Source organism: Oceanococcus sp. HetDA_MAG_MS8 (assembly GCA_019192445.1).
Classification (GTDB): Bacteria; Pseudomonadota; Gammaproteobacteria; order Nevskiales; family Oceanococcaceae; genus MS8.
The window spans coordinates 518,070-575,740 of sequence record JAHCMK010000002.1; the positions used below are offsets into that span (position 1 = coordinate 518,070).

Consider the following 57,671-nt stretch of genomic DNA (forward strand, 5'->3'; position numbering starts at 1 on the left):
GAGATCAACCCAAGCATTCGTGGTGATTTCTCCGGCCACGATGGACACACCGGTTTTCACCAGCGTTTCGCACGCAACCCTTGCGTGTCGATCACGCGCCAGTAGCGCATCAAGCACCGCATCAGAGATCTGATCAGCAACTTTGTCGGGGTGGCCTTCAGAAACCGATTCTGAAGTGAAAATGTAATCAGCGGACATTGTGTAACCTTTTCGTCATCCGTCCATCCGGATAAGCGGATGATAAGCCATTCGCGGGCTTGACAACAGCCCGGCAGGCAAAGGATTCTCGCCAGCCCCTCGCATGCGGAATTCAGGCCATGGCCTTAACCCCCTCCAACATGCTGCCTCTTGGCACCCCGGCCCCTGCCTTCACCTTGCTCGACAGCGTGTCGCGCGAGGAGAAAAGCTGGGCCGATATTCGGGGCAAGGCCGGCACAGTGGTGATGTTTATTTGTAACCATTGCCCCTATGTGAAGCACATCGAGGCTGAGCTCCCCCGCCTGGCCAGGGATTACATGGCACGCGACCTGGGCTTTGTGGCCATCAGCTCTAACGATGCCCAAAGCTACCCTGAGGATGGACCAGCGGCCATGGCCGCCAATGCCCAGCGCCTGGGTTACCCATTTCCCTACCTGTATGACGCCGAACAAACCGTGGCCCAGGCTTTCGATGCCGCCTGTACACCCGAGTTTTATCTGTTCGACGCACAAGATGAGCTGGTTTATCGCGGGCAGCTGGACGGCTCCAGACCCGGCAACGATAGTCCCGTGAATGGGGCAGACCTGCGTTCTGCCATCGATGCCCTGCTCGCCGGCCAGCCGCCTCTGAACGACCAGCAGCCCAGTGTTGGCTGCAACATCAAATGGAAAAACGCATGACTGTCTGTGCCCTGCCCGGAGCCAATCTCAACGTGAAGCCCGGCGAATTTCCTTACCCCGAGTTCGATATCGAGGCCCAAGGCCAACAACAAGCGGTGCTGGCCGGCGGCTGCTTTTGGTGCACCGAGGCGGTGTACCGCGAGCTAGCTGGCGTGAGTGATGTTGCCCCAGGCTATGCTGGCGGCGACCGGGACAGCGCCGATTACCGCAAGGTTTGCAGCGGAACCACAGGCCATGCCGAGGCCATCCGCATTTCCTATGCTGCCGATCAACTTAGTTTCGGCACGCTGCTGCGGGTGTTCTTCTCGGTGGCCCATGACCCCACTCAGCTCAACCGCCAGGGTAACGATGTCGGCCCTCAATATCGCTCGGCCATCTTCGCGCAAAACCCAGAGCAAGAAGAGGTGGCGCGCCGCTACATCGAGCAGCTCAACACCGCCAAGGTGTTCTCAAGTCCCATCGTGACAACCATGGAAGAGGGCGAGTTCTTCCCAGCCGAAAGCTACCACCACGACTACGCCGCACAGAACCCGAACCAACCCTACATTGCCGCCGTGGCCGCGCCCAAGGTGCACAAAGTGCGGGAACGCTTCGGTTCGCTGCTGCGTAAGTAACCCATAACCTCCAAGGTTTGGGTGGCTGCGCCCACCTGAACAGCATGCTGAGGAGGTGCCACCCTCCGGCATGAACAGTGGAACCTGAAGTGTGCAGGCGTTCACCCGTACAATACCGGGTCCAGCCGTGTGTTTCGCGGCTTTCATGTCGAGAGATTCATGACGTCCCGAATCGAAAAAGCGAATGCCATCCGTGCGCTGGCCATGGATGCCGTACAACAGGCTAAGTCTGGTCACCCTGGCATGCCTATGGGTATGGCCGATATTGCCGAAGTGTTGTGGTCGGATGTGCTGGCCCATAACCCTGCCGACCCGCGCTGGATCAACCGTGATCGCTTCGTGCTCAGCAACGGCCATGGCTCCATGCTGCTGTACGCGCTGCTGCATCTCAGCGGCTACGACCTGCCTCTGGAGGAAATCAAAAATTTCCGCCAGCTGGGCTCCAAAACCGCCGGGCATCCCGAGTCGCACCTGATCGAGGCCGTGGAAACCACCACAGGCCCATTAGGACAAGGCCTGGCCAATGCTGTGGGCATGGCTTTGGCCGAAAAAATGCTGGCAGCCGAGTTCAACCGCGACGGCCACGCCGTCGTCGACCATGCCACCTGGGTGTTCACGGGTGATGGTTGCTTGATGGAAGGCGTCTCCCACGAGGCCTGCGCCCTGGCCGGAACCTGGCAGCTGGGCAAGCTGAATGTGGTCTATGACGACAACAACATCTCCATTGACGGTGAAGTTGAGGGCTGGTTTACCGACGATACGGTGAAACGCTTTGAGGCCTACGGCTGGCATGTGATTGCTGACGTCGACGGCCACGACCCCGAAGCCATCGCCAACGCCTTGGCCGCAGCCAAGGCCGAAACCGCGCGCCCCAGCCTGATCCAATGCAAAACCGTGATTGGCTTCGGCTCGCCGAACAAGGCCGGCACCGAGGGCGTGCACGGCGCGCCATTGGGTGATGATGAAATTGCCGCTACCCGTGCCAAACTTGGCTGGGAGCATAGCGCTTTTGATATTCCCAACGATATCCGCAATGCCTGGGATGGGCGCGTACGTGGAGAGCAGCTGCAAACACGCTGGCAGCAGCAATTTGATGCCTACGCTGCCGCTTTCCCCCAAGAGGCGGCTGAGCTAGAGCGACGCATGCGCGGCGAACTACCTGCCGATTTCGCAGCGCAAGCCGAGCAGATGTTGGCTCAAGTGCAAAAAGATGCACCCAAGGTGGCCACCCGCAAAGCCTCGCAAATGGCCATCACGGCGCTGGCTCCCAAGCTACCCGAGTTTTTGGGCGGTTCGGCCGACCTGACCGGCTCTAACCTCACCAACTGGCCGGACTGCGGCGCCTTAGACGCCAGCGGCATGGGCCGCCATGTGCATTACGGCGTGCGTGAGTTCGGTATGAGCGCCATCATGAATGGCATTGCCCTGCATGGCGGCTTTTTGCCCTTTGCCGGCACCTTTTTGGTGTTCTCCGATTACTCACGCAATGCCATCCGTATGTCCGCCTTGATGGAACAGCGGGTGATCTACGTGATGACGCACGACTCCATTGGCCTGGGCGAAGACGGACCAACCCACCAGCCGGTGGAGCATGTGTCCAGCCTGCGCCTCATTCCGAATTTGGATGTATGGCGTCCGGCCGACGCCGCCGAAACCATGGCGGCCTGGGCCTGTGCGGTACAAAGCGCCAAGCGCCCCAGCGTGCTGGCGCTGTCGCGCCAGGGCTTGGCCCCACAACCACGCAGCCAAGCTCAACTGGCTGATATCGCCCGCGGCGGTTATGTGTTGCAAGACGCCGAAGAGCCCGTAGGCGTTCTGATTGCCAGCGGCTCGGAAGTGGAAATTGCCATGCAGGCGGCCGCCGACCTTTTGGCTGCAGGCACCCCTGTTCGCGTGGTGTCGATGCCTTGCCTAGACCGCTTCTTAGAGCAAGACGCCAGCTACCGCGAGCAGGTCATTCCCACCAAGCTACGCAAACGCGTCGTCATTGAAGCCGGCGTCACTGGTCTGTGGTGGCGCATTGCCGGTGATCAGGGCGACGTTATCGGCTTGGATCGCTTTGGTGAATCCGCTCCCGGCCCTGCGCTGTATCACCATTTCGGGCTAACGCCTGATCAAGTGGTCAAACGCTTCACAGCGTTGGGCTAACCGCACGATTTGGTCTTGAGGTCTGGCTTATGAGCATCCGCATCGGTATCAACGGATATGGACGCATCGGGCGCAACATTGTGCGCGCGATTTTTGAAGCCGGACGTGAGGATGAATTCCAAATCGTGGCCATCAACGATTTGGGCTCCATCCAAACCCATGCCCATCTCACCCAATACGACACCGCACATGGCCGCTTTGCCACCCCGGTGAGCGTGGACGGCGATGACCTTCTGGTAGGGTCGCAGCGCATCCGCATGCTCAGCCAAACCGTGCCTGCGCAGCTGCCCTGGGGAGAGCTTGGTGTGGACTTGGTGTTGGAGTGCACCGGGCGCTTCGCCAGCCGCGACAAAGCCGCCTCGCATTTACAAGCAGGTGCCAAGCGGGTGTTGGTGTCGCAGCCGGCGGGCTCCGATGTCAAAACCGTGGTCTATGGCATTAACCACGAAGACCTCGCCGCCAGCGATGACATTGTGAGTAACGCCTCTTGCACCACCAACTGCATTGCACCTTTGGTGCAGCCTTTGATTGGTGAAGTGGGCTTGGAATCGGGCCTGATGACCACGGTGCATGCTTACACCAATGACCAGGTGCTCACCGACTCGTATCACAGCGACCTGCGCCGTGCCCGCAGCGGCACTTTGAACATGATTCCCACCAAAACCGGGGCGGCCGCCGCAGTCGGCCTGGTTTTGCCGGAACTCGCAGGCAAACTCGATGGCTACGCGGTCCGCGTACCCACCATAAACGTGTCCATGGTGGATTTATCATTTGTAAGCAGCCGCGATACCAGCGTGGACGAGATTCATCGTCTGCTTAAAACGGCTGCCGATGGCCCGCTTAAAGGCATTCTGGCCTTTAACGCCGACCCTTTGGTATCGATTGATTTCAACCACCACCCGGCCTCGTCCATTTTCGACGCCACCCTAACCAAGGTACATGGCCGCCTGGTGAAGGTTTGCGCCTGGTATGACAACGAATGGGGTTTTTCCAATCGCATGTTAGACACCGCGGCCACGATGATGGCCGCTTCCTAACCCCTAGCTGAGCTGATGATTTGAGGAATTTGGGATGACCTTCGCACGCATGACTGACTTAGACCTGAGCGGCAAGCGGGTATTAATCCGCCAGGATCTGAATGTGCCGCTCAAAGACGGTGAAGTCAGCTCGGATGCGCGTATTCGCGCCGGCCTTCCCACCATTCAAATGGCCCTCAAAGCCGGCGCCGCCGTGATGGTAATGTCGCACCTGGGTCGCCCCAAAGAAGGCCAGCCCAGTACAGCACATAGCCTGGCCCCGGTGGCCGAGTACCTAGGCACCCTGTTGGAGCGCGACGTGCCCCTGGTGAGCCAATGGCGAGATGGCGTGGCGGTGCAGCCCGGAGAAGTGGTGCTGCTGGAAAACGTGCGCTTCGAGTCTGGTGAAAAAGCCGATGACCCCGACTTGGCTCAAGCCTACGCCGACCTCTGCGACATCTTCGTAATGGACGCCTTTGGCACAGCGCACCGCGCTCAGGCCAGCACCCACGGCGTAGCCCTGCGTGCGCCTCAAGCCTGCGCCGGGCCTTTGCTGTGCGCCGAGCTGGATGCGCTGGGAGCGGCGCTCAAAGACCCCGCCCGCCCATTGGTGGTGATTGTGGGAGGCTCTAAGGTTTCCACCAAGCTCGAGCTACTCACCAGCCTGGCCAATGTGGCCGATCGTCTGATTTTGGGCGGCGGTATTGCCAATACCTTCTTGGCGGCTGCGGGACATAACGTGGGCAAGTCTCTGTATGAGCCCGACCTGGTGCCAGCGGCGCGCCATGTAATGCGGGTGATGCAAGAGCGCGGCGCCAGCATCCCGCTCCCGAGCGATGTGGTCAGCGCCGTAGAGCTCTCCTCCGAGGCCCATGCCGAAGTGCGTGAAGTGCAGGAGCTCGAAGCCGACGAAATGATTCTGGATGTGGGCCCACGCACTCGCAACGCCCTGGCGGCTGAACTGTTGGGTGCGGGCACCATTGTTTGGAATGGGCCGGTGGGCGTGTTTGAAATTGAGCAATTCGCCGCCGGGACCAAGTCCTTGGCGGAAGCCATTGCCGAATCGGAGGCCTTCTCCATTGCTGGCGGGGGCGACACCCTGGCGGCCATCGATAAATTCGGTGTCCGAGACGATATTTCCTATATTTCCACCGGCGGCGGCGCCTTCCTTGAGTTTCTCGAGGGCAAAACGCTGCCGGCGGTAGATGCTTTGAATCAGCGTGGCCAATAGAGCCTGAAGGACGGCGGCCCGCTGAAGTTTTTGTTGCGATGCGGCAGGATGCCGCGGCGGCTGGTTAGAGCCCATAGCAGAGGATAGAGAGACAATGGAACGTGATGTAATGGAATTTGACCTGCTGGTGGTCGGCGCTGGCCCCGCTGGTCTGGCCTGCGCCATCCACGCCAAGCAGCTCAACCCTGAACTCAATGTGTGTGTGCTGGAGAAAGGCGCCACAGTGGGCTCGCACAGCCTGGCTGGGGCCGTCATCGAGCCCGGCCCGCTGGAAGAGCTGCTGCCGAACTGGAAGGACAACCCACCCGAAGTCTGCGTACCCGTCAAACGCGACGAAATTCGGATGATGAACCCCAAGGGTTCTTTCAAGTTCCCCATCGTGCCGCCGCAGATGAACAACCACGGGAATTACATCATTTCCCTGGGTAGCCTCACCGCAAAAATGGGCGAAGCTGCCGAAGAGCTGGGCGTGGAAATTTACCCCGGCTTCCCGGCCCGCGAACCGCTGTACAACGACGCCGGCGAAGTCATCGGTGTACGCACCGGCGACATGGGCGTTGATAAAGACGGCAACCCCAAAGACTCCTTCACGCCGGGTATGGACCTGCATGCCAAGCTCACGGTGTTTGCCGAAGGCGCGCGTGGCTCCTGCTCCAAGCAGTTGGTAGCCAAGTTTGGTCTGGACAAAGACTGCGACCCGCAAACCTACGGCATTGGCATTAAAGAGCTGTGGCAGCTGCCCAAAGGTCGCGGGGAAACCGGCCTGGTGATGCACACCATGGGCTGGCCGCTGGACAACAGCACCTATGGCGGCAGCTTTGTGTACCACTTGGAAGACGACAAACTGGCCATCGGCTTTGTGGTGGGCCTGGACTACGAAGACCCGCACCTAGAGCCCTTTGAGAAGTTCCAAGAGTTTAAGAACCACCCCGAGATGAAGAAGCTGCTGGAAGGCGGCGAAATCGTCAGCTATGGCGCCCGCGCCATTGTTGAAGGTGGCTGGCAGTCGCTACCCAAGGTAGAAATGCCAGGGGCAGCGCTGATTGGCTGCGGCGCTGGCACCTTGAACGTGCCCAAAATTAAAGGCGTACACCAAGCCATTCGCTCGGGCATGGAAATCGCTAAGCACTTCACTGAGAAGCAAAGCAGCGCTGGCTTCGACAGCCGCTTGCGCAGCTCCGCCGTGGGCGCCGAGCTGAAAAAAGTGCGCAACATCCGCCCGGCTTTCCACTGGGGTATGTGGGTAGGTCTGGTCATCTCCGGCATCGAAACACTGTTCGCCGGGTTGTTGCCTTACACCTTGCGTAACCGCGCCGATCACAGCGCACTGAAAAAGATCACCGAGAAAAAACCGCTGGCACAAAACGAGCGCGACCTGCCCCCGCGTGACCGTTTGTCGGCGGTGTACTTCGCCGCCACCGAGCATGATGAAGACCAGCCGGTGCACCTGCAGGTGGCCGACACCAACATCTGCATCACGCAGTGCGCCGAGGAATACGACAACCCCTGCACACGCTTCTGCCCGGCCAAGGTTTATGAAATGGTCGAGGACGAAGACGGCAAACGCTTACAGATTAATGCCGCAAACTGCGTACACTGTAAGACTTGCGACATCAAAGACCCCTACCAGATCATTAATTGGGTCACCCCGGAAGGAGGTTCCGGGCCGAACTACCAATTGATGTAAATCCACTGGGCGGCGCGGTCTGCGTTGCTTTATTCACATAAACGGTAAGAGTTGTATGAAGGTACTCGTCCCCATCAAACGCGCGGTGGACTACAACGTCCGCGTCCGCGTGAAGTCTGACGGCTCAGGCGTCGAAACCAACGGCGTGAAAATGAGCGTGAACCCCTTTGACGAAATCGCCAATGAAGAGGCGCTGCGTCTGAAAGAAAAGGGCATCGTCTCCGAAATCATTGTGTGCACCATTGGTGTGGCCAAAGCCGAAGACCAACTGCGCTCTGAGCTGGCTCGGGGCGCTGACCGTGGCATTCACGTGGTCACCGACGAAGAAGTGCAGCCCCTTCAAGCTGCGCGCATTCTGGCCAAGCTTGCCGCCGAAGAAGAAGTAGGCTTGGTACTGATGGGTAAGCAAGCCATCGACGACGACGCCAACCAGACCGGCCAAATGCTGGCCACGCTGATGAACTGGCCCCAAGCCACCTTTGCCTCGCAAGTAGAGATTGCCGACGGCAAAGCCACGGTCGATCGTGAGATTGACGCCGGTATCGAAACTTTGGAAGTGGATATGCCTGCGGTCATCACCGCCGACCTGCGCTTGAACGAGCCCCGCTTCATCAAGCTGCCGGACATCATGAAGGCCAAGCGCAAGCCCATCGCCAAGCGTGAGCTGAGCGAGTTCGACGTAGACGTGCCCAAGCTGGAAGTCACCGAAACGCGCGCACCGGGTGGCCGTGAGCCTGGCCGCAAGGTCAAAGACGTGGCCGAGCTGGTCGCCGTACTCAAAGACAAGGGATTGGTCTAATGAGCAAAATTCTGATTGTTGCCGAAACCCTCAACGACGCCCTGCACCCCACCACTGCCAAGGCTGTGGCCTGCGCCCAAGCCATTGGCGGCGACATTCACGTGGCCGTGTTTGGCGCCGGCGTGAAAACCGCCGCTGAAGATGCAGCGCAAATCGACGGTGTGACTGAAGTTCTGTACGTACAAAACGACGAGAACATGGCCCCGCGTGCTGCCACCTTGGCACCCCAGGTCGTGGCCCTGGCCGGTGAAGGCTACAGCCATGTGCTGGCTGCCAACACCACCACCGGTAAAGACCTGATGCCGCGTGTGGCCGCCCTGCTGGGTGTGCCGCAAGTGACCGACATCATGACCGTGCATGGCCCGCGCGACTTCGACCGCCCCACCTACGCCGGCAACGCCATCACCCGCGTACAAGCCCCGGGCGACTTCACGCTGGTTGGCACCGTGCGTACCGCCTCCTTCACCGCGGCCAAACTTGGCAACTCCGCCAGCGTGAGCGACAAAGCTGTTGACGCCGAGCTGCCCACGCACACCCGCGTGGTTGAACTCAAAACAGGCGGCGGCGACCGCCCCGACCTGCAAACCGCACCCAAAGTGGTGTCCGGTGGTCGTGCTCTGGGTTCCAGCGAAAGCTTCGACATCATCTTCAAACTGGCCGACACCATGGGTGCCGGCTGTGGCGCCTCCCGTGCCGCCGTCGATGCCGGCTACGTGCCCAACGACATGCAGGTCGGCCAAACCGGGAAAATCATCGCCCCGGATCTCTATGTGGCCATCGGCATCTCCGGTGCTATCCAGCACTTGGCCGGTATTAAAGATGCAGGCACCATCGTCGCCATCAACAATGACGAAAACGCCCCCATCTTCGAAATTGCCGACCTCGGCCTGGTAGGCGACCTCTTCGAGATCGTCCCCCAACTCACCGAGGCCCTGGGCAGCTAAAGCCGCCTAGCCACGGCAGAAAAACGGCCGAAGGCTCCGCGAGGGGTCTTCGGCTTTTTTGTGCCTGGGAACTTTAGGAATTGGCCGCAGATTCGCGCAGATTAACGCAGATGGGTTTTCCACAGATTGAGGGAGATCGTCACAGATTGTATGGAGAACCAATATGGGTGCATCGATTGTTCAAGGCAGCAGGCGACCGCCTTCGCGACAACGACAAACACCTCAACATAAAAATCTGTGTGTATCTGTGTAAATCTTTGGCAGAAAACCAGGGCCGCGGATTGGCGCCGATGAACGCAGAGGAGGATTCCCACAGATGGGCACCGATGGCCACAAATGTGGTGGAGACAATTGCTAGGTCACCGACCCCTCAAGGCCGCCAGCGGCCGCTCTCGGAGTCACCACAACCAATTCAAAAAATCTGCGTGAATCTGCGTAAATCTGCGGCTAATAACCCAACCCGACGATTGGCTTTGCCCCATAGCTTAAGGCGGCAGTGTATCGGGCAATGCCAGCAGCGCTTGATCGAAGGTGTAGAGCCCTTCCATGGCCTCCCCTTGCTCTTCAGCTCGTGTCAAGGCTTTATTGAGAATCAGCGTATCGGGAAAGTCTGCGTGCTTGGACTTGCCAGCGACCTTCGTGGCGGGAGCTTTTCTGAAGTCAACGAGAGCTCTCCATACCGCCGGCGCATCTTCAAAATACACGCAGGGCTCTTCAAATAGTGCCAGAACCACACGCGCCAGCGCCTCCCGGCCCAGCTTGTATTTCTTGCCGCGCAAGGTCCAAAAGGTCTCCACTAAGACGACGTCGGTGATCAGTACCTTGCTGTTTCCACTAAACAAGGCGGCCGCTCGTGGCGATTGCTCTGCGTCATCGTTCAGCAAATACCGCAGTAGGACATTGGTATCGACGGCAATCACGCATCCATTCCGCTCTGCATCGAGGCTTCGTCACTGATCGCCGAATCCGTCTTCACCCCACTCAGCAGACCATGCGCGGCTCCAGCCACCTTCTTCACGATGGTGATATGGCCATCGTTGTCCACGAAGCTCTGATATTCATCGCCGGGCTCAATTCCGGCGACCCTACATTGCTCAATCGGCAAGGTAATCTGCCTTTTCGCACTGACCTTCGGCACAACACGCTCCTTACGTATCCCGCGAAAGCCTAGGCTACGCCGTTCTTTACTTTTGGTCAACGAGTAAGGACACAAATGAACCGGAGCCCGGAGGCGCCCTGGCAAACAAAGCCAATCGGTTTCCACAGATGGGCACCGATGACCACAGATGAGGTGGAGATAATTGCTAGGTCACCCAACCTTCAAGGCCGCCAACGACAACCCTCCGCATCACAACAAACGGCTCACCAGCAAGTCTGTGGAAAATACTTGGCCGCAGATTGGCGCAGATTTACGCAGAGGAGGCTTTCCACAGATGGGCACAGATTGTCACAGATGGTTTGGCTGCCAAATATGGGTGCATGGATAGTCCTACGCTGCCAGCGACCGCCCTCGGGACCACGACAACAATCTCATCAAAATAATCTGCGTAGATCTGCGCAAATCTGCGGCAAAAAAACCAAGCCAAAGTTGGCGCAACTGTTAAGGGTGTTGCATGTGAAACCAGCCATGACGGCGTCTCCAGCAACAGCTCATATTCTCCGCTCCAGTTCCGCGGCTGCATCTAGCAACAGCCCTTCGGCACCGGGTGCGCAGGCCAGCATGATGCCGGGCACCAAACCGGTGGTGGAACCACGGAACCGCGGTGCCGGCACGGAGATGGCCGACAAATTGATGTAGTTGGCGAAGGTGTGGGGTGTGATCAGCTTATTGATGCCAGGGCGCATCAGGGTCAACCGGTTCATACCGCGATGGGGCGGGGCGAGGGTGCCTATGGTGGGCAGGCAGAGGATGCCGTCATCCCCGAGCAGAGCATGGTAGTGGCGCCGGGCCGCCTCGAAGTGCTCTACAACTGCCGCCAAGGCTTGCTCCGAGCGTGGTCGGTACAGCGGCGCAACCATCGCAAACCAGAGGAAAAAGCCCGGGTCCACAGTCGGTCGACCAAGCAGCTGAGCAAATAGCTCTTTTGTCACGCTAAATGGCTTGCCGCCCTCACTCAGCCAACCCTTCCAGATGTCGATCATCTCGCCGGTGACCAGCTTGGGCACCTCCATGAACAGCTCGCTGACATTGGAGAAGTTATGGGAGCGCTCAGCCAGCATCCCTGCCTCTTCTAGCCCGGCTAGCGAAGCCTGATACGCGCTGCCTATACAGGCCTCACGCACTTTGTAGGGAAACTTCTGCGGCACTATTAAACGCCGCCCCGCGACCGACTGGGGCTCAGGCGCGGGCGTCTTTGCCATCACATCGTAAGCCAGCCGGATGTCGCGTACCGAACGCGCCATGGGCCCAATGCCGTTCCAGGTCTCAAAGTAAGGACCAGACTCAGGCCAAACACCGGTCTTGTCGATGGCAGCAGAATGCGGCCGAAAACCCACAATGCCGCAGAAGGCCGAAGGAATTCGAATAGAGCCCAAAATATCCGTACCAAAACCCAGCGGCGATGCCCCGCTGCCCACCAGGGCGCCTTCCCCACCCGTGGAACCGCCCGCAGTGCGCTTGGGGTCCAAGGGGTTGCTGGTCACACCAAAGCGTAAGTTCCGCGTCTCCGCCGTCATCACAAACTCAGGCACATTACTCCGGGCCATAACGATGGCACCCGCTGCTTTGAGCTTCTGCACTAACGGCGCATCCTCTCCCACCGCAATCGGCGGCATCCGCGCAGAACCACCCGTGATCTCATGCCCCGCCAGCCCGTAGGTCTCCTTCAGAGTTATCGGCAAACCCGAAAGTGGACCCGGAAGCGGATTCTCGGCTTGAGCCAAAGCCTCACCCCGAAAAATTTCGGTGGCCGCGTTCAGCCGCGGCTGCTCACGCTCAACTCGTTCCAAATGCTCACGCACGACATCCACGGGGCTGTGTTCTCCAGCAGTCATCTGCCGCAGCAATTCGGTGGCATCGGGCAAAGTTTGGATCGTCATCGTCTAGACTCGAAACGGATTTTTCTGCCTAGTGAAGCACAAGCGCCTTTGGCAATGCTCACCTATCGCTCAGCCAGCTCACTTGGATGATGACCGCGGACGGGTCACTGAAGTCGTCGTAAACGTGGCACTTCTCCGAGTGAGAGACAACGCGAAAGGAATCTTCGGTCACTTCCGCCTGAAGCCTATGAAAAACGAGCTTAGGTTACCTAGCGGGGATTTAGAACTGCCAGCCAGTAGTAAGGTGAAGTGTGCCGATATCCGCTATCTGCCAGTAGCTGACCTTCCGGGTTCATGCCTATCAATCAGGCCAAACGACGTTTGCGGACATTCGGATGTTGGAATTCCAACGCATCTTCCAGCGAAAACTCATGAAATGCCCTGGGGGGAGGGGAATCAGAAACCCTCAATGCACGTGAAGGACATAGGCACTTGTTACAAACTTAGGGTTTTGTCAGAAGTGAAACGCGAGCATCCGCATTAGATCGACAAAATGCAGATCCGCAGATAGCAACTATCCTCCACCCACTCGAATGTGGACAACTTCACTTTCCGTACCGACAATGGTGTCGGCAAAGGAACCAGCGCACACGAGCATTTCATTCGCATAACTCCGATGTACAGTGTTGTAAAAGTTCCGAAGGACAAAATTTAGAAACTGGAATGGCGTCAGTGGAGCACTTACCGGAATCCGGCAGTTTTTAAACTGCCCAAGAGTCAAATGGGACATAGGATGATTTAGCTCTTCAAACCGCTGACCATCACTATCGAAATCAAAACGAACCGGAAATGGAACAACACTCTTAGCAACGATATCGGCAAAAACCTCATCAGCTTCGTAGATCTCCGGTTCGTTTTGAAAATCCTCCAGGTATGGCGAAGGAAAGAAAGCCAGTCGATGACCAGTTAAACCTTCGCCAGTAAATCTATAGGACATCTGAATTAACGCTCCATCTGGCATCTTGACGCTGTATGCCTGAGCGCTCACGAGCTGATCATAGATTGTCTTATAAGGCTGATTTTTCAACGCAGCAGTTACCCTCTCCGCACCGTTGAAAGAAATTTCCAGAGAACCGGAGGGGTCACGTCGCTCAGATGGATGATTTTGACTTTCTGAGAGCCCGAGCTCAATAAGATTCCCAATGAGTGCGTTGAGCTGTCTCACAACCTCTCTGGGAGTCATTATGATTTTCCGGAATCACTAAGAAACTTCTTAAGCTTTGCCACAGCGTCATCCGGTAGATCTTCGAGAAATACCGTCCCCGCTTCCAAGGAGGCGATCAATGACTCCAACCCCTGAGCTCCTCGCCGTACCTTCTGCTGATCATCAACAGAAAGATCTCGATTGACAATCGTAAGACGTTTCCTTTGCTCCTCATCGGGATATCGGAAGTGCAATCTGAAATCGCGCTCTTTAGCTTGTTGAAACTCCTGTATAAGCGAGTTCATATCTTCACCGACCCCAAGCACACGTACCCATGCTTTGCTCCTGGTGATCGCAGTAAATAGCCGATTGCGGACCGTTGCCAATTGGAACCATGACTGGAAGCAATCTTGCGCATTGATGATGTACACCATGCCCGCTTCATTTCCCTTAGCGCGGAAGATTCCTGTAAATGTGATCGATCCGCTACCAGCGTCAAAAAAGACGTCTGGCGATGTATCAACTCCAGCTAGATGAGACTCAATTCCCATTTCATACAGCAGCTTCCGGGCCTTCCCAACTTCTTTTCTTGTGGTCAACGGATCTGGGTTGATAACTATGATGTCGTCAGGCTGAAGTTCATCATCTGCTACATTAGTACGAATCTCGCGAGCCAACCATGCCGCTTGTTCGTCTTTGCTTTCAAACTTAACGAAACTTATTAAGTCGTCTATTGACGAATGAGATTCCAAAAATTCCGGACTCGTCTTGTCTCCACGGGCTAATGTCACCTCCTGACCGTCTGCAAGCGCGCCATCGACCACCTCATAGCCCACATCAAGCCATAGTTGGCTTTGATCAAACATCTGGATTAGCCCAGTTCCGGTCTTGTCGGACGGGACTCTATAAATCCCAAAGCCTAGGGCGTGGGCAGTCGCCAATACTGGCCTAGAGTTTCGATAACATTTTTCAAGAATAATGTCTTGTTTGGGCTTTCCCGGCGCTGGCTGTTCGAACCTAACTAAGGGCTGGCCATCTTTATCTTCTCCAAATATTTCTTCCGGCGGAGGCAGCGATCGATTTGTAAGGCTTTGGAGTTCATCATAGGCATACACCAAACGCTTCTTGCCCTTGAGCATTTGGTAACAAATTTGCAGAAATGGTGGGGTTAAGTCCTGAGCCTCATCAACCAGTATTGCGTCGTAAGTTTCTAACGCAGTAGAGGCCGCCTTAAGCGCCTCATCACAAGCACCTTCAAAGGCTTTGTCACTTCCAAATTTATACTTGGCAGATTTGAAATCGTGAAACTCAATTCCATGAGACTGACAGAAGCTGTAGTAGATTCCATTTCGACTTTCCCCACCCGGAGCCCCCCAGGCGTGTATGACGTGAAGATTGGACCAATCCGGCTCCTCATTAGTCTGCTCAATGGAAAATGTATTGATCAACTGTTTAAATTGATCTTTTAATGAACGTGTATGAAATGTAACCGCAATTTTCCAATCAGGATGTTGTGCATGCAAATATGCTGCCTTTAGCGCCAGCACAATCGTCTTTCCTGAACCTGCCAGTCCTCTTATACGCTGCACACCGGCTACCGTTTCGATGACAGCTTGACCTTGCCTGTTATCCAAATTTGCAATTGAATCTTCGAGACGCTTCAACTTAGCGCCACGAGAATCGTCACGCTTAAGATCTCTTCGCTTTTTCCCCTTGCGAATCGTCGAGATTGACTGAATAACTGACAGTAGCGAGGGGAAGGAGCTACTATCGATCCATTCTAATCCGTTAATCCATTCAGAAAGAGATTCGAAATTGCAAACCGCATAGGTTTCGTCGCCGATTCCATCCAGGTTCTGCTTTGCTGGAGCGAATGTCACGACGTTTAGCTCAACCGCTAAATTGCGCCCCTTCATCAAGTCTCGGTGACTTCGGAATTTCGCCTCAAGCTTATTTGCGCTGTCGTCTTGATCTTGCTGAAACCCGTTGAGAGCCACACCCTCGACCAAGTTAAAAATCACAGCCCCTTTTTCCTCAGAAACCCAAAGCGCATCTATCGGAAAAGGCCCTTGTGGCGTCCCAATGATGGGGTAGCCGATGTACAGGAATCCCTGGTAGGCGTCGTGTTCTTCAAAGAATTCAGCAAGAGCCTGACTGGACAGAGGCTTGTTCGTAGCCCCCCAAATCGTCGTAACCATATTCGGTCTCGATGTTTGCCCTACCTCGAAGGAAAGGCCGCTAACGCTGTGGACACAAAAGTCGCACACACTTGGTGATTTTCCAGCAATCATAGTCAGTCATGAGATGACCGTCCATTGATCTGCCGCAGCAGTTCATACGATTGCAGTAACCACTATGGAATACGAACAACCGGCCCAGACAGGCTCACCTTTTGAGGCTCATCTATGTCAGCATCACACCGTTGAAAAAATGCATTCTGTGAAATTGATCTCGACCCGATGAACGTAGCGAAGACCTTCAAGGTTCAAGTTGAAGCCGACCACATCAAACGTGTTGCGTCTGGCTCGCCCAAGGCAGGCCTGATCGAACTCATATGGAACGCGTTGGATGCCGACGCGAAATCGGTTCGTGTTGATTTTCTTGAAGGCGAGCTCGGTGTGAACCGAGTGCGGATTGCTGATGACGGCACGGGCATCCCGTACGAAGAAGCAGAGAATAGGTTTGTGGGGCTGGGAGGATCTTGGAAGAATCCCGGTATCAAAACGAAAGCCGGTCGCGTTCTTCACGGGCAAGAAGGCAAAGGCCGCTTCAAAGCTTTCACTATCGGGCGTATTGCTGATTGGGAAGTAGTTTATCAGGAAGGCGACCATTTTTTTGAATACACCATTGAAGGGAACGCGAGCGCGATTGACGAATTTGCGTTAAGTGAAAAGCGACCAAGCAAACGCACGAAGACCGGGGTATCCGTAACTATTTCAGAACTCCCGAAGATCAGCGCGATCTTCGAGCCAAAGCGCGCCGTAGAAGAGCTAGCACCGGTATTTGCCGTTTACCTGAAGAATTATCGCAGCATCAAGCTAGATATCGGCGGCACATTGGTTGACCCCGCCGCAGTCATCAAAGGCATATCAACTTTCGATCTCGACCCTATTTCAAGTGAAGATGGAAAACATCATCCAGTAGCACTGGAGATCGTTGAATGGCAGTCAATAAAAGAACGGGAAATTTGGTTTGCAGACAGTAACAACGTTCCCCTCGAATCGTATGAAAAGCAGATTCGTAATGTAGGTGACGTCGGATTTTCTGCATTCATAAAATCCGATCATTTTCGAACCCTAAACAACCAAGGCCTTCTTGCTCTTCGTGACCTGGAGAAGAGCATAACCGACTGCTGTGAACAGGCCGTTTCAAGAGTTAAAGAATTCTTTCATAACAAGGAATTGGAAGACGCCAGGAAGCAAATTCGCGAATGGCAAGAGCAGAAAGTCTACCCTTACAAGACCGAACCCACTTCTGTTATTGAGCAGGCCGAAAGAAAAGTATTCGACATAGTGGCCACCCAGGTTAATAAGAGCCTTCCAAGCTTCCAATCCTCTGACAGTAAATCGAAGCAATTTCAGCTACGCATGCTCCGGCATGCAATTGAGAAGAACCCAGAGGAGCTCAAAACAATCCTGAGTGAAGTGATCCGCTTGCCCAAGAAGGAGCGCGATGCGCTGGCTTCATTGTTGGAGGACACTTCGCTTTCTTCGATTATCAATACTTCAAGCATGGTCACCGACCGCCTGAAGTTTCTGGTGGCGCTCGAGCAGCTTGTGTTCGATTTCACTAAAAATGTAAAGGAGCGCTCGCAACTCCATCGGTTACTAGCCAGAAACACGTGGGTGTTCGGAGAAACGTACAACCTGGCGATTGATGACCAGTCACTTACAGCCGTTCTTCGCAAACACAGAGAACTATTGGGTGATGGAACTGCCATAGACGAGCCCGCCGTCAATCGTTTGGACGGGACCTCTGGCATTGTTGACTTGATGCTTTCACGATTGGTGGCAAGAAGCCGCGCCGATGAAGTTGAGCATCTAGTTGTGGAACTTAAGCGCCCCTCGGTAGATATCAAAAAGAATGAACTCGACCAAATTGAGAGCTACGCCTTCGCTGTTTCTGAGGACGAGCGATTTCGCGCTCTCAAAGCGCGGTGGGAATTTTGGACCGTAGCAAAAGACTATGACAACTACGTCAAACGAAAAATGGACGACCAGAGATTGTCTAACGGCGCCGTGTATCAAACCGGCCCTTCAGCCGACATCGACATAACGATTCGGGTAAAGACATGGGCAGAATTGATCGCAGCGTGCCGCCATAGGCATGAGTTTCTGAGGCGAAAGCTCGAGATAAACATCAGCCAGGACCAGGCTCTTGATCACCTTAAAGAACGGTATTCCCAGTACATCGAAGGCGTACTTCCGGAAACGAGTGACCCTTCGCAGGGATAGTTACTACTCACCCATACGTCCTCGCCGGACAATGTGCCTTTGAACAAAGTCAGTGTTTTGTAGAAAGTGCCCGCAACTTCGTGCGTCCCAGACCAACATACTTAACTGACACCAAGTCTCTGCGCGACACACTGGCTCCGATTTACCTGTGACCGCTTTTAGGAAACCAAGCATTACTCAAGAGACATCGCCGAATTTCGCCTTTGGGTCGTAACCGGCAATTACATCAAAACGCCTCAAATAGCTTGAGCGAAACAGCAAAATGCAATTTTTCCGATGCTTCTAAGGGCAGACCCACCAACCACATTTACAAACCCAATCTGCGTTCATCTGCGCAAATCAGCGGCAAAAAACAGCCTTTAACAAGCTCCCTGCCCCTGAGCCAGCGCCTCCAACTCCTCCCAACGGGCAAAACACTCTTCCAACTCGGCTTCCACGGCGCTGAGCTGCTCCTGTAGCTCGCGCGCTTTTTCAGGGGTGTCGGAGTACAGACTGGGGTCGGAGAGTTGCTCGGTGAGCTCCACTTGTTTGGCTTCCAGCTTTTCGAGTTTGCCGGGGAGGGCGTTGAGTTCTTTGCGTTGAGGCTGGGTGAGTGCGGGCTTGGCTTTTGGTTTGGGCTTGGCGGCTTTGGGACTGGGTTTGTTGGCCGGCGCGGTTTGTTTGGCTGCGGGGCGTTGGCGTAGCCAATCTTGGTAGCCGCCGACGTAGTCGCCGACTTGGGCGGGGGCTTCGAAGACTAGGCTGCGGGTGACGACGCGGTCGAGGAATTCGCGGTCGTGGCTGACCAGGAACAGGGTGCCTTGGAATTCCTGGAGTTTTTCTTCGAGCAGGTCCAGGGTTTCCAGGTCGAGGTCGTTGGTGGGTTCGTCCAGCACCAAGAGGTTGGTGGGTTGGCTGAATAATTTGGCGAGGAGAAGGCGGGCGCGTTCGCCGCCGGAGAGCACACGCACTGGGCTGCGGGCGCGTTCGGGGGTGAACAGGAATTCCTGCAGGTAGCCCATAACGTGTTTTTGGGCGCCGTTGATCTCTACAAAATCGCGGCCATCACCAATGTTTTGGTAGACCATTTTGTCTTCGTCCAGGGCGGCGCGGGTTTGGTCGAAGTAGGCAATTTGGAGTTTGGTGCCCAGCTTCACGCTGCCCTGGGTGGGCTGGAGTTGGCCCAGGATGAGCTTGAGCAGGGTGGTTTTGCCCACGCCGTTAGGGCCAATAATGCCGATGCGGTCGCCACGCAGGATGGTGGTGGAGAAGTCCTGAATAACGATGTGTTCACCCCAGGCAAAGCTCATGGACTCCACCTGCGAAACCAACTTGCCGGACTTGTCGGCTTCTTGCAACACCATCTTGGAGTTGCCCTGGCGGGTGCGGCGTTGGCTGTACTCCTCGCGCATGGCCTTCAGGGCGCGCACGCGACCTTCGTTGCGGGTGCGGCGGGCTTGAATGCCTTGGCGAATCCAAGCTTCTTCCTGGGCGAGTTTTTTGTCGAAGAGGGCGTTGGCGGTGGCTTCGGCCTCGAGGGATTCTTGCTTGCGGCGCAGGAAGTTGTCGTAATCGCCGGGCCAACTACTGAGCACGCCGCGATCGAGTTCCACAATGCGGGTGGCCAGGCGGCGCAGAAAGGCGCGGTCGTGGGTGATGAAAATAAGGGTGCCAGACCAGCTCAGCAAGAAGTCTTCTAGCCAGCGGATGCTGTCCACATCCAAATGGTTGGTGGGCTCGTCAAGGAGCAAAATATCCGGCTCGCGGACCAAAGCGCGGGCCAAGAGCACCCGCCGTTTCAACCCTCCCGAGAGGGCCTGAAACTGAGCCTGCGCGGGCAGTTCCAAACGGGTGATGGTGGCGGCCACGCGCGAGTCCATGGTCCAACCGTCCTGGGCGTCGATTGTTTGTTGCAAGGTGCCCAGCCGCTCCAGGTCATGCCCGCCGGCATCGACCAGCGCGTGGTATTCGGCCAGCACCTGGCCTAGCGCACCCAGGCCGCCGGCCACCACATCGAACACGCTGCCCTGAATATCCTGGGGAATATCCTGCACCAGCTGGGTGAGCTTGGCGCCGCTGTCTATTTGCAGCTCGCCGGAATCATAGGCTTGCTCGCCGGCAATCACCTTGAGCAGGGTGGATTTACCCTCGCCATTGCGGCCCAGCACGCAGAGCCGTTCGCTAGGCTCTACGCTGAGTTGTACCCCATCCAACAAGGCCCGGGCGCCAATGCTCAGGCTGAGGTTTTTGAGGCTGAGAATGGGCATAAATTCAACGCGCGCGTGCTTGGGCCGCACATCCTAGCAGTCTGCAGCGCTGGGCAGCGGCCCGGCATGGGCCCAAGCTGTACTGGCTTAGGCGGCAGGCTGGGCAAAGGCAATGAGGCGGCGCGCCAGCTCGGCACCTTGGTCTTCTTGCACAAAGTGGCCGCCACGAATGCGGTCATGCGCTTGGCCTTGGGCGCCAGGTACATGGTTGATCAAAAGCCGATCCACTTTGCCGAGCACCGGGTCGTTTTTGCCATATACGCACAAAAAGGGTTTATCCCAGCGCCCCAGTGCTTCCCAAGCCTTACGGTTGGCTGGGGTAGCTGGGTCGGTGGGAGTGGTAGGAACAAGTTTGGGGAAGGCCCGAGCGCCAGCTTTATAGCTGGCATCGGGGAAGGGGGCGTTATAGGCAGCGATCTCCGCTTTGCTGAGCTTGCGCACACAGCCTGCATTCACAATGCGCCCCACCGGAAACACGGGGGTATGTACGGCAAAGGCTTGCCAGAGTTTGAAGATACCCGGTGCAGGCTGATCGCCGGTGGGTAAAAAGCCATTGGCCACAAAAATGCGGGCAAATCGCTGGGGTTGTTCGGCAGCCAGACGCAAGCCCAGTAAAGACCCCCAGTCCTGGCAGAACAAGCTCAGGTTTTGCAGTTGTAGCTGATCCAGCCAGGCTCCCAGCCAATCCATATGGGCTTGGTAGCTGTAATCCTCCACCCGCGTGGGTTTGTCGGATTTACCAAAACCGATCAGGTCGGGGGCAAACACCCTAAAGCCTGCGTCCACCAAGGGCGGAATCATTTTTCTATACAAATAAGACCAGGTGGGCTCCCCGTGCAACAGCAACACTGCGGGGCCGTCCTTGAGACCTTCGTCCAGGTAGTGCATGCGCAGGCCATCAATGTCTACGTAATGCGGGGCAAAGTCATAGCCGCGCAGGTTTTGAAAACGCTCCTCGGGGGTTCTTAACACTTTCATGGCTGGCCTAAGCCCTGGATTTTTTGGCTGAAGTGGCTATATATGCCACAACGCGGCGCTCACAAGGCCAAAGGTCTCTGTCAAAATTTTGTGCATCCCCATGGGGATGACACTGAGGAGACCGTAGAACCATGAACATCGTGCAATGGCGGCACCACCTGGGTGCCATTTTCGTGCTTTTGGCTTTGGGCGCCTGTGAATCCAACTCGGATGTTCCTAATGCCGAGTTCCGTGAGGCTGAAGCTACCGTTGATGACCCACCCAATGAGGGCGTGATTTTGCTCGAGGAGCTGGTTCATGTGGTGGAGCGCAGCGGGTTGTATTCCATACCCAATGATCCTGTTCTCGCCGCAGAAGCTATTGCCGGCTTGCCCCAGCAAATTGGGAATGCCATTGGCATGCATTTGGGGCGCCTGCACCCTACGCCGCATGAGTTCACGCCGGCCGTCGCCCCCTTGGGCGAGCTGTTGCAAGCGCGTATTGATCTGCTGCTGAATGGCCAACCCATGCGGATTATTGAGAACACCCAGGATGGCGAGGTGGCCATTTTGCTGCTGCCGCTGGATGCCACCACGGTGATTGTGATTTTGCCCACCCAGGTGGTGGAGTCAGACCCCAATGCCCCGCCCTTGCCCGAGTCGCGGGTGGATTTGAGCCAGGTCAGCTACGAAATCAATGGCCGCACGCGAACCATTGGCGACTTTATGCAGGGTGGTAACACCAATGCCATTGGCTTTATGCACCAGGGGCAGTTCATTTACGACGACTACGAAAACGGTTACACCGCCGATACGCGGGCGCATATGTGGTCGGTGACCAAGTCGGTCACCACTGCGCTCATCGGCATTGCGGTTTCGGAGGGTCTGATCGACTCCATCTTCGACCCGGTGAAAAAATACATTCCCGAGGCCACCGATACGGTGTGGGAAGGCACCAGCGTGGAAGACCTGCTGCATATGGAGTCGGGCACCTATTGGGTGGACGTGCCCATTCACCAGCCCGAGCAATTGGTGCTGATGGGAGTGGATTACCACTCCAATGGCCTCTACGGTATGAGCCGAAACGATTATTTACTCAGGCTCACACGGGTGTCTGAACCGGGCGCTTACTACCGCTACAACAGCGGTGATACTCAAATGCTCACCTGGATTTTGGAGAACGTATACCAGCGGCCGTATGCCGAGATTCTCTCCGAGAAGATCTGGCGGCCAGCCGGCATGCAGGATGATGCCCTGGTGATGACCGATCGACTGGGTAACACTTTTGCCTCCATGGGTCTGATGGCCACCACCCGCGACATGCTGCGCTTTGGAGAGCTCTTCCGGCGCAACGGCGTGAGCCTGGACGGCAAGCAGATTGTTCCGCGGGCCTGGGTAGAAGCCTCACATAACTACGACAAAGACAATGGCGGTGGCCCGCGCGGTTACCAGTGGCCACATTGGGGCGGCGTGGAGTCAGGAAACTACACCGCTTCAGGGTATGGCCACCAAAGAGTCAGCGTTGCGCCATCGCTCAACATGGTGGGCGCGCGCTTCGGCAACGACCCCGTGGACAGTATCGCTCCCAAAGAATGGGAGGCCGCCCTCACAGCCGTAGGGAATTACATGGAGTTTGGGCAAAGCCAGCGCTAATTGCCTGGGTCTTTGCTGCACAACTCTGCTAGTGCAAACGCACTGCGGAGATCAGGCTGATACCTTCAGCCTGATCTCCGCGCTTTAGTGCAAAACTGTGCGATGCAAGGCCAGATTAGCGGCGTGTAAACCCCATTGTGGCTGCGCCGCGCTGGCGGCCCGCAAAGCCAAGCAGCATCAGCAGCAGTGCCGGCCAAGCCAGGGCGCCACCACCCACACTGCTGAACTGCCGGGCGCTGGGAGCCGTGTCTAGGCCAAAGCGGGAAGCCGCGAGTACGGCCGCGCGGGTGTCCACCATGCCAAAACCGCTGGCCGCATCCCAGCCAGCAACAAGCTCGGGGTCATCCTCAGCCACCATATCCACGGCGGTGTCTTTCAAGATTTGCTCGACTTGTGCCGGGGTCAGCTCCGGGTTGGCTTGCAGCATCAACGCAACCACGCCGGCAACATGCGGAGCCGACATGGAGGTGCCGGACAGACGAATGTAGGCAGCGCGGTTTTGCAGCTCATCCTGTGGGCTGTCGCCGAAGTAGCTGCCCTCCAAAGCCTGGCCGATGGCCGCCAGCACCGACGGCGAGGCCGTCGCCAGAATTTGGTCGCCGGGGGCGGTCACATCAACGGCATCACCACGCGAGGAAAAGCCGGTGATTTTTCCTTCGGGGCAGCTGCCGTTATCGGCTTTGCAGGCTGCCGCCACCGAGATCACCTCGGGCAGGCCATTAGGAATGGGGCGCACAGTATCGGGCTCTGGGCCGTCATTACCGGCTGAGAACACCATCACAATGCCCGCCTCAATGGCTGCCAGGGTCACTTCTTTGACCGGGTCGAAGTCGGTAGGGCCGAGCAGGCCCTGGGCTTCATTGGCGAGCAATCCCCAGGAGTTGTTGGCCACGCGCACATTGCCCAGGGCTTCGCGGTTTCGAATCATGTAATCGATGGCGGCCACGGCATTGGCTTCAAAGCCAATGTCTTCCACCACGCCGTTACCGGCACTCGCGATTTTGAGCGCGACCAGGTTCACGCCGCGGGCAACACCTTGGTTATCCAGGCCGGAGGCGGCGCTACCATCACCGCCCACAATGCCGGCCACATGGGTCCCATGACCTACTTCGTCTTGGAGGGCTAAGGGGCCGGAGGCGGTAGCGATTTGCTCCCACACGCTAGCGGGCAACACGCCGGTTTCGCGTCCGACCAGGGTGCCTTCGAAGTTGGCCCCAGCAATGACGCGGCTGGCGCCGGGCAAGCCAAAGTCAGGGTGCGGCTGGAAAATGCCGGAGTCGATAATGGCAACGGTGATGCCGCTGCCGTCAACGCCGCCACGCTCCACACTGCTGCCGTCAGCCAGGGTATGGCTCTCGGTCTCTTCAATTCCTACCGAATTAATCTGGGTGCGCGAAGCATGCAGGTGCCATTGCAGGCGGCGTTGGAGGCGAACACCGCGCACGCGCGGGTCAGCCGCATAGGCGCGCAGCACAGACTCGGGCGCCACCACCGACACCGCATTAATACTCGGAATGACTCGCCCGTGCAGGGCGCCAGCAAGATTCAGTTCTTCGTGAATGGAAGCCGGAAGGTCATTAAAGCCAATAAAGGCATGGTGCAATTGGGCGGCGGCCGGCAGGCTCAGCGCCGCAAGCGCACCGCACAGGGCGCGTTGAATCATCGTCATTTGTTGGTTCTCCGTAAACAGGCTCAGCTGTTGTAGCCCGCACATACTGTCCCTGTGGACTGAGCAGCGCAAGAGCAAGAACTTTGTAAATTGCCAGTGCAGCACCCACAATATGGGCCGCTTTCACCACCGACCATGCCTACCCATGATTGGGAAATTGCTTGGAGGCGCGCTGGGACTGATGTCCGGCGGCATCTTCGGCGCCCTGCTCGGCTTGTACTTGGGCCATCTCCTAGACCGTGCACTCCCGAATATGGGAGGCGGCAGCGGTCTGCTGGGCGGCGGGGCACGCGGCGATCGCGAGCAGATTCTGGTGCACTGCTTCGAGCTACTGGGCTGCGTGTGCAAAGCAGACGGTCATGTGTCCCAAGCCGAGATTCAGGCGGCGGAAAAGCTACTGCGGCGGCTGAAGATTGACGGCGATCGCCGGCAGAAGATGATTCGGGCTTTCAACCGGGGCAAAGATGCAGGTTTCGACATTGATGCGAGCACGGCTGCGCTACGCAAGCTGTGTCGCGGGCGCATGCTGTGGATGCGCCTAGCCTTGGAAATTGTGCTCACCGGCGCCTTGGCCGATGGCAGACTCAGCCCCGAAGAGCACCAAACCCTGAGCAAAATTGCCGCCGGCCTGGGCTTTAGACCGGCCGATTTCGAAATGCTGCTGCAGATGATGACCGGCGCCATGGGCGGTGGCTGGCAGCAAGCCGGTGGGCAGAACGGTACTCAGGCCCCACCGCGACGGGACCAGCTACAAGAGGCCTACCAGGCCTTGGGCAAAACACCACAAGCCAGCGATGATGAGCTGCGTAAGGCCTACCGGCGCCTGATGAGCCAACATCATCCCGACAAGCTGGCTGCTCAAGATATGCCCGATGAACTGCGGGCCCAAGCTGAAGAGCGGGTCCGGCAAATTCGCTCGGCCTGGGATTTGATTAAACAAGCGCGGGGCATTTAAGCCCACCCAGGGCAGTTTTTTCTGCGGAGAATCCTTCTGCACCCCTTTTGTAGGGAAGGGCTTGCTACCATGCAGCTTGGATTCCGGCCTTGCTTTTTGATCATGCTACGCATTGCTGCTGCACTGGCTACGGCCTTTTGGCTACTCACCGCTCACGCTTCCGTAGAAGACGCCCGCGTGGCGTTGGAACGCGGGGAATATCAACAAGCCTTAGATCTGCTGGATAAGCAGCTCAAAGGGCGGCGCGATAATGCCGAGGCGCGCTTTTTGCGCGGCCTGACGCTGGTGTTGCTCGATCGCGACGAAGATGCGACCCAAGCGTTTGCTGATTTGGTCCGCGACCATCCAGAGCTGCCCGAGCCCTACAACAACCTTGCCGTGCTGTACGCACGCGCTGGCAAATATGAGCTGGCTCGCGATGCGCTGGAAACAGCGTTGATTAAGAACCCTAGCTACGCCACCGCCCATGAAAACCTGGGCGATGTGTATGCCACTCTGGCGCAGGCCTCCTGGACCCGCGCTGAGGTGCTGGATCGCGATAACAGCATGCTGGGTCAGAAGATCGGCCTGATTAAACAAGCTTTGTCGGGCAGTGATATCGAGCCTATGCAAGTCGCGCAGCGGCCTGCCGCCAAGGCGCCAGCTGCACAGGCCACGCCGACACCCCTGGCCGCGACACAGCCCATCGTTGGCAATGAGCCTGTAGTTCCCCAAGATGCCAGCCCTGCAGCCCCTGAGCCCAGCGCCGATCGCGCCGCCGTGCTCGATGCCCTGCAGGAATGGGCAGCAGCCTGGTCCAGCCAAGACGTGAATCGGTACTTGGCCAGCTACAGCGCCGACTTCGATCCTGGTGGTGGCCTGTCACTGAATACCTGGAAGCAGCAACGCCGTGCCCGCCTTGCCGCACCCACCAGCATTTCTGTGCAGATCATTAACCCACAGGTGCGTGATCTGGGCGGAGATACGGTGCAGGTGCAATTTGTGCAGGTGTACCAATCCAATTCCTATGCCGACCAAGTCAATAAGGTCATGGACCTACGCATGGAAAACGGAGCCTGGCGCATCGTTGAAGAAGACGTTGCCCCCTAAGCGGGTGCGCGCTTTTTAGTCGCGTCTTGATCAACAAGGCTCATCAGTTTTCGCAGGTCCTGCGCTCAGGGCCTGCTTCGGTCGAGTAATTTCATGCGGCACCAAGGACGGTGCGCATTACTCGGTGTGTTGCTGTGCGCTATGGGCGCCAACCTCATACCGGGTACTGCACAAAGCCAATTGCCAACACCCGGCGCGGTCATTGGCCAAGCCGAAGATCAAGTCTTTAGGCCTGGAGGCCGCGGGCATTCGCTGGCGCCGGCCGGCAGCCCTCCACAAGGCTCGGCGCAATGGCCTAGCCCCGTTTTGCAGTTGGCGGATACCGAGCATGACCTGCTCATTGCCGACCTACGCAACAACCGCCTTTACCAATTTGGCTACCGCAACGAGGAATGGCGGGTGGTGCGCAGCATGTATGCCTCCATTGGTAAGGCCGGCTATGGCAAAGAGGTGGAGGGCGACAACCTCACACCGGTCGGCATCTACACCATCACCTCCTGGCTAGACGGTGAACGTTTACCGGCGCTGTATGGCGATGGCGCCTGGCCTGTGGACTACCCCAATAAATTGGACCGGCTTGAAGGGCGGACCGGTTATGGCATTTGGCTACACGGCAACCCCCAACGCGACGAACCGGGTTTGCGACCACCACGGTCATCAGAAGGATGCCTCACGCTCACCAATCCGGACTTGAACAGCCTGAAGCCCTTTGTGGACTTAGGGCAGACAAGGGTGGTGTTCAGTGATAATGTGCAGTGGCTGACGGCCCAGCAACGCCAAGCGCGCAAAGAGGCTGCGCTGGAACGGCTACAGGAATGGCAGCTGGCTTGGGAATCGCTGGATGCTGAGATGCTCGGCGAGCACTACCATCCGGAAGCCCGCATTGGCGGCCTGGACCGGCGCGCTTTTGTGAGCCAAAAACATGGCGTCAACAGCCGCAAGACGTGGATTGCCCTGCGTTTAGACCAAATCACCATTTTGGAGTACCCCGGCAATCTCGACCGGCTGCTCGTTGAGTTCGAGCAGGATTACCGCTCGAACAATTACCGCTCGGTCACCACCAAACAACAGATTTGGCAAAAAGACCAACATGGTTGGAGCATTTTGCTCGAAGACACCATTAGCAATGCCTCCTAGCACCGGCGCTAGCCCCCTCTAGACGCAGGCTGGACATGGCTGCGGCGGTATACTGCGCGGCCCACTTGAATGAAGCGATGCCATGACTTGGACTGTGTATTTGTCGGGCGAAATTCATACGGACTGGCGCGATCGAATCCGCCAAGGCGCGAGCGAACGCGGACTGGATATTCGGTTTACCTCTGCGGTCACCGACCACGCCGCCAGCGATGCCGCCGGCGATCTGCTGGAGCCTACATCTGAAGGCTACTGGCGAGATCATAAGTCCTCCGGGGTGAATGCCATGCGCACGCGGACCCTCATCGCACAGTGTGACTTGGCGGTGATTCGTTTCGGTGACAAATACCGGCAATGGAATGCGGCCTTTGATGCGGGCCAATGCGCTGCTCTGGCTAAGCCTTACATCAGCTTGCACGACGAAGCCTTGGTGCATGCGCTCAAAGAAGTGGATCAAGCCGCCAATGCCTGGGCACAAACACCGGAGCAGGTGGTGGATTTATTGGCCTACATCACCGGCTAAAGCCTCCTTCCGGCATGACAACCTTGGTGCTGCAGTCCGGCCCTCCGGGGCCGCAGCCCCAATGGCTGCAGCGCTGCATTTGCTCGGTGCAAGACTGGGCCCAAGCGCAGCATTTTGATTATGAATGGCTGGGAGATGAGCTTTTTAGTTTCATCCCGCCTGCGCTGCAAACCAAGTTGGCTCAGCGGCGCATCATCGCCACTGATCTCGCCCGGCTGGGCTTGTTGCAGCAACGTTTAGAGCAGCGCCGTAGCTCCAGAGTCATCTGGATGGACGCAGACTTTCTGATCTTTGCGCCGCAGCGCTTTATGTTGCCAGAGCACATGGATATGGCGGTGGGCCGGGAAGTCTGGGTGGATCAGACAACCACAGGGCATCGCCAAACTCCACGCGCCTGGACAAAAGTGCATAACGCCTTTTTGATGTTTACAGACCTGGGCGGCGGGCGTCATCCTTTTTTGGATCACTACCATTACAGCGCGCAGCGCTTGCTTAAGGCCAACCATGGCGGCATGCCAGACCAGTTCATTGGGCCCAAACTGCTTACTGCGCTGCACAATGTGGTGCAGCTTCCGGTGCTGGAAAGCGCTGCCATGCTGAGCCCCTGCGTGGGCACCGATGTTCTGCAGGGCGGTGGAGCAGCGCTAAAGCTATGGTTAGCGCGTAGCCAACAACAACCGGCCGCGGCCAACATCTGCTGGAGCAGCGCTGCTGGGCAAGCAGACCACTCAGCCTTGGTCTCCACCCTGCTGGGCTCTTCAGACGCGATGTTTGCCCAGGCCTAACGCGCTGCCGTCGGTCTTAGCCTTATCGCTCTGCGCAGTGGGCAGCGCCCGCTAGGGGCCCACACCTGGCTCGCTGTTGCCAAACCACAAGCGGCGCATTCCGCTGATCTGCCAAGCATAAAAAAGCCGCTCCGAAGAGCGGCTTTCGCTGTGCAGCGAGGCTTAGCGGCGGGTACGCCGGGCCACCTTGTTGGGTTCGAAGTCTTTGGCTTCCAAATCGACGGTGAAGTCGTTGGGCTTGTCTTCGTTGATCATGGCGGTGGCGAAGTAGGTGCGCGACTGCATGTCGTAGATCAGCTCGGGCACGGTGGAGCAGGTGAGCATGGTCTCGATGCAGATCAGGTGGCCTTCTTGGAATTTGTAGAACTCGTCACGATGGTCGTAGTTATCGAGCATGGTGGCAGTCCAGGTGTCTTCGTCGAAGTAAATCACCTTCTTCTTAAAGGTATGCCGTACATCTGGTTTGTTGTTGGCCTCGACCACCCACATGCGGTGGATTTCGTAACGCGCCAAGTCTTGATCGATGTGACGACCGTCCAAAATCTCATCGAACTTCAGCTGATTCGAGTTGATTTTGTAGCTGTTGTACGGGGTAATCATGGGCTTGCGGCCAAGCAGCTTCCAAGTGAAGCGATCTAGCTTGCCGTTGACCATGTCGACCTGGTCGTAGAACTGCTGCCCGTCGGTACCTTCATAAGGGTTGTCGTAACCCACGGAAGGAGCGCGACGAATACGGCGCAGGCCGGGGTTGTAGAGCCAGGCACTACGGTAATCGGCATGTTCCCAGGCCAGCAGCAGCTGACCAGCAATCCGTGGTGGGGCCGTGGTGGTGGAGAGATACCACAGGAAGATGTCATCCGGGCCATTCATCGTCCCAGGCTCTTCGAGGTTGGCGTACTTGAACTTGACCTCTTCCACGATCTTGGTGAGCTGGAAGCTGCCGTTGTCTTGCACGATAGCCTGGTTGTTGTAGCGAACGACCTCGTTGCCCCGCCATTTCAAGCGGTGATTCCACCACGGATGCGCTCCGGTGGTCGGAATGGGAAAAGGAAAGCCCAAAGTGGCATTCCGCAACTTATCGGGGTCGCCGCCTTCCAGCGAGGCTGTTTTGGCGTTCTTGATGGTGGCTTCGTAGATTTCGTCCGGCCAGGCCGCATCGCGGTGGCTGGGGTACACATGCATCTTGTAGGTGTCGTAACGCTCTAGCAGACGCTTGTGGCCCTCGGAGAGCAAATCCGCGTATTGGTCCATGTTGGCTTGCGTCACCGTGAACAAAGGCTCTTCGTTCGCGTAGCGATCATCCAACCAACGTGGTTCTTCAATCAGGCTGTCGTAGGGGGTATACGGCGTCCACTCGGGGATCTTGCCGTCTTTGCTGCCCGCCCGAATCGCTCCCAAAGGGGTGTATTCGGTGCCTTCAATGCCCAGTTTTGCCACTTCGGAAGCTGGCGGTTGCTGAGCCATGGCCAATCCGGCCGGCAGCAGCAGTAGCGTCGCTACGGTACGCAACATGTGTCTCACTCCTTGCAATTGTCCTCAAAGCCTGTAGCTACAGGCCCAATCGTTAATCATGCACGCAGCCCAAGCCCTAGCGGCCCCATCTGCGGCTTTCTGGGCACACTGTGCCACAAACTGAAGCAAAGGTCGCATCGCGAGCATCCGGCGCAATGTCGCCAGCGTGGCCGACTGTAGCGCCTGTAAAGTGCCGGATATGCGCGAGCATCTCTATGAATCCAGGCCCTACAACAATAAACGGCGGATGTCGGCCAGGATGCTGGCGAGTTCGGTGGTGAAGCGCGCGGCGGCGGCTCCATCAATGACGCGGTGGTCGTATGACAAACTCAGCGGACACATCAGCCGCGGCACAAAGCTCTGGCCATCCCATTGCGGCTGCATCACCGCTTTGGACACGCCCAAAATCGCTACCTCCGGGCTGTTGACGATGGGGGTGAAATGCGAGCCACCAATACCGCCCAGGCTGGATACAGAAAAACAGCCTCCTTGCATTTGGTCTGGTTTGAGTTTGCCCGCACGCGCGCTGGCAGCTAGTTCCGCCGCCTCGGCGGCGAGTGCACTCAGCGATTTTTGATCGACGTCGCGAATCACGGGCACCACGAGGCCATTGGGCGTATCAGCCGCAAAGCCCAAGTGGCAGTACTGGCGGCGAATCAGATGCTTGCCATCTGCAGCCAGGGCACTGTTGAAGTCGGGATAGCGCTGCAGTAAAACCGCACAGGCCTTGAGCACAAAAGCCAGCAAGGTGAGTTTGGTCGGAGGACCATCGGCATTGTGCTGTTTGCGGAAGTCTTCCAGGTCGGTAATGTCGGCCCAGTCGTTTTGCGTGACATGGGGTACATGCAGCCAGCTACGGTGTAAATGTGTGGCGGAAATTTGCCGAATGCGGGCCAAAGGCAGCTCTCCCACCGGGCCGTATTTGGCGTAATCCACCTGCGGCGCTGGTGGCAAGCCGGCGCCGCCGGTGTCGGAGCTCAGGCGCTGCTGCACAAACTCCTTCACATCCTCGCGCAGGATGCGGCCCTTACGCCCCGAGCCTTTGACCTGCTGCAAGTCCACACCGAGTTCGCGGGCAAACTTGCGAATGGAGGGGCTGGCATAGGGTAGTTCCGCGGCCGATACCGGCCGTTTACCAGCCGGTGGGGGTTTGCTGTCATCCCGCGGACTTGAAGTCTGGGGTTTGTCAGCAGCGTCTTGGCTGGGCTGAGGCTTGTCCTCCCGAGCGGCGGCGTCATCCTTTGCCGCGGCGGACGGGGCGGATGCCTGAGTTTGCAGATGGAGGATAGTGTCACCCTGACCGACACTATCGCCCTGCTTCACCACGACCGTTGTCACGGTGCCAGCCTCCGGGGCCGGAACCTCCATTGTGGCTTTGTCCGACTCCAACACAATCAGCGGATCTTCAGCAGCTACGCTGTCACCCTCAGCTACCAGCACCTCGATGACCGGTACTTTGTCAAAGTCGCCGATATCGGGAACCGTCACCGGCTTGGTCTGAGGCTCGGAGTCGTCGGCGGACTGTGATTCTTGGTCGTCTGCAGGCGTTGTGTTCTTGGGGGCGGCCTTGTCGGTCGTCGAGTCCTCCGCATCCGAGTCGGGGTCGGGGTCGGGGTCGGCGTCCGAATCGTCGTCGGCCGGCTCATAGCTGCCAATGACGTCGTCTCGACCCACTTCGTCACCAACCTTGACCTGCAGCTTGGTGATGGTCCCCGCTGCCGGCGCCGGAACTTCCATGGTGGCCTTGTCCGACTCCAGCACAATGAGCGGGTCTTCAGCAGCCACGGTATCACCCTCAGCCACCAGTACCTCGATGACTGGGACCTTGTCGAAGTCACCAATATCGGGAATACGAATGTCCATAGCTGGCCCCTTCTTAACTTAGGCGAGGATTGCGGTGAGTGGCGGAAATTCCCAGGCTCTTGCGCGCTTTAGAGAGCACATTCGCCGGCTTGAGCCCATCGTCCACCAAACCCTGAAGGGCGCTGAGTACGATCCAGCGGCGGTCGACTTCGAAGAAGGCGCGGAGCTCTTCACGCGTATCTGAGCGACCAAAACCATCCGTGCCCAGCGTATGGAAGGTGGCCGGTACGAAGCCGCGAATCATCTCTGGCCAAGCCTTGATGTAATCACTGGCGGCCACAACGGGGCCGTCTCTGTCGGCTAAGCATTGCTCCACATAGGGCGTAATTTCGGTTTTGTGCCCCAGTAGTTTGCGCCGGGCAGCGTCCTGACCATCGCGAGCAAGCTCGGTAAAGCTAGGAGCAGCCCACACATCGACGCTGCAATCCCAGTCCTCTTCGAGCATCTTGGCGGCAGCCAGAATCTCTCGAAAAATGGCCCCGCAGCCCATCAGGCGCACATGGGCTTTCTTGGGCTTGGTGGCCATGGCAAAGGGGTATAAGCCCCGCATGATGCCGTCTTCCACACCCTCTGGCATGGCCGGGTGCTCGTAGTTTTCATTCTCCAGGGTGAGGTAGTAGTAATGGTCTTGCTGCTCCCCATACATTGCCTGCAGGCCACGCTGAACGATGACCGCGATTTCATAGGCAAAGGTGGCGTCATAGCTGCGGCAGTTGGGGATGGTGGCGGCCAGAATATGACTATGACCATCCTCATGCTGCAGCCCTTCACCGTTGAGGGTTGTCCGGCCGGCTGTGCCGCCTAGCAAGAAACCCCGGGCACGCATGTCACCGGCAGCCCAGGCTAGATCGCCAATGCGCTGGAAACCAAACATGGAGTAGAAGATGTAGAAGGGCAGTAAGGGCACCCCGTGGTTGGCATAACTGGTGGCGGCCGCAATCCAGGAGCTCATGCTGCCGGCCTCGGTAATGCCTTCTTCCAGAATTTGGCCGCGGATATCTTCTTTGTAGAACGCGAGTTGGTCGGCGTCTTCTGGCCGGTATTTCTGGCCCACAGCCGAGTAAATACCCAGCTGCCGGAACATGCCTTCCATGCCAAATGTGCGCGCTTCATCCGGCACGATGGGCACCACATGGGAGCCGATGGTTTTATCACGCACCAGAGTGCCCAGCAGGCGGACAAAAGCCATGGTGGTTGAGATTTTCCGCTCTCCGGTGCCTTCCAGCAGGGCCTTAAAGGTATCCAAAGGCGGGATGGGGAGTGCGTCGACCTCACTGCGGCGTTGCGGTAAATATCCGCCTAAGTTTTCGCGCCGCTGTTTCAAGTAGCGGATTTCCGGCGAGTCTTCGGGTGGCTTGTAGAAAGGCGCTTCAGCAATGCGCTCGTCGGTGATCGGCAGCTCGAAGCGATCCCGAAATTCTTTGAGCGCCTTTTCCCCCATTTTCTTTTGCTGATGGGTAATGTTCTGGCCTTCACCGGCCTCACCCATGCCATAGCCTTTGACGGTTTTGGCCAATATGACCGTTGGTCGGCCATTATTTTGGTTCACCGCGCGGTGATAAGCGGCGTACACCTTGTGCGGGTCATGACCGCCGCGGTTGAGCTTGCCGACTTCCTCATCCGACATGCGCTCAACCAGGCGAGCGGTTTCCGGATATTTGCCAAAGAAATGCTTTCGGGTATAAGCGCCTCCGCGGGCTTTGAAGGCTTGGTACTCACCGTCAACGGTTTCATCCATCAGCTGCTGCAGCTTGCCGCTGTGATCGGCGTCCAACAGCGGATCCCAGGCAGAGCCCCAAACCACCTTGATGACATTCCATCCGGCGCCTCTAAACACACCTTCCAGCTCTTGGATGATCTTGCCATCGCCCCGCACTGGACCATCCAGGCGCTGCAGGTTGCAGTTCACCACAAAGATGAGGTTGTCGAGCTTTTCGCGGGCGGCAATGTCGATGGCGCCCAGAGACTCTGGTTCATCCATTTCGCCATCGCCGCAATAGCACCAGACTTTTCGGTGGCTGCGCTGGTCCATCTCCCGGTTGTTCAAATATTTCATGAGCCGGGCCTGATAGATTGCCATGATGGGTCCCAAACCCATGCTCACGGTGGCAAATTGCCAAAAATCTGGCATCAACCAGGGATGGGGGTAGGAGGACAAACCCGGCGCATTGGCTTCGCGGCGGAAGCGGCGCAGATCATCCTCGCCAATGCGCCCTTCTAAGAATGCGCGGGCGTAAACGCCGGGCGCACAATGGCCCTGGATGTACACCAGGTCTGGCCCCTCGGCATGATCCGGTCCTTTGAAGAAGTGGTTGAAGCCGACGTCATAAAGGGTGGCCGCAGAGGCAAAAGACGCAATATGTCCGCCCAAGCCTTCATGTTCGAGGTTGGCATTGACCACGGTGGCCATGGCATTCCATCGAATGAGCGAGCGGATGCGCCACTCCAGAGCGTGATCACCATCGGAGCGGGCCTCGGCATGGGCCGGTATGGTGTTGCAGTAGGCCGTATGCGGCTGAAAGGGGATATAAGCCCCTGAGCGGCGGGACTTCTCAATGAGTTTTTCCAAAAGCCAGTGCGCTCGCTCTGGGCCGTCACGGGCAATTACCGCTTCCAGGGCCTCTAGCCACTCCTGGGTTTCCTGCGGATCGTCATCAGCATGCTGATTGATCGGCCTATCGCTCATTGGGTCTCCCACCTTTGCATTCTGCTTGGGTTATGACCTTCCCATCATCGCAGAAACTAAAGCCTCGCTGGGAACAGAGCCGGGAATCGGAGCAGACTATTTACCGATGCAAAAGGTGGAGAAAATGGCGCCGAGCAAATCTTCGGTATGCACCTCGCCGGTGATTTCGCTCAAAGATTCCTGCGCGCAGCGCAGCTCCTCAGCCGCCAGCTCCAAAGTGTTGACCTCAGCCAACTGCGGCTGACACTGGGCGAGATGCTGCTCGGCGAGTGCCAGCGCCTCTAAATGGCGGCGGCGGGCAGAAAAGCCGCTTTGCCGAGGTTGGCGCCCCGCCACAGCGAGTGCCAGTTGATCCAGCCCAGCGCCAGTTTTGGCCGATAGATGGAGTTCTCCGCCTTGCCAGCCGGCTGCTTGGTTCAAGGCATCGCATTTGTTGTGAACACGCAATACCCGTGGTTCCCAACTCGCTGGTAGTTCCGGCAAGGGGGCATCAGGGGCATCAAGGGCAATAATCCTATCGGCGGTTTGTGCTGCTGCATGGGCACGCTGGACTCCCATTTGTTCAATGGGGTCGGAAGATTCACGCAGGCCCGCACTATCAATAATGCGGACCGGAACGCCGTTCAGGCGCAGATGTTCGCTGACCAAATCACGGGTGGTGCCCGCCAGGTCACTGACGATGGCCACTTCGCGCCGCGCCAAGGCATTGAGCAGCGTCGATTTGCCAGCATTGGGAGCGCCCACCAGCAACACATCCATGCCTTGGGTGAGACGCACGCCGGTTTCGGCTTGCTGGGCCAAAGTCTGCAGCCGATGGCGTAGCTCATCGACCCGTCTGGCCCAATCCTCACGCTGGGCGAGGCCAATATCCTCTTCGGGAAAATCTAGCCAGGCTTCGATCAGGCTCCGTAGGCTCAGGGTGTCTACCGCCAGCTCTTCGCATTGCTGGGAAAACACGCCTTGTAAGCTTTGCTGAGCGGCACGTGCGGCGTCTTCAGACTCGGCAGCAATAAGGTCGGCCACCGCTTCGGCTTGCGCCAGATCTAACTGCCCATTTTCAAAAGCACGTTGACTAAATTCGCCGGGCAGTGCGAGGCGCGCACCCAGCGCAATGCAGCGCTGGAGGATGGCATCCAGAATGTAGGGATTGCCATGCATCTGCAGCTCTACGGCATCTTCGGCCGTGTAGCTGGCAGGTGCCTTAAAGGCTAGGGCCAAGCCCTCATCCAAAACGGCCCCCTTCTCATCACGCGCCTTCACCAAGCGCGCCTGCCGCGGCAATGGCGGCGTTTGAAGTGCACAGAGGCTTTGCAAAATGGGCCAGGACTGCGGCCCACTTAAGCGAACAATACCGACGGCCCCGGGCGCCGGGCCCGTCGCTATAGCCGCAATGGTGTCAGTCACCGTAAGGAGGGCGAAGGCGCCGCGCGCGGTGGCCGTTTAGGCCTTTGCTGGCGCAGGCTCTTCCATACGCCTGGTGATCAGCCACTGCTGACCAATACCAATCAGGTTGGAAACGAACCAATACAGCACCAGACCGCTGGGGAAGAAGGCAAAGAAGACGGTCAGCGCGATGGGCATGATGGTCATGATTTTCTGCTGCATGGGCTCCATGGTCATGGCTTGACCGGAGAGCTTTTGCTGCAAAAACATCGATGCGCCGAACAGAACCGGCAGCACAAAGAAGGGGTCTGGAGCCGAGAGGTCGTTCAACCACAAGACAAAATCGGCTTGCCGCAGCTCTACAGACTCGAGCAGCACCCAATACAGGGCGATGAACACCGGAAACTGAACCAACATGGGCCAGCAGCCTGCCAAGGGGTTGAAGCCCTCTTTTTGATACAGCTCCATCATGGATTGATGCAGACGCTGCTTGTCATCCGCGTAGCGCTCTTTCAGGGCCTGAATACGCGGCGCAAACTTCTTCATCCGCGCCATGGAGCGATATTGAGCTTCGGAGAGCTTGAAGAACAAGGCCTTCACCAGCAGCGTCACGAGGATGATGGACCAGCCCCAATTACCGGTGAGGTCATGAAACTTGTCCATCACCCAAAACAGCGGCTCGGAAATCGGCGTGAGCAGCCCATAGTCGATGGTGAGCTCTAAGCCTGGCGCCACGTCGCCTAACTCGTTTTGCAGTTTGGGGCCTAGATAGAGGTTCACGCTGTGTTCGGCATTGGCGCCCGGTGCGACTTGGATGGGCTCGGCCACATACTCGGTGAGGAAGTCGGCAATCTTGCTGGGCCGGGCGTAGAGGTTATTGCTTTCCTGTGCCGGCGGAATAATGGCTGCGAGGAAATAATGTTCCATGATGGCGGTCCAGCCAGCAGGCTGAGTGACGGCCACGGGTTCATCTTGCAAGTCGCCTAAGTCGTGTTTGCGGAACTTGTAACGATCCCCATCCCGCTCATACATTCCCACACCGGTGAATGTATTCACGAAGGGTACGTCGGAATCTCCACCGCCGAGATTGCGGACGAAGCGCCAGTAAGGGCTCGCTGTCCATGGGGCTTGAGATTGATTGGAGAGAGTCTGCGACACCTCCACCTCATAGCTGCCGCGCTTGAAGTGATAAGTGCGCTGCACTTGGCGGCCGTCGGCGCCGGTCCACGTGAACTGAACAGGAAGTTGATCTTGGCCCGCTTGTAACTCCAAACGGCCCTGCGCATGCGATGTGGTCCAGCGGCTGGTGTGCAGCGGACTGTTACCTTCGGCGCTTACTACACCGCTTTGCGCCACAAAAAAGCGCTGTCTGGAATCGTCCAGGAAGCTCAATGGAGGCGCGTCGGGCTCTGAGGTCGTCGGGTATTCCAGCAGGCGTACTTCTTTAATATCCCCGCCGGTCAGACTGATGCGCGCCTCCATCACATCGGTTTGCACCCACAAGGAGGGGCTGTCACCGCCAATTGGCCGTGCTTCGATCTGCGGTTGATCTGGCATGTCCTGCGGTAGTTGCGGAGGTGCATCCGCTGTTGGGGCTTGGGTAGCTGCCGCGGTTGGTGCCAGCTCTTGGGCCGATGCGCTCAAAGGGGCATTCGCAACTGAGGCCGGTACGGACTGCTGCTGCCACTGTTGATAGAGCAGTATCCCCACAAAGGCCAGGCCGGCCAGCAAGATCAGTCGCAGTTGTTCCATGGTGAGTATCCGAAATGAATTCAGGGGATCCGTGTGCCTTGCGGCGGCACTGGATCGCAGCCACCGGGGTGGCCAGGGTGACAGCGCATGAGCCTACGTATGGCCAAGCGACTTCCAGTCCACAAGCCATGTTCGCGCAGTGCCTCGCGCGCATATTGTGAACAACTCGGATAAAAACGGCAGCGCGGACCCAAGAAGGGGCTAATAAATAGCTGGTATCCGCGGATGATGACGGCGGCGACGGCTAGGGCAATTCGCTCAAGCGTCGCCATGTTTTATCCAGTGCCGCATTCAACTGCTGCTCGTTATCGAGGCGCACGCGTTGGCTGAGGCTGATGACCACATCGACCGAGGGTAACTGTGTGGCCTGGTGTCTAAAGCTTTCGCGAATGAGGCGCTTGACGCGGTTGCGATCGACGGCACGGCGCAAGCTGCGTTTGCTAATAGCAGTCCCCAAACGCGCAGCCCCTTGGTGGTTATCGCAACTGCGAACCACCAAGGGGCCGATATATTGCCGCTTTCCACGCCGCAACAGATTCTGGTGATCGTACTTACTACGGACACGTTGCCAGGGTCGGTATTGCTCTGGCATGAATCTGATCTCAGCTTGAACTAGGAGCGACGCTTGGTCGACGGTGACCAACGCTTGTATACCAGAGGTGTGCTTGATTCATCAGCGCGCTTTGTCATCAAGCGCAGGCTTTAAACCAATGCACCCATGGGGCATGCAAGTGCTAGCTGAAGTTTCGACCTCGCTTAGACCGTCAGCTTATGCCGACCGCGGGCGCGACGTGCTTTGATCACGCGGCGACCACCTTTGGTGGCCATCCGGGCGCGAAAACCGTGGGTGCGCTTGCGCTTGATGACGCTAGGTTGAAAAGTGCGCTTCATGACGTTCTCGGTAAATGGGGTAAATCAACCCCGCATTATAGGGCCTAACAAGCTGTGTAATCAAGAGATGCAGGACTTATCCACAAGTTGCACAATGCTTGCCTTTCGCAGGCTGTTCGCAGCCCACCTAGCCAACAGCACACCCTTGCCACCGAGGCATAAATAAGCATGACAGAAGACAGCTGGTCCCGCGTATTGCGGTGGCTGGACGGACAGATAGACGAGCTGGACATCAGCACATGGCTGCAACCTCTGCAGGCCATTGATGAAGGGCAGCGGCTGAGCCTATACGCCCCTAACCAGGTGGTGTGTGACCGTATTCGCCAAGACTACTTAGGCCGCATTCAAGACGCGGCGCGGCAATCGAGCCAGGGGCGCTTGGCGCGTGTGGAGGTTCATGTTGGCGACCCGCCGCGCTCCGGCGGCGACGCAAGCACCACCGCTACGCGTAGCAGTAACTCTCAGCCAGCAGCACCTGCTAGCCGTTACGGCGGTGGCGTGCAAGTGATCGATGGGCGGCAAACTTTCGACAACTATGTTCAGGGCAAATCAAACCAAGTGGCCAAAGCCGCCGCCGAACAGGTCGCCCAGAGCCCTGGTCGGGCCTATAACCCTTTGTTGATCTGCGGGAACACTGGGCTGGGAAAAACCCATTTGATGCGCAGCGTGGCGCACACCATCCGCAACAACAATCCGGATGCCGCCATTACTCTGATTCCGGCTGAAAAATTTTTGGCGGATTTGGTGTCGGCCTTGCGTTACAACCGCACCGATGACTTCAAGAAATTTTATCGCTCTCAGCAAGCACTGCTGATTGACGATATTCAGTTCTTCGCGGACAAGCGTCAGACACAAGAGGAGTTTTTCTACACCTTTAATGCCTTGCTGGATGAAGGCCATCAAATTGTGATGACTTGTGACCGCTATCCACGCGAGCTTGAAGGGCTGGACGAGCGCCTCAAGAATCGCTTCGCGGGCGGCATGAGCGTGTTCATTGAGCCGCCTGAGCTAGAAACACGCGCCGCCATTTTGCTGACCAAGGCCGAAGAAGAGGGCTTGGAACTGAGCGAAGATGTGGCGTTCTTCGTGGCCGAGAAAATTCGCTCCAATGTTCGCGAGCTGGAAGGCGCGTTGCGGATGTTGAACGCTCAATATCGCCTCGTGGGCGGGCCGATTACCGTTGACTTTGCTCGTGCAGCCCTACGCCACATGCTCATGAGCCACGAACGTATGGTGACCATCGAGTCCATACAACGTCGTGTTGCGGACTTCTATCAGATACGCAAAGAAGATTTGAGTTCGAAAAAGCGAACCAAAACGCTCACCCTTCCTCGACATGTCGCGATGTACCTCTGCAAGGAACTAACCTCGCATAGTTATCCGGAAATTGCCGCCGCTTTTGACAAGCGTGACCACACCACCATCCTGCATGGCTGTCGGAAAATCGCCAAGTTGCGTCGTTCAGACTCAGCTGTAGATAGTGACCTCACAGCCTTGGAAAGAGCTCTGAGTCCATGAGCGCACAGCATGTATACGGACTGTGGATAAGTTGTTGGCGGAAAATTTGTCCACCATTGTCCCCGTGTTATCCACAGGCTATGGGGGGATATCTCCGGCAGCCGCTTCATGGCATAGTGGGCACGCAAGTTACTGGCAATGAACGTGCTTTCGCGTTTTTCCACAGAGTCCACAACCCCTACAACAGCCATTACAACCAGAAAAGAAAACCCAGGACCGCATCATGAAATTTAGCTGCGAACGCGATGACCTGATCGCGCCATTACAAACAATTAACGCAGTCATTGAACGACGTCAGACTATGGCGGTGCTGTCGAATGTCTTAGCGCAGAGCAATGGGGACCAACTCACACTCACGGGGACCGATTTAGAGCTAGAAGTCGTCACGCAGATTCCCATCAGTGGAGAAGCAGATGGCACGATCACAATCCCAGCTCGTAAATTTGGTGACATCTGCCGTAGCTTGCCGGAAGGCGCGCGCATTGACTGCAGTTTGGATGGGCAACGATTGCTCATCAAAAGCGGGAAAAGCCGGTTTGTATTGAGCTGCTTATCTGCAGATGATTTTCCCCATACAGATGCGCTTGAGAACGCTACGCAAATTGAACTGCCAGCACCAAAACTTAAGCAAGCCTTGGCACGGACTCACTTTGCAATGGCTGTCGCTGATGTTCGGTTTTATTTAAACGGCATGTTGTGGGAAGTAGGTCCGGACGGCATTCGCTGCGTAGCAACCGACGCTCATCGACTGTCGTCACATACGCTTGAGATGGAGCTTCCCAACGTCAGTGCTACCCAGCAGCTCATCATTCCTCGTAAAGCCATCCAGGAGTTGATGCGGTTGTTACAAGAAGCTGGTGATGCAGATATCAGTTTGGCCTTTAATGAGCGCAGCCTCCAAGCGCATATTGGCGCCACACGCTTTACGACAAAGCTGCTCGAAGGCCGTTACCCGGATTATGAAAGGGTCATACCGGGTGCGTGTGATCATTGGATCACCGGCGACTCCCAAGGCTTCAAGACATCGCTGCAACGTGTGTCCATTTTGTCCAATGAAAAATATCGAGGCGTGCGACTGAAGCTCAACAAGGACCTCATGACCATTCAAAGTCATAACCCCGAGCACGAGGAAGCTGAAGAAGAGTTGTCTATCGACTACGTGGGAGAAGACATGGCTATTGGTTTCAACGTGTCTTACCTACTCGATGCTTTGGGCGCCGTGGACAACGAACATTTCAGCTTGGGACTCAGCGGGCCTGACGCAAGTGGTGTCATTAAGGTGCCTGGTCAAGAAGAGTCGGTGTTCGTCATCATGCCCATGCGGCTCTAAGTAGTCGCTGCTTAGACACCAGTCATTACATACCTAGCTCAATTCAAACACGGCCCTGTGCGGCGCCTCATGGCGATGGTTGGCGTTGCACAGTGTTGCCAATTTCACCGACTCAATGAGCGAACAACGGTCTTTATGTGCTGGTTGCTTGCGTAGCATCAGACGGTGGAATTTGTTGACCTCACACTGGAGCATTTCCGCTGTTTCACGCAGCTGAGAATTGAGTTCGCGCCAGGCCTTAACTTGCTCCATGGAGATAACGCCAGTGGAAAGACCTCCTTGCTCGAGGCTTTGTACTGGCTGACTCACAAACGGAGTTTCCGCAGTCGCCGTCATGCTCAACTCATTCAACATGAGCACGATTCGGCGTTAGCCATCGCAAAGGTTCGGGTTGCTCAAGACGCTGCCTTGCCGTTAGCAGCAAAGCTGACTCGGGATGGCGCTACTTTCCGTTACCGACAGGTCGAGCCACAGCGCTCGTTTTTGCAGCGGCGTTTTCCGTGTGTCCTGATTGAGCCTCAGCGCAGCATGGACTTTCTGCGGGAGTCCGAACAGCGCCGGCGTTGGCTCGACCGATTAGTGTTCCACGTGGAACATCCATTCCTTGCTGCCTGGCAGAACTACCAGCGCGTTCTAGCTCAGCGGAACGCGGCCATTCGACAACAAGGTCAAAACCCTGAGATTTGGAATGAAGGCTTGGTTCAGTGCGCCGACCTCGTCCATCAGTATCGGCAACGACAGTGGGATGCTGTTGCCCCCCGTATTCATTCCTTGTTGGCCTCGCTCGCAGGTGATCGACTTCCTCACCTGGAATTGAGTTTCCGCCCGGGCTGGGATGTCAAACAGGGCCTGAGTAATCACTTGGCTGCTCTGCGCGACTCGGAGCGGCGTATGGGATATACCCTGGCTGGCCCTCATCGTGCTGACATTGTCGTTCGCGACAAGCGAGGGATGGCAAAAGACTGGTTATCTCGAGGACAAACTAAACTTTTGGCGCTGTGCTTTCAATTAGCGCTCATCACTTCGTTGTCAGAGGCTGGCGTAGAGCCAGTTCTGTTGTGGGATGACTGGGCGTCCGAGTTGTCGTCGGAATCCATGCAGGCGGCTTTGGGCGTCGTCGCCCAGAGCACACGCCAAGCCATCCTGAGCTCGCCCGGCTGCGATTGGCCTGAGGGGGCGGAGAAGCCTCAGGTGATGTTCCACGTGAAACATTAAGCGCAGACCGAAAACCAATACGCGCCCGCGGTCGGTGGTAAAATCGGATGTTTCCGAGACACCAATCCGTATGAGCAATCCCTCAGAGGCCTCCGAGAAGGCATACGACTCCAGTAACATCCAAGTGCTGGAAGGGTTGGAAGCTGTGCGTAAGCGACCTGGTATGTATATCGGGAATACCGCGGACGGCTCCGGACTCCACCACATGGTGTTTGAGGTGGTGGATAACTCCATCGATGAAGCCCTTGCCGGACATTGCTCAGGAGTTGAAGTCACCCTGAACGCAGACGGAAGCGTCACCGTCTCGGACGATGGTCGTGGAATTCCCGTGGACATCCACCCTAAAGAAGGAATTCCGGCCGCTGAGCTCATCATGACCACACTGCACGCGGGTGGAAAATTTGATGGCAACTCCTACAAGGTGTCTGGCGGCTTGCACGGTGTTGGCGTATCGGTTGTGAACGCCTTGTCGGCAGAGCTGCGCTTGGACGTGCACCGTGATGGTGGACACTTCCGCCAGGAATATCGGGACGGTGTCCCTTCTACGCCACTCACCCGTATTGCTGATTCGGAGCGCCGAGGCACCAGTGTGACCTTCTTGCCGTCGGTCAATGTCTTCGGTCGCATCGACTTCAGCTACGACATCCTGGCGCGCCGACTGCGGGAGCTGAGTTTCCTGAATAGCGGTGTGACCATCACCCTCATCGATGAGGCGAATAACAAAAAGGATGTGATGCGCTACGAAGGCGGGATTCGCGCCTTTGTTGAACACATCAACCGCGCGCGGAATCCCCTGCACCCCACCATTTGTTACTTCACCGAGACGCGGGAAGACTCCACTGTGGAAGTTGCCTTGCAGTGGAGTGATAGCAGTCATGAAGGCGTGCAGTGCTTCACCAATAACATCCCGCAACGCGATGGTGGAACGCACCTGATGGGCTTTAGGGCCGCACTCACGCGGGTGATGAATCAGTACCTCACCAGCTTAGGTTTGACCAAAAAAGAAAAGATTAATCCCACCGGAGACGATTCCAGAGAAGGCCTCACAGCCATCGTGTCGGTGAAAATTCCAGATCCGCAATTTTCTTCGCAAACCAAAGAAAAGTTGGTCACTGACAGCGTTCGCTCCTTGGTTGAGTCGGTCGCGTATGACCGCATCAAACAGTACCTAGAAGAGAACCCGCGAGATGCGCGCGTGGTTGCGGACAAAATTGTCGTTGCGGCCAGGGCGCGGGAAGCGGCGCGCAAAGCTCGAGAGCTGGCGCAACGCAAAGGGGCTTTGGATATTGCCGGTTTGCCTGGGAAATTGGCCGACTGCCGCGAACGTGACCCGGCCAAATCCGAACTCTTTATCGTCGAGGGTGATTCGGCAGGAGGAAGCGCCAAACAAGGTCGTGATCGGCACTTCCAGGCCATCTTGCCCTTGAAAGGTAAGCCGCTCAATGTTGAGAAGGCGCAATTTGAACGGATCCTGAAATCTGAGGAAATCGCCACCTTAATTACGGCCTTAGGCTGTGGAATTGGTCCAGATCAGTTCGATCCCGATAAGCTGCGCTATCACCGCATCATCATCATGACCGACGCCGACGTGGATGGCGCCCACATCCGCACGCTGCTGTTAACCCTGCTCTACCGTCAGATGGGCGAGCTCATTGAGCGTGGTCATGTGTACATTGCCCAGCCACCTCTATATCGGGTAAAGATTGGCAAGAGTGAGCGTTATGTCAAAGATGATCAGGAGTTGGAAGACTTCCTCTTGGAACTCACTGGTCAGAACTTCCGCATTGAGCATTCTGCTGAAGGGACCATTACTGGCAACGCTCTTATTGATTGGCTGCGTGCCTACAAGCGCAGCGAGGGTTTAATTCAGCGTATGGGCCGGCGCTACGATGAAGACGTTGCACGCGCCTTACGTGGGCTGCCGATGTTGAACGAGCCTGATTTCGTGAATAGCGATGTGGTGCATGCGTGGGCAGAGCAGTTGCGGCAGGTGATGGCAAGCCTTCCTGAAGCCGGTGTGCAATATGAGGTGCAAGCGCACCCTGCTGCGAGCGGGCAGCCATTGGAAATTGTGACCACTCGGATGGCGCACGGCAGCGAGTACACCGTGATTTGGCCTCAGGAGTTCTTTGAAAGCGCGGAGTATTCGCGACTTGTCACTACTGGCCAGAGCCTGGATGCGCTGTGGCAGGATGACTCCGTGATCATTCGGGGCGAACGCCGCATTGAAGCGGGCAACGCCATTGAAGCCTGTTTGCTGTTAGATAAAGAAGCCCGACGTGGATTGACGGTGCAGCGCTACAAAGGCCTCGGTGAAATGAATCCCGGCCAGTTATGGGAAACCACCTTAGACCCTGAGTCGCGTCGACTCATGCAGGTTCGCATCGAAGACGCTGAAGGCGCTCAAGATATCTTTACGACATTGATGGGAGACGAGGTCGAGCCGCGGCGCGATTTCATTGTAGAAAATGCGCTTCACGCAGTGAACGTGGATATTTAAACTTCTAGCGTAAAATCAAGTAGATACATTGGAGTATTATTAGAGACGATAGTGATCGTCCTGCTCTAACTACTTGATATTTATAAAAAAGTCCCCGGCGGACAAAGCCGCCGGGGCAGAGGTCACCGGCTTGGGGGTACCGGGTAAGACCCATCCAGGGAGGGAGATGGGTCAGCAACGAGCGCCGTTGCAGCACTCGACTCTATGACAGGGGCTTTCCGGCCTTAGTTCCCTACTCCCCGCAAAAAAAACCAAGAGTCTTTAACAGCTTTATGTTGAGCAGGATGACGCAGCCTGTGGGCAGCCTGCATTCCAAGACGCGCCGCTCTTCTGGCGCTCAGTCTGCCCTGCCTTAGCCGTGCGCCTGGGCCCAACTACGCCCATATCCCCATTCCACTTCCAGGGGTACGCGCAGCTCGGCGGCGCTTTCCATCTCTTGTTGCAGGATCTGCGCCCAATGCTCTTCATGGCCCTGGCGGACCTCAAAGACCAATTCATCGTGTACTTGCAGCAGCATCACGATATCGCTTTCATCATGCAGCTGCCGATCAATGCTAATCATGGCGCGTTTGATGATGTCGGCTGCGGTTCCTTGTAGCGGAGCATTGATGGCTACGCGTTCGGCCCCCTGACGACGGGCGGCATTCCGGGCTCGAATCTCCGGAAGGATTAACCGACGCCCGTATAAAGTGCGTACTTCGCCATCTTTCTTGGCTTGTTCGCGAACCCGGTCCATATAGTCTTTGACACCAGGGAAGGCTCCAAAGAACCGGCGCATAATTTGGTCGGCTTCGCTGCGGTCCACGCCTAAGTTGCGTGCCAACCCGAACGCTGAAATACCGTAAATCAGCCCAAAGTTGATGGCCTTGGCTGCGCGGCGCTGGTCGCTGCTGACTTGGTCTTCTTCTAAGTCCCAGACCTGCGCAGCCGTGCGCCTGTGAATATCCACTTGATCGGCAAAGGCGGCGCAGAGCAGCGGATCTTCAGAGAAGTGGGCCATGAGCCGCAGTTCGATCTGAGAATAATCCAGGGCCAATAAAGACCAGCCCTCACGCGCTACAAAACACTCGCGAATGCGTAGCCCTTCGGGCCGACGGATGGGAATGTTCTGCAAATTTGGATCGGCGCAGGACAGGCGCCCCGTGCTGGCAACGGCCTGTTGAAAGCGGCAATGCACACGCTGTGTTGTGGGGTTTACCGCTTTGGCCAAAGCACGGGTGTAGGTGCTGCGCAGCTTAGACAACATGCGCCAACGCAGAATTCTGCGTGGCAATTCATGCTCGGCGGCAAGCTCTTCGAGTACATCCTCTGCGGTACTTGGTGCGCCCTTGGGCGTTTTACGCAGCACTGGAAGCCCGAGCTTGTCGAACAGAATCTGGCCGAGCTGAGCCGGACTGCCCAGATTAAAGCTTCCTTCGGCAATTTCATGGCAGCGCTTTTCTTCAGTTTCAATCTCGGCGCTGAAGTCGGCGTCTGCGGCGCCTAGGGCTTCCAAATCTAAGGCGATACCCCGACCCTCCATGGCCGCCAAAATTGGCGCCAGAGGCTTCTCTATATCGTTGTAGATGGAGGCCAGCTGCGGGTCCTGTTCAATCGCTTGGCTCAAACGCTGATGCAGGGCCCAGGTGACGGCTGCATCCTCGGCGGCGTATTCCGTCGCGGCATCCAGTGGCACATCCCGGAAGTTAAGTTGTTTGCGGCCCTTGCCGGCGACATCTTCGTAATGGATGGTGTCGTGCCCCAGCCAGCGCTGCGCCAAGCTATCCATGTCATGACGCTCATGCGCCTCGAAGACATAAGACAGAAGCTGGGTATCTTCCCAGGGACGTGCCAAGCTCAGGTCATGGCGCTGCAAAATGGGCGCATCAAATTTGCCGTTTTGCAGCACATGCGCGGGACCATCATCTCCGAGTAGCGTGGCCAAAGCATCGCGAACGGCGTCTAAACCCAGCTGCGCCTGCTCGGTGTTGTGTCCTACGGGAACATACCAGGCCTTGTCTGCGCTGGCCGCAAAGGATAGCCCCACCAAATCGGCTTGCAGGGGATCCAGACTGGAGGTTTCGGTATCCACCGCGAGCAGCGTTGCTTGGCGCAGCTCTGCGCACATCTGCTCCAGATCGTCTGGGCTTTGCACACATATGCTGGTGATATTCAGACCCTCAGTGGAGGGCTCTATTGCTGCTGCAGAAGCAGCATCTGAAGGGGGTGCAGGCTTGGCCTGGGGAGCCGACCCCTCCAACCAGCTGTTGAAGCCCCAGCGTGTGGCAAAGTTGGTTAAAGCTTGCTCGTCGCAGGACCGGCGGGGCAGGTCCTCCCAGCTTTGGCTGAGCTCTAAATCGGATTTGAGGGTGGTGAGGCTCAGCGCCAATTCCACTTGTTCCAAGTTTGCGCGTAGGGTCTCGCCGGCCTTGCCTTTGACCGAGTCGGCTTGCGCTAACAACTCCTGTAGCCCACCAAATTGCATGAGCCACTTGGCTGCCGTTTTGGGGCCCACACCCTTGAGGCCAGGCACGTTATCGCTGCTGTCACCCACCAAAGCTAACCATTGGTCCACCAGTTTGGGCGGTACACCAAACTTCTCTTCGACTTCCGCCGGGCCTAGCGTTTTATTCTTGAACACATCCCACAGCACCACCCGCTCATCCACCAGCTGCGCCAGGTCTTTGTCCGAACTCACGATTCTGACGGGGTCGGCGGTTTGCCGAGCCAGACTGGCAATGACGTCGTCGGCTTCCACGTCATTCATCTGCACCATAGGCAGGCCAAAAACGCCCACCAATTCCACAATAGGATCAAATTGAGAGCGCAAATCAGGTGGAACGGGTGGCCGCTGCGCTTTGTACTCGGCATACAGCTCGTGTCTGAAGGTGCTGCCTGGAGCATCGAATACAACAACAATGGGCTCGTCGCCGAAGTTACGCAGCAACTTCCGCAGCATGTTGCCGAAGCCAAACACGGCTTGGCTGGGTTCGCCTTGCGGGTTGGTGAGCTCAGGTAATGCGTGGAAGGCTCTATATAACCAGCCGGAGCCATCAATGATGATGCGGGTGCTCATACAGGTAACCGCCGCTCCAGTTGGAAGATAGACTCCACCGTTTCTGCGGCTCGTGCTAAATGCAGCTGCGTGCCATCCACCAATACCTCAGCCACATGTGGACGGGTGTTGTAATGCGAGTTCATCGCCGCTGCATAAGCCCCAGCGGAACGCACCGCTAATAAATCTCCTTCGGCCAGGGACAATTCCCGCTCTTTGCCCAGCCAATCACCGGTTTCGCACACAGGGCCTACGACATCCCACACTTGAGCGGCCTCCTCACGCGGGCGCACTGGCAAAATGTCATGCCAGGCCTGATACAACGTGGGGCGCATCAGCTCCGTCATTGCGGCATCCACCACGGCGAAATTCTTATGCGCTGTGGGTTTGAGGTACTCCACTCGCGTGAGCAACATACCGGCATGCCCAGCAATGGCCCGGCCTGGTTCGATATACACCGCCAAATTACGACCTTGCAAACGTTGGCGCAGCACATCACCCCAAGCCGCAGGATCAGGCGGAGTTTCGTCGCGATAGCGAATCCCCAGGCCGCCGCCTAAATCCAAGTGTTCCAAGCGAATACCCTGCTCCTCCAGGGCATCAACCAACTGCAGTAGCCGGTCTAGCGCTTCGGTATATGGCGCTAAATCGGTGAGTTGAGAACCAATATGGCAATCCAAACCAACCACGCGTAAGGCCGGGTGTGCCTGGGCTTTTTGGTAGGTGGCAAGCGCCGCATCCATACTGATGCCGAACTTATTCTCCTTGAGCCCGGTGGCAATGTAAGGATGCGTTTTGGCGTCGACATCTGGGTTCACGCGCAGGGCAATAGGCGCTACGCAATCGAGTTTGCTGGCAATCGATGCAATGCGGTCTAGCTCGGCTGTGGACTCCACATTCAAGGCATGGACGCCGTAGCGAAGGGCGGCTTCAATTTCTGCCGCACTTTTCCCGACGCCGGAAAACACGACTCGGTCGCCGGGAATATCCAGGGCTTGCAGACGCGCTAATTCGCCCCCGGAGACGATGTCAAAACTAGAGCCCAGCCGCGCTAAAACGTCGAGTACGGCCAGGTTTGAATTGGCTTTGACGGCATAGCAAACCCGATGCTCAAGGCCTGCCAGCGCCTGATCGAAGGCTTTGTAATGCCGTTCCAATGTAGCCCGAGCGTAGACAAAGCAGGGCGTTCCAAACTGCTTGGCGATGTCTTCAAAAGACACCTCTTCGGCATGTAATACACCGTTGCGGTAGGAGAAGTGATCCATGGTTAGTCGCTTTTTGCAGGTTGGGGCGCCGGGGACGCCGTTGGGGTGGGTTGGAGACTAGGACTGGGCTCAGGCGCCATGTAGAGATCTCCGCTTTGGCCGCAGCCCACTAAGCTTGCACAGAAAAGTGTGGCTAGCAGCACGCACGCGGGTTTAGCGCTCGATGGTGTAAACCAGGTCACCGCCCGATTCCACCCCGGATTCGGTCTGTAATGTCCACTTCGAGGATATTTCATAGCGCGCACGAAAGCTGTAGATGGGTTCGAAGAGCCCGATGCCATAACTGACGTACAGCCGGGGATTCAGATATTTTCCCAGAACCAGCGCCGCTTGGCTGGTGTCTTCACCGGGGCGAGTTCCAATACTAAGCTCGTCCAGACCCAACTTGCCCTTGAAGCGCTTGCTCAGAAGGTCTGATCCCTTCAGCCCCAGCGCCAAAGCGGCATTTTGCATACTGCTTTCTTCGGCCTGGTTCAGGTTCTGACTGCCTCGGCCCAGCACCAACCATGAAAGCTGCTCGGTTTGGTTCATCCCAGGCTCAGACCAGAGGCTGATTTCTGGTTTGCGCACTGCGCCTCGAGCTTGGATACCAACGCGAATATCACTCCGAGGTTGGCGAAAGGCACGCAGGTCAATTCCGGGTTCATCCAAGCCGCCACCTGAAAATATCAGCCGGCCACGCTGAATGGTGAGGTCCTGTCCATAGGCCTTGTAGCTGCCATCAATCAGTTCCAAGGTGCCATTGGCAGTGGGTTCGCGCTGGGGCTCTTGGCGAATTCGCAAATCTCCGCGGAGGTTGGTTTTGAGCCCAAAACCTTCAAAGCGTGCATTGGAATCGACCAATAGTCGTATGTCTGCTGCGAGCTCTATACCGCTGCGCCGGGTTGTCAGCTCCTCGCCCACGATGACTTCATCGCGTGAAGGAGCCACGAAGGAGGGGCCAGCCGTGGGCAACGACGCCGGATGGATATTGGCCTTGGGAATACGCAGTTGCCCACTGAGATTGAGCAGCTCTTCTTGCCAGTCCAGCTCTAACTCAGGACTAATCTCGACCTGACCTAGGTCTGTGCGTAAAACTTCAAAATTTTGTCCGCGTATGCGCAGACTGGCGCTTTGCTGCAGCGGCTGCACACTGCCAGTGAGCGCCATTTTCCCCCGTCCGCTACCAATCTGCCCCTGTAGCCTGAGCTGATCTTGGTTGCCATCTAAGCGAAGCTCTAGGGGATCCAGCGTGATTCCGGGTGTAATCAATTGGGCTGAGGCCTGTTGTAACTGCAGCTGACCTTCGTAAGTCGGTGAGGACAATTGCCCTTGGGCTTGTATGTCTACGGCGAGCTGACCTTGTAGCTGCTGCACCTCGGGTAGTAATCCACGCAGACGTCCTAAGTCGCTCAACTGAAGTTTGAGTTGCGCCGTTTCGATGTCGTTGCCGTTGTTCACAATGGCCTGGGCGCTGATTCCGCCATCAGCAGATGCCAAAGGCCACTCCCAGCGCATGCGGGCTTGTTGCGGCGACCAACTTAAGCTGCCTTCGCCCGGTGCCCAGCGTAGGCCTGGAATGTTGGTGTCGGGTACTTCGCCGAGTAGTACCGGGCCCGTGGTCCAGTTCAGCTGCGCGCTCGAAGATCCATCTGCCGCTTGGGTTGCCTTGGCCTCAACACTCAAACGGCCATCAACCAGGCTAGGTGCTTGCCCGGCCCACTGCGCTAATCGCTGTAAGGAATAATCGCCCAGACTGAGCTCCAGGTTTCGCACTTGGCCTTGCTGCTTTGCCCCCAGACAGAGTTTGCTCTCGGCGCTGCGCAAACACCCACCTGCAACTCGCCAAGCGGCGCCTTGCTCGGTCCAGCGCAAGGGTGTGTCTAGGCGCCACTGCTCCCACGGCCGCAGTTGAATATCCAGGCGATCCAAACTGGCCTGGCGTTGCCCAGGTGTTGCCAAGCGCGCTTGGGCCTGACCGCGGATATCTGCACCTAAAGCCTGCAACTGCCATTGGCTTTGCAGCCGCTCCAATGATCCGCGCAGGGTTAACTCAAGCTGGTCCAAGGTTTGGCCGGCCAATTCCCCTTGCTGCAGGCGTACAACAGCCTGATTGGCAATGGAGGTGTCCAGCGACAATCTGCCCGCAATGTCTCCAGATGCTAAGCGCAGATCTGGGCCCTCCCAGTCCTGCAGATGCCCATGAATAACTGCCCAGGGCTTGCGCATATCGCCTTGAACCTGCGCCCGCAGCTCTAGCGGGGTGCGCCAGCCTGGGAGTATCTGTAATTCGGCCGGTATGTGTGCTTCGATGTGCAGCGCCGAACGCTGGCTGAGTTGGCCCTTGGCGCTCACCTGGGCTGTTGCGACGCTCAGCGAAGCCCGCTCAGGCAGATCAACTCCGCCATTCCAGACCAATAGCGGCAGGGTTACAGCAATGGGATGATTCTGCCACTGCGTGTTCAGCTCCCATTGGTCCAAGCGGGCTGTGGCGTCGCTCCCATCCCAAGCTAGTCCACCGGCAAACACCAGCGGGTGCTCGGCCTGGGCGAGCCATGGCTGCACATTCAGCCCTGCTGAGCGTATTTGGCCCTGAACCTGGATGTGGGGAGCCAAGTTCAGCTGCAGTTCGCTGGTCAAAGGTTGACCAATAGCTTGTTTGCCCTGTGCGTCCAATACATCTACGCGAAGCTCAGCCGTGCCCTGGGTAGGCTCTGGCCACTCGCTGCGGAGCAAGGCTTGTAACGGGGGTTGGCCGCTGAGATGAATCAGCGCCGCATCCATGGCCAATTGATCAGCCTGCATCTCAATGCGAGCGCGCAGTCTTTGCAACAGCGGCTGGAAGATTTGCTGATCGTGATTCCACAGTCGGATCTGGCCCAGATCCATAGAGGCGATGACCAGTGATGGCAGCTCTGGCCACTGCAAAGTGGCGGGTTCTTCTTGCTCATCCTGCACAGGCTGCTCCTGCGCGCTGGGCAGGGTCAGGTCCAGCTCACGCAGGCGAATCCCTCTCAGCTGCCAATGGCTCCCAAACTGATCTAACAACGACCAATCCATCTCGATGGATCGGGCCTGTATTCGGAGCTCGCCAAACTGCAAATCTAAGCCGTAGATTCGCGGCCCTACCAATAAAGACCCCGCCACCCGGTCTACATGAATCCCCGCTGGTAGCACATGTCGCACCTGGCCCCAGAGCAACTTAAAGCCGGTTTCGGTCAGAAGACCGGCGATAAGCACCGCTAGCGTGAACCAGCCCAACAACCAGGGGCTAAACCGATATAAAAACCAGCGGGTCATAGTTCACCGCCAATACCGATATGCAGTTGCACCTGCGTATCGGCATCGTCCAGAGGGTGCGCCAGATCGGCGCGGACCATGCCGATGGGTGTGCGCCAGCGAAAGCCCAGCCCTACCGAGCTCACCCAATCCTGCAGCCAGGCATTACTAGCACTGCCGCGGTCAGCGAATACGGCTAGGCCGTAGTTGCCCCAAATCAGGCGGTCGACCTCTACAGAAATGGTCTGCAAGTAGCGGCCACCGACCACTTCACCAGCGTCGTTGCGTGGGGCAATTTGGCGATAGTCATAGCCGCGGATACTGTTATCGCCGCCGGCAAAAAAGCGTTGCGTGGCGGGCAGCTCACTGGCTTCATCCAGCCAGTTGGCTCCGGCTTGGCCGCGAATAATCAGCCGGCTGCGTGCATCGAGGGGGTGAATCCAGCGCGCCCGCAGTTGGAGCTGCGCAAAGCTGGTGCTGGATAACAAGCTGTCATGGGCCCCATGCAGGTCCATGAACACGCTGTAGCCGCGCCGGGGCAATAAAAGATCGTCGGCATGGCGCAAAGTCAGACTGAGGCCAGGCGTGATGAGGTCGGTTTGCTGCAGGCCATCGGCGAAGCGAAAGCGTTCCCCTTCGTAGTTGACGTAGTACTGCCAAAGACGCGGCCCTTGGATGCGGTTCCGCGCCAAGCCCGAGAGCAGGGTCACCGTACGGGTGTCTCCAAGCTGTTCCTCGCGCCGTTGGCTGCGCAGGGTCCAGTTCGCTCCTGGCTCTGGTCCGGTGGGAATAATGTACTGCCCACTTAGGTCGATACGAACCTCGGATACACGTGCCTCACCGCGCAGCCGGTGTCCGCCACGGTTGAGATAACGCAGCTCCACAGCGCCGGATACCCGCGGGCCGGTATCGGTGCCGAAGCCAGCGCCAAGTTGCCATCTTTGAGGGGGTTTGGGCTCTGCTTTGATGTCTAAATGCACTAAACCTGCCGCTGCGTCGCGGGAGGACTGCACGTCTAAGCTGTCGAAATAATCTAGGTCAAACAGCCGCAGTCGCAGCTCCAGCACGGCATCTGTGCTGAAGTCGTCCCCGCTGTGCACGGGAACATACTGATCCAAGAACTCTGGGTCGAGAATGGGCTGATCAATCGCGATGCGGCCGAAGTGATATTGGGGGCCCAGCTCCATGACCCAATCAATTCTCGCCAGTGCAGATTTGGGATCGACGATGAGTTTCTGCCGCTGCCAACGGGCGTCTAAGTACCCGGCGTCTTGAGCCGCTTCCATCCATGCGGTTTTTAAAGCGCGATACTCGCGGTGGTCCACCTGCTGCCCGGCTAGTACTCCGGCACGCTTTGTCGGTGATGTGATCCAAGCCGCATTCACGGGCGGTTCGGTCCGGATCTGCACATCTTCCCAATGCGTGGGCTGGCCTGTTTCCACTTGCAGGTTGGCCGACCAGCCGCCCTCCGCCAAGCGTGTCAGCTCCGTACGAATCTGCGGTTCATAGTAGCCAAAAGCCCTTAGCCCATAACGCAGCTCTTGGGGGGCTGCCCGTAGGCGTCTTTGCAACAAGACGGGATCGGCGTCTGCTGCCGTCCCAATCAGACTTAAACCCGCGCGCAAGCTGTCGCGCAAGGCCCCTTCAACACCGGATACGGTGACGGTTTGCGCGTAACTAGGCGGTATGGCGCACAGCAATATGGCCGCCAGCCATAAAGCCGGCAGACACAAAAAGGGCGGCTCGTAGCCGCCCTTCCCGATATTGTTCCGTTTAGGGTTGACGGGATTGCTCAACCAAATGGTCCACCACCGAAATCATGCCTTCGAAACCACCTGCTTCTCGGCCGCTGGTCCAGTACTGGTTATCCACAGCCATGGCAGGGACTGCAGGAATGCCCAAAGCGCGAATTAAGTTTTCGCCCTGCGCCACTTTGCTCTCGACGGCAAAGCTGTTGAAGGTTCCACGAAAGTCTTCGGCACTCACACCGTTGGCCACGAAGACTTCTTCAATCTCCGACTCACTGTTGAGCCGTTTGCGCTGCTGATGCATGGCCCGAAACAGGGCTTGGTGCACTGGGTCCAGAACATCGAGCAGTTCGGCTGTGTAGTACGCCTTCGCATGCAATTTGCCGACAGCACGTCCTAGCGCCGTGGGAACCCGGCGGAAATTCACATCGTCTGGCTTCTCGTCCAGCCACTGCTCAAGAACAGGGTCGAACTGGTAACAATGAGGGCAGCCATACCAGAACACTTCAATGACGTCAGGGCGAGCGCTATCCGGGTCTGGAAAGTCGCTACGCGCTGACTTGTAGTGTTCTTCTAGCTGATATTGCTGAGTCGAAGTTTCCGCCGCGCTGCAGGCCGAAGCCAAAGCCAGCGCGAGGACCACGAGAATGCGGTTCATGAGACGCCTTTAGTGTTGTGCTTTATTGGTGCAGGCCAGACATGTAAGAAGCGAGGGCTTCAATTTCCTTGTCGGTCAGGCCTTTGGCTACCTGGGACATCATCTGTGCATTAGCAGTTCCAGCACGGGTACCTTCGCGGTAGAGCTTGAGCTGGGTTGCGCTATACGCTGCGTGCTGGCCGGCCAAGCGCGGCCATTGTGCTGCTGAATTGCCCATGCCGGCAGGACCGTGGCAGCCGCTGCAGGCCGGTGTGCCAGTGTCTGCTTTGCCGCCACGCCAAATGGGTTCGGCAATAGCCACCAGCTCAGGATCAGCGACGCCAGCGCTCATTTCTTGCGCGGTGAAATACGCCGCCAAGTCCTTCATATCCTCTTCGGACAAGCCCATGGCTTGGCCGTTCATCAGTGCGTTTTTGCGTGCACCAGACTTGTATGCTTGCAGCTGACCCACCAAGTAACTGGCGTGTTGGCCAGCAATTTTTGGCCATTCGGGATTCATGGAATTCCCGTCTGCACCGTGGCAGGCTGCACACACGGCAGACTTGGCTTTACCGGCTTCTGGGTCACCAGCGTGGCTGCCGCCAGCATGATCGTCGGCAAATGCAGGAATGCTGAAGCCCAGCACGGAAAGCAGGAGCAAGGTATGTTTCATCGCAAACGGCCTCTGTCAATTAATCGAGCCACTGGCATTTGGCAGCTTTGGACCTGAAAAACAGACCAATGTTTCCAAATACCTTCGGCAATGCTGCGGAGCATTCTAGCGGATGACGCAACCGGACTACACCGCCCAATGGCGTAATACCCGATTTTTTCAGTCGGTAGGCAAGCTTGCGCAACTTCCCACCAGTGGGGTGGAAGTGGCTTTTGCTGGACGTAGCAATGCGGGAAAGAGTTCTACGCTCAACCGCTTGTGCGGGCAAAAAGCTCTGGCCCGCACCAGCCGCACGCCAGGCCGAACGCAGCTGATTAACCTCTTCGATTGGGCCGAAGATGCCCGTCTGGCAGACCTCCCAGGCTATGGCTTCGCCAAGGCACCGCAGGCTGTGCGCCGACAATGGGCGGATTTGGTGCAGGGGTATTTCGTGAATCACCCGCCCCTGCGTGCCGTGGTTGTCATCATGGATGCGCGACGCCCGCTGACCGAGCTCGATCAGCAAATGGTCGAATGGGCCAGTGCAGGTGGGTTGCCGGTGCTGTGTTTGCTGAATAAAGCCGACAAATTAGGATGGGGCGCGGCCATGAGCGCGTTGCTGCAAACGCGCAAAGAGCTGGCGAAGTTAAACCTGCCGCAGGTGCAAGCCGAATTGTTTTCCGCCCAAAGTGGGCTGAACGTCGATCAGGTGCGGCGCATTATTGGCGATTGGTTAATGGCGACAGAGGCGTGACGGCCGAACGTCGTCGCCGTATTTGGGGACTGGCCCTACCCATCATTGGGGGAATGGCCTCGCAGAACCTGCTCAATCTCATCGATACCGCCATGGTGGGTGCCTTGGGTGCGCCAGCACTGGCTGCAGTGGGCATGGTGAGCTTTTTGCACTTTTTGGCGGTGGCTGCGCTGACGGCATTATCCAGTGCTGTGCAGGCCTTGGCCGCTCGCCGGATGGGTGAAGGCCAATCCGCCATTGCGGCGCGACCCTTAAACGCCGGTTTGCTCTTGTCTTTGACCCTGGGTCTACCGCTCACAGCCGTGTTGTATCTGGGGGCACCAACATTACTGGGCTGGGTACTCGATGATCCTGCTGCCATTGCCCAGGGTCAGCCCTACCTCGAGGCCCGTGCCTTGGGTGTGGCTTTTGTGGGCATGAACTTTTCCTACCGAGGCTTCTTTGCCGCGGTGAATCAGACGCGGTTTTATTTGCGCACGCTGCTGATCATGCATGTGGTGAATGTGCTGCTCAGCTACGCGCTCATATTCGGTCATTGGGGTTTGCCCGAATTAGGTACGCGGGGTGCGGGTTTGGGCACCGCCTTGTCAATCATTCTGGGTAGCCTGATCTACACGGCCACCGCGCTTAAGCATGCGCGTCCGCATGGTTTTATGCGGGCGCGGCCTCACTGGGAGCAGTTCTCCAGCTTGCTCAAGTTGGGTCTTCC

At 57.2% G+C, this 57,671-nt stretch carries 44 protein-coding genes (2 of these 44 cut by a window edge); 21 read left to right on the forward strand and 23 right to left on the reverse strand.

What is annotated here, in order from left to right; all coding sequences use genetic code 11:
* Positions 1-198 carry the 5' end (the start) of a methionine adenosyltransferase gene (gene metK / locus KI787_05180; protein MBV6629332.1) on the reverse strand. Its footprint begins 1,044 nt before the window's first position, so only the first 198 of its 1,242 coding nucleotides appear in the window; the start codon lies at positions 196-198; the stop codon falls past the left edge of the window.
* Between the two features lie 119 nt (positions 199-317).
* Here metK and KI787_05185 point away from each other — a divergent pair, with 119 nt between their 5' ends.
* The 8 genes from KI787_05185 to KI787_05220 all read left to right on the forward strand — a co-directional run bounded on the left by KI787_05185 (position 318) and on the right by KI787_05220 (position 9,317).
* A complete protein-coding gene (locus KI787_05185; protein MBV6629333.1) occupies positions 318-878 on the forward strand; it encodes a thioredoxin family protein in 561 nt (186 codons plus the stop codon).
* Entirely contained in the window at positions 875-1,492 is a 618-nt protein-coding gene (msrA, locus tag KI787_05190; protein MBV6629334.1) for a peptide-methionine (S)-S-oxide reductase MsrA, read from the forward strand. The genes KI787_05185 and msrA overlap by 4 nt, the downstream gene beginning before the upstream one ends.
* Positions 1,493-1,651: 159 nt before the next feature.
* Positions 1,652-3,640, forward strand: a complete 1,989-nt coding sequence (gene tkt / locus KI787_05195; GenBank protein MBV6629335.1) for a transketolase — start codon at positions 1,652-1,654, stop codon at positions 3,638-3,640.
* Between the two features lie 29 nt (positions 3,641-3,669).
* Positions 3,670-4,677 (forward strand): type I glyceraldehyde-3-phosphate dehydrogenase, encoded by a 1,008-nt coding sequence (gene gap, locus KI787_05200; GenBank protein ID MBV6629336.1) that lies wholly within the window; start codon positions 3,670-3,672, stop codon positions 4,675-4,677.
* Positions 4,678-4,711: 34 nt separating this feature from the next.
* Positions 4,712-5,887 carry a phosphoglycerate kinase gene (locus KI787_05205; protein ID MBV6629337.1) on the forward strand — a complete coding sequence of 392 codons (1,176 nt, stop codon included), beginning with the start codon at positions 4,712-4,714 and terminating at the stop codon, positions 5,885-5,887.
* 94 nt (positions 5,888-5,981) lie between these two features.
* Positions 5,982-7,574, forward strand: coding sequence for an electron transfer flavoprotein-ubiquinone oxidoreductase (locus KI787_05210; protein MBV6629338.1), 1,593 nt, complete (start codon positions 5,982-5,984; stop codon positions 7,572-7,574).
* Between the two features lie 55 nt (positions 7,575-7,629).
* Positions 7,630-8,373 carry an electron transfer flavoprotein subunit beta/FixA family protein gene (locus KI787_05215; protein MBV6629339.1) on the forward strand — a complete coding sequence of 248 codons (744 nt, stop codon included), beginning with the start codon at positions 7,630-7,632 and terminating at the stop codon, positions 8,371-8,373.
* The gene (locus KI787_05220; protein MBV6629340.1) at positions 8,373-9,317 is read left to right on the forward strand and encodes an electron transfer flavoprotein subunit alpha/FixB family protein; all 945 of its coding nucleotides are present in this window, start codon (positions 8,373-8,375) and stop codon (positions 9,315-9,317) included. The genes KI787_05215 and KI787_05220 overlap by 1 nt, the downstream gene beginning before the upstream one ends.
* 485 nt (positions 9,318-9,802) lie before the next feature.
* Here the strand turns inward: KI787_05220 and KI787_05225 are convergent, their stop codons facing one another.
* From KI787_05225 to KI787_05245, 5 genes are all read right to left on the reverse strand, one after another.
* A complete protein-coding gene (locus KI787_05225; protein MBV6629341.1) occupies positions 9,803-10,237 on the reverse strand; it encodes a type II toxin-antitoxin system VapC family toxin in 435 nt (144 codons plus the stop codon).
* Positions 10,234-10,455, reverse strand: a complete 222-nt coding sequence (locus KI787_05230) for an AbrB/MazE/SpoVT family DNA-binding domain-containing protein (GenBank protein MBV6629342.1) — start codon at positions 10,453-10,455, stop codon at positions 10,234-10,236. The genes KI787_05225 and KI787_05230 overlap by 4 nt, the downstream gene beginning before the upstream one ends.
* Before the next feature lie 512 nt (positions 10,456-10,967).
* Positions 10,968-12,356 (reverse strand): amidase, encoded by a 1,389-nt coding sequence (locus tag KI787_05235; GenBank protein MBV6629343.1) that lies wholly within the window; start codon positions 12,354-12,356, stop codon positions 10,968-10,970.
* A 514-nt stretch (positions 12,357-12,870) separates the two neighbouring features.
* Entirely contained in the window at positions 12,871-13,539 is a 669-nt protein-coding gene (locus KI787_05240; protein ID MBV6629344.1) for a DUF2290 domain-containing protein, read from the reverse strand.
* Positions 13,539-15,698, reverse strand: coding sequence for a DEAD/DEAH box helicase (locus KI787_05245; GenBank protein ID MBV6629345.1), 2,160 nt, complete (start codon positions 15,696-15,698; stop codon positions 13,539-13,541). The genes KI787_05240 and KI787_05245 overlap by 1 nt, the downstream gene beginning before the upstream one ends.
* A gap of 261 nt (positions 15,699-15,959) precedes the next feature.
* On the opposite strand from KI787_05245, the gene KI787_05250 reads away from it, so the two are divergent.
* Positions 15,960-17,954, forward strand: a complete 1,995-nt coding sequence (locus KI787_05250) for an ATP-binding protein (GenBank protein MBV6629346.1) — start codon at positions 15,960-15,962, stop codon at positions 17,952-17,954.
* A 359-nt stretch (positions 17,955-18,313) separates the two neighbouring features.
* Here KI787_05250 and KI787_05255 read toward each other — a convergent pair whose 3' ends face one another.
* Together KI787_05255 and KI787_05260 are read right to left on the reverse strand one after the other, a co-directional pair.
* Entirely contained in the window at positions 18,314-20,200 is a 1,887-nt protein-coding gene (locus KI787_05255; protein ID MBV6629347.1) for an ATP-binding cassette domain-containing protein, read from the reverse strand.
* A gap of 87 nt (positions 20,201-20,287) precedes the next feature.
* A complete protein-coding gene (locus KI787_05260) occupies positions 20,288-21,178 on the reverse strand; it encodes a haloalkane dehalogenase (GenBank protein ID MBV6629348.1) in 891 nt (296 codons plus the stop codon).
* A gap of 131 nt (positions 21,179-21,309) precedes the next feature.
* Here KI787_05260 and KI787_05265 point away from each other — a divergent pair, with 131 nt between their 5' ends.
* Entirely contained in the window at positions 21,310-22,809 is a 1,500-nt protein-coding gene (locus KI787_05265; protein ID MBV6629349.1) for a serine hydrolase, read from the forward strand.
* Between the two features lie 115 nt (positions 22,810-22,924).
* On the opposite strand, the gene KI787_05270 is transcribed toward KI787_05265, so the two are convergent.
* Positions 22,925-24,478 carry a S8 family serine peptidase gene (locus KI787_05270; protein ID MBV6629350.1) on the reverse strand — a complete coding sequence of 518 codons (1,554 nt, stop codon included), beginning with the start codon at positions 24,476-24,478 and terminating at the stop codon, positions 22,925-22,927.
* A gap of 145 nt (positions 24,479-24,623) precedes the next feature.
* Here KI787_05270 and djlA point away from each other — a divergent pair, with 145 nt between their 5' ends.
* The 5 genes from djlA (at position 24,624) to KI787_05295 (ending at position 28,964) form a co-directional block, all read left to right on the forward strand.
* On the forward strand, positions 24,624-25,433 hold the full coding sequence (gene djlA, locus KI787_05275) for a co-chaperone DjlA (GenBank protein MBV6629351.1): 810 nt from the start codon (positions 24,624-24,626) through the stop codon (positions 25,431-25,433).
* A 69-nt stretch (positions 25,434-25,502) separates the two neighbouring features.
* Complete coding sequence (locus KI787_05280; protein MBV6629352.1) at positions 25,503-26,522, forward strand: tetratricopeptide repeat protein; 1,020 nt, start codon at positions 25,503-25,505, stop codon at positions 26,520-26,522.
* A gap of 93 nt (positions 26,523-26,615) precedes the next feature.
* Positions 26,616-27,659: a L,D-transpeptidase family protein gene (locus KI787_05285; GenBank protein MBV6629353.1), complete on the forward strand. Its 1,044-nt coding sequence runs from the start codon at positions 26,616-26,618 to the stop codon at positions 27,657-27,659.
* 82 nt (positions 27,660-27,741) lie between these two features.
* A complete protein-coding gene (locus tag KI787_05290; GenBank protein ID MBV6629354.1) occupies positions 27,742-28,179 on the forward strand; it encodes a YtoQ family protein in 438 nt (145 codons plus the stop codon).
* Between the two features lie 14 nt (positions 28,180-28,193).
* Positions 28,194-28,964 carry a hypothetical protein gene (locus KI787_05295; protein ID MBV6629355.1) on the forward strand — a complete coding sequence of 257 codons (771 nt, stop codon included), beginning with the start codon at positions 28,194-28,196 and terminating at the stop codon, positions 28,962-28,964.
* 162 nt (positions 28,965-29,126) lie between these two features.
* On the opposite strand, the gene KI787_05300 is transcribed toward KI787_05295, so the two are convergent.
* The 8 genes from KI787_05300 to rpmH form a co-directional block, all read right to left on the reverse strand.
* Positions 29,127-30,476: a DUF1329 domain-containing protein gene (locus KI787_05300; protein MBV6629356.1), complete on the reverse strand. Its 1,350-nt coding sequence runs from the start codon at positions 30,474-30,476 to the stop codon at positions 29,127-29,129.
* Between the two features lie 228 nt (positions 30,477-30,704).
* The gene (aceF, locus tag KI787_05305; GenBank protein ID MBV6629357.1) at positions 30,705-32,339 is read right to left on the reverse strand and encodes a dihydrolipoyllysine-residue acetyltransferase; all 1,635 of its coding nucleotides are present in this window, start codon (positions 32,337-32,339) and stop codon (positions 30,705-30,707) included.
* A 13-nt stretch (positions 32,340-32,352) separates the two neighbouring features.
* The gene (gene aceE / locus KI787_05310) at positions 32,353-35,025 is read right to left on the reverse strand and encodes a pyruvate dehydrogenase (acetyl-transferring), homodimeric type (protein ID MBV6629358.1); all 2,673 of its coding nucleotides are present in this window, start codon (positions 35,023-35,025) and stop codon (positions 32,353-32,355) included.
* Positions 35,026-35,121: 96 nt separating this feature from the next.
* Positions 35,122-36,417: a tRNA uridine-5-carboxymethylaminomethyl(34) synthesis GTPase MnmE gene (gene mnmE, locus KI787_05315; protein ID MBV6629359.1), complete on the reverse strand. Its 1,296-nt coding sequence runs from the start codon at positions 36,415-36,417 to the stop codon at positions 35,122-35,124.
* A gap of 48 nt (positions 36,418-36,465) precedes the next feature.
* The gene (yidC, locus tag KI787_05320; GenBank protein ID MBV6629360.1) at positions 36,466-38,160 is read right to left on the reverse strand and encodes a membrane protein insertase YidC; all 1,695 of its coding nucleotides are present in this window, start codon (positions 38,158-38,160) and stop codon (positions 36,466-36,468) included.
* A 20-nt stretch (positions 38,161-38,180) separates the two neighbouring features.
* Positions 38,181-38,432 carry a membrane protein insertion efficiency factor YidD gene (gene yidD / locus KI787_05325; GenBank protein ID MBV6629361.1) on the reverse strand — a complete coding sequence of 84 codons (252 nt, stop codon included), beginning with the start codon at positions 38,430-38,432 and terminating at the stop codon, positions 38,181-38,183.
* Entirely contained in the window at positions 38,405-38,752 is a 348-nt protein-coding gene (gene rnpA, locus KI787_05330) for a ribonuclease P protein component (protein ID MBV6629362.1), read from the reverse strand. Before rnpA ends, yidD begins: the two co-directional genes overlap by 28 nt.
* A 164-nt stretch (positions 38,753-38,916) precedes the next feature.
* Positions 38,917-39,051, reverse strand: coding sequence for a 50S ribosomal protein L34 (gene rpmH, locus KI787_05335; GenBank protein ID MBV6629363.1), 135 nt, complete (start codon positions 39,049-39,051; stop codon positions 38,917-38,919).
* A 168-nt stretch (positions 39,052-39,219) separates the two neighbouring features.
* Here rpmH and dnaA point away from each other — a divergent pair, with 168 nt between their 5' ends.
* The 4 genes from dnaA (at position 39,220) to gyrB (ending at position 45,614) form a co-directional block, all read left to right on the forward strand.
* On the forward strand, positions 39,220-40,569 hold the full coding sequence (dnaA, locus tag KI787_05340) for a chromosomal replication initiator protein DnaA (GenBank protein ID MBV6629364.1): 1,350 nt from the start codon (positions 39,220-39,222) through the stop codon (positions 40,567-40,569).
* 223 nt (positions 40,570-40,792) lie between these two features.
* Positions 40,793-41,899 carry a DNA polymerase III subunit beta gene (locus KI787_05345; GenBank protein MBV6629365.1) on the forward strand — a complete coding sequence of 369 codons (1,107 nt, stop codon included), beginning with the start codon at positions 40,793-40,795 and terminating at the stop codon, positions 41,897-41,899.
* Between the two features lie 165 nt (positions 41,900-42,064).
* Complete coding sequence (gene recF, locus KI787_05350) at positions 42,065-43,114, forward strand: DNA replication and repair protein RecF (protein ID MBV6629366.1); 1,050 nt, start codon at positions 42,065-42,067, stop codon at positions 43,112-43,114.
* Positions 43,115-43,184: 70 nt separating this feature from the next.
* Positions 43,185-45,614 carry a DNA topoisomerase (ATP-hydrolyzing) subunit B gene (gene gyrB, locus KI787_05355; protein MBV6629367.1) on the forward strand — a complete coding sequence of 810 codons (2,430 nt, stop codon included), beginning with the start codon at positions 43,185-43,187 and terminating at the stop codon, positions 45,612-45,614.
* Positions 45,615-45,966: 352 nt separating this feature from the next.
* On the opposite strand, the gene polA is transcribed toward gyrB, so the two are convergent.
* The 6 genes from polA to KI787_05385 all read right to left on the reverse strand — a co-directional run bounded on the left by polA (position 45,967) and on the right by KI787_05385 (position 56,229).
* Positions 45,967-48,669 (reverse strand): DNA polymerase I, encoded by a 2,703-nt coding sequence (polA, locus tag KI787_05360; GenBank protein MBV6629368.1) that lies wholly within the window; start codon positions 48,667-48,669, stop codon positions 45,967-45,969.
* The gene (gene lysA / locus KI787_05365; GenBank protein MBV6629369.1) at positions 48,666-49,913 is read right to left on the reverse strand and encodes a diaminopimelate decarboxylase; all 1,248 of its coding nucleotides are present in this window, start codon (positions 49,911-49,913) and stop codon (positions 48,666-48,668) included. Before lysA ends, polA begins: the two co-directional genes overlap by 4 nt.
* A 153-nt stretch (positions 49,914-50,066) precedes the next feature.
* Positions 50,067-53,192: a translocation/assembly module TamB domain-containing protein gene (locus KI787_05370; protein MBV6629370.1), complete on the reverse strand. Its 3,126-nt coding sequence runs from the start codon at positions 53,190-53,192 to the stop codon at positions 50,067-50,069.
* Positions 53,189-54,967, reverse strand: coding sequence for an outer membrane protein assembly factor (locus KI787_05375; protein ID MBV6629371.1), 1,779 nt, complete (start codon positions 54,965-54,967; stop codon positions 53,189-53,191). The genes KI787_05370 and KI787_05375 overlap by 4 nt, the downstream gene beginning before the upstream one ends.
* Positions 54,945-55,577, reverse strand: coding sequence for a thiol:disulfide interchange protein DsbA/DsbL (locus tag KI787_05380; protein ID MBV6629372.1), 633 nt, complete (start codon positions 55,575-55,577; stop codon positions 54,945-54,947). Before KI787_05380 ends, KI787_05375 begins: the two co-directional genes overlap by 23 nt.
* A 22-nt stretch (positions 55,578-55,599) precedes the next feature.
* Positions 55,600-56,229 carry a cytochrome c4 gene (locus KI787_05385; GenBank protein MBV6629373.1) on the reverse strand — a complete coding sequence of 210 codons (630 nt, stop codon included), beginning with the start codon at positions 56,227-56,229 and terminating at the stop codon, positions 55,600-55,602.
* Positions 56,230-56,341: 112 nt separating this feature from the next.
* Here KI787_05385 and yihA point away from each other — a divergent pair, with 112 nt between their 5' ends.
* Both yihA and KI787_05395 read left to right on the forward strand, forming a co-directional pair.
* Positions 56,342-56,962, forward strand: a complete 621-nt coding sequence (gene yihA, locus KI787_05390) for a ribosome biogenesis GTP-binding protein YihA/YsxC (protein ID MBV6629374.1) — start codon at positions 56,342-56,344, stop codon at positions 56,960-56,962.
* On the forward strand, positions 56,959-57,671 hold the 5' portion of the coding sequence (locus tag KI787_05395; GenBank protein ID MBV6629375.1) for an MATE family efflux transporter. The gene runs 610 nt beyond the window's last position; only the first 713 of its 1,323 coding nucleotides appear in the window; it begins with the start codon at positions 56,959-56,961; its stop codon lies beyond the right edge, outside the window. Before yihA ends, KI787_05395 begins: the two co-directional genes overlap by 4 nt.

Excerpts from the sequence above, each read along its gene's own strand:
- KI787_05185 (MBV6629333.1), top strand. The coding sequence starts at position 318 with ATGGCCTTAACCCCCTCCAACATGCTGCCTCTTGGCACCCCGGCCCCT.
- msrA (MBV6629334.1), top strand. The coding sequence starts at position 875 with ATGACTGTCTGTGCCCTGCCCGGAGCCAATCTCAACGTGAAGCCCGGC.
- tkt (MBV6629335.1), top strand. The coding sequence starts at position 1,652 with ATGACGTCCCGAATCGAAAAAGCGAATGCCATCCGTGCGCTGGCCATG.
- gap (MBV6629336.1), top strand. The coding sequence starts at position 3,670 with ATGAGCATCCGCATCGGTATCAACGGATATGGACGCATCGGGCGCAAC.
- KI787_05205 (MBV6629337.1), top strand. The coding sequence starts at position 4,712 with ATGACCTTCGCACGCATGACTGACTTAGACCTGAGCGGCAAGCGGGTA.
- KI787_05210 (MBV6629338.1), top strand. The coding sequence starts at position 5,982 with ATGGAACGTGATGTAATGGAATTTGACCTGCTGGTGGTCGGCGCTGGC.
- KI787_05215 (MBV6629339.1), top strand. The coding sequence starts at position 7,630 with ATGAAGGTACTCGTCCCCATCAAACGCGCGGTGGACTACAACGTCCGC.
- KI787_05220 (MBV6629340.1), top strand. The coding sequence starts at position 8,373 with ATGAGCAAAATTCTGATTGTTGCCGAAACCCTCAACGACGCCCTGCAC.
- KI787_05235 (MBV6629343.1), bottom strand. The coding sequence starts at position 12,356 with ATGACGATCCAAACTTTGCCCGATGCCACCGAATTGCTGCGGCAGATG.
- KI787_05240 (MBV6629344.1), bottom strand. The coding sequence starts at position 13,539 with ATGACTCCCAGAGAGGTTGTGAGACAGCTCAACGCACTCATTGGGAAT.
- KI787_05245 (MBV6629345.1), bottom strand. The coding sequence starts at position 15,698 with ATGGTTACGACGATTTGGGGGGCTACGAACAAGCCTCTGTCCAGTCAG.
- KI787_05250 (MBV6629346.1), top strand. The coding sequence starts at position 15,960 with ATGAACGTAGCGAAGACCTTCAAGGTTCAAGTTGAAGCCGACCACATC.
- KI787_05255 (MBV6629347.1), bottom strand. The coding sequence starts at position 20,200 with ATGCCCATTCTCAGCCTCAAAAACCTCAGCCTGAGCATTGGCGCCCGG.
- KI787_05260 (MBV6629348.1), bottom strand. The coding sequence starts at position 21,178 with ATGAAAGTGTTAAGAACCCCCGAGGAGCGTTTTCAAAACCTGCGCGGC.
- KI787_05265 (MBV6629349.1), top strand. The coding sequence starts at position 21,310 with ATGAACATCGTGCAATGGCGGCACCACCTGGGTGCCATTTTCGTGCTT.
- KI787_05270 (MBV6629350.1), bottom strand. The coding sequence starts at position 24,478 with ATGACGATGATTCAACGCGCCCTGTGCGGTGCGCTTGCGGCGCTGAGC.
- djlA (MBV6629351.1), top strand. The coding sequence starts at position 24,624 with ATGATTGGGAAATTGCTTGGAGGCGCGCTGGGACTGATGTCCGGCGGC.
- KI787_05280 (MBV6629352.1), top strand. The coding sequence starts at position 25,503 with ATGCAGCTTGGATTCCGGCCTTGCTTTTTGATCATGCTACGCATTGCT.
- KI787_05285 (MBV6629353.1), top strand. The coding sequence starts at position 26,616 with ATGCGGCACCAAGGACGGTGCGCATTACTCGGTGTGTTGCTGTGCGCT.
- KI787_05290 (MBV6629354.1), top strand. The coding sequence starts at position 27,742 with ATGACTTGGACTGTGTATTTGTCGGGCGAAATTCATACGGACTGGCGC.
- KI787_05295 (MBV6629355.1), top strand. The coding sequence starts at position 28,194 with ATGACAACCTTGGTGCTGCAGTCCGGCCCTCCGGGGCCGCAGCCCCAA.
- KI787_05300 (MBV6629356.1), bottom strand. The coding sequence starts at position 30,476 with ATGTTGCGTACCGTAGCGACGCTACTGCTGCTGCCGGCCGGATTGGCC.
- aceF (MBV6629357.1), bottom strand. The coding sequence starts at position 32,339 with ATGGACATTCGTATTCCCGATATTGGTGACTTCGACAAGGTCCCAGTC.
- aceE (MBV6629358.1), bottom strand. The coding sequence starts at position 35,025 with ATGAGCGATAGGCCGATCAATCAGCATGCTGATGACGATCCGCAGGAA.
- yidC (MBV6629360.1), bottom strand. The coding sequence starts at position 38,160 with ATGGAACAACTGCGACTGATCTTGCTGGCCGGCCTGGCCTTTGTGGGG.
- yidD (MBV6629361.1), bottom strand. The coding sequence starts at position 38,432 with ATGGCGACGCTTGAGCGAATTGCCCTAGCCGTCGCCGCCGTCATCATC.
- rnpA (MBV6629362.1), bottom strand. The coding sequence starts at position 38,752 with ATGCCAGAGCAATACCGACCCTGGCAACGTGTCCGTAGTAAGTACGAT.
- rpmH (MBV6629363.1), bottom strand. The coding sequence starts at position 39,051 with ATGAAGCGCACTTTTCAACCTAGCGTCATCAAGCGCAAGCGCACCCAC.
- dnaA (MBV6629364.1), top strand. The coding sequence starts at position 39,220 with ATGACAGAAGACAGCTGGTCCCGCGTATTGCGGTGGCTGGACGGACAG.
- KI787_05345 (MBV6629365.1), top strand. The coding sequence starts at position 40,793 with ATGAAATTTAGCTGCGAACGCGATGACCTGATCGCGCCATTACAAACA.
- gyrB (MBV6629367.1), top strand. The coding sequence starts at position 43,185 with ATGAGCAATCCCTCAGAGGCCTCCGAGAAGGCATACGACTCCAGTAAC.
- polA (MBV6629368.1), bottom strand. The coding sequence starts at position 48,669 with ATGAGCACCCGCATCATCATTGATGGCTCCGGCTGGTTATATAGAGCC.
- lysA (MBV6629369.1), bottom strand. The coding sequence starts at position 49,913 with ATGGATCACTTCTCCTACCGCAACGGTGTATTACATGCCGAAGAGGTG.
- KI787_05370 (MBV6629370.1), bottom strand. The coding sequence starts at position 53,192 with ATGACCCGCTGGTTTTTATATCGGTTTAGCCCCTGGTTGTTGGGCTGG.
- KI787_05380 (MBV6629372.1), bottom strand. The coding sequence starts at position 55,577 with ATGAACCGCATTCTCGTGGTCCTCGCGCTGGCTTTGGCTTCGGCCTGC.
- KI787_05385 (MBV6629373.1), bottom strand. The coding sequence starts at position 56,229 with ATGAAACATACCTTGCTCCTGCTTTCCGTGCTGGGCTTCAGCATTCCT.
- yihA (MBV6629374.1), top strand. The coding sequence starts at position 56,342 with ATGACGCAACCGGACTACACCGCCCAATGGCGTAATACCCGATTTTTT.